The organism is Colwellia sp. MB02u-9, assembly GCF_014077085.1.
Taxonomy (GTDB): domain Bacteria; phylum Pseudomonadota; class Gammaproteobacteria; order Enterobacterales; family Alteromonadaceae; genus Cognaticolwellia.
Map to the genome: position 1 here is coordinate 173,015 of NZ_JACGVF010000091.1, position 43,551 is coordinate 216,565.

Annotated in this window: 33 protein-coding genes and 3 pseudogenes (1 of these 36 running past the window's edge); 21 read left to right on the forward strand and 15 right to left on the reverse strand. The window is 40.3% G+C overall.

Annotated elements, in window-relative coordinates; all coding sequences use genetic code 11:
- Window positions 1–1,093 carry the 5' portion of an acyl-CoA dehydrogenase family protein gene (locus H4J65_RS07805; RefSeq protein ID WP_182197248.1) on the reverse strand. It extends 59 nt beyond the left edge of the window, so 1,093 of the gene's 1,152 nt are visible here — the first part of the coding sequence; its start codon is at window positions 1,091–1,093; the stop codon falls past the left edge of the window.
- Between the two features lie 564 nt (window positions 1,094–1,657).
- Between H4J65_RS07805 and H4J65_RS07810 the strand changes: the two genes are divergently transcribed.
- The 4 genes from H4J65_RS07810 to H4J65_RS07825 all read left to right on the forward strand — a co-directional run bounded on the left by H4J65_RS07810 (window position 1,658) and on the right by H4J65_RS07825 (window position 6,717).
- Window positions 1,658–4,471: a TonB-dependent receptor domain-containing protein gene (locus H4J65_RS07810; protein ID WP_182197251.1), complete on the forward strand. Its 2,814-nt coding sequence runs from the start codon at window positions 1,658–1,660 to the stop codon at window positions 4,469–4,471.
- A 289-nt stretch (window positions 4,472–4,760) separates the two neighbouring features.
- Window positions 4,761–5,315, forward strand: a complete 555-nt coding sequence (locus H4J65_RS07815) for a YbhB/YbcL family Raf kinase inhibitor-like protein (RefSeq protein WP_182135382.1) — start codon at window positions 4,761–4,763, stop codon at window positions 5,313–5,315.
- 220 nt (window positions 5,316–5,535) lie between these two features.
- A complete protein-coding gene (locus H4J65_RS07820; RefSeq protein WP_182182739.1) occupies window positions 5,536–6,138 on the forward strand; it encodes a flavin reductase family protein in 603 nt (200 codons plus the stop codon).
- A gap of 168 nt (window positions 6,139–6,306) precedes the next feature.
- Complete coding sequence (locus tag H4J65_RS07825; RefSeq protein ID WP_182182799.1) at window positions 6,307–6,717, forward strand: PaaI family thioesterase; 411 nt, start codon at window positions 6,307–6,309, stop codon at window positions 6,715–6,717.
- Window positions 6,718–7,131: 414 nt separating this feature from the next.
- Here the strand turns inward: H4J65_RS07825 and H4J65_RS07830 are convergent, their stop codons facing one another.
- The 3 genes from H4J65_RS07830 to H4J65_RS07840 all read right to left on the reverse strand — a co-directional run bounded on the left by H4J65_RS07830 (window position 7,132) and on the right by H4J65_RS07840 (window position 11,246).
- A complete protein-coding gene (locus H4J65_RS07830) occupies window positions 7,132–8,223 on the reverse strand; it encodes an alkene reductase (RefSeq protein ID WP_182182737.1) in 1,092 nt (363 codons plus the stop codon).
- A 421-nt stretch (window positions 8,224–8,644) separates the two neighbouring features.
- Window positions 8,645–9,634 (reverse strand): catalase family peroxidase, encoded by a 990-nt coding sequence (locus tag H4J65_RS07835; protein WP_182197254.1) that lies wholly within the window; start codon window positions 9,632–9,634, stop codon window positions 8,645–8,647.
- Window positions 9,635–9,803: 169 nt separating this feature from the next.
- A complete protein-coding gene (locus H4J65_RS07840; RefSeq protein ID WP_182182733.1) occupies window positions 9,804–11,246 on the reverse strand; it encodes a hypothetical protein in 1,443 nt (480 codons plus the stop codon).
- A gap of 498 nt (window positions 11,247–11,744) precedes the next feature.
- Between H4J65_RS07840 and H4J65_RS07845 the strand changes: the two genes are divergently transcribed.
- The 11 genes from H4J65_RS07845 to H4J65_RS07895 all read left to right on the forward strand — a co-directional run bounded on the left by H4J65_RS07845 (window position 11,745) and on the right by H4J65_RS07895 (window position 24,953).
- Window positions 11,745–13,595 carry an acyl-CoA synthetase gene (locus H4J65_RS07845; protein WP_182197257.1) on the forward strand — a complete coding sequence of 617 codons (1,851 nt, stop codon included), beginning with the start codon at window positions 11,745–11,747 and terminating at the stop codon, window positions 13,593–13,595.
- A 13-nt stretch (window positions 13,596–13,608) separates the two neighbouring features.
- On the forward strand, window positions 13,609–14,808 hold the full coding sequence (locus H4J65_RS07850) for a 3-oxoadipyl-CoA thiolase (protein WP_182135391.1): 1,200 nt from the start codon (window positions 13,609–13,611) through the stop codon (window positions 14,806–14,808).
- Between the two features lie 24 nt (window positions 14,809–14,832).
- Window positions 14,833–16,932, forward strand: a complete 2,100-nt coding sequence (locus H4J65_RS07855) for a 3-hydroxyacyl-CoA dehydrogenase NAD-binding domain-containing protein (protein WP_182197259.1) — start codon at window positions 14,833–14,835, stop codon at window positions 16,930–16,932.
- A gap of 1,273 nt (window positions 16,933–18,205) precedes the next feature.
- Window positions 18,206–19,180, forward strand: a complete 975-nt coding sequence (locus tag H4J65_RS07860) for a nitronate monooxygenase family protein (RefSeq protein WP_182197261.1) — start codon at window positions 18,206–18,208, stop codon at window positions 19,178–19,180.
- Between the two features lie 14 nt (window positions 19,181–19,194).
- Window positions 19,195–19,929 carry an enoyl-CoA hydratase-related protein gene (locus H4J65_RS07865; RefSeq protein ID WP_182135397.1) on the forward strand — a complete coding sequence of 245 codons (735 nt, stop codon included), beginning with the start codon at window positions 19,195–19,197 and terminating at the stop codon, window positions 19,927–19,929.
- Window positions 19,930–19,938: 9 nt separating this feature from the next.
- A complete protein-coding gene (locus H4J65_RS07870) occupies window positions 19,939–20,337 on the forward strand; it encodes a PaaI family thioesterase (protein ID WP_182197264.1) in 399 nt (132 codons plus the stop codon).
- A 92-nt stretch (window positions 20,338–20,429) separates the two neighbouring features.
- Window positions 20,430–20,873 carry a thioesterase family protein gene (locus tag H4J65_RS07875; RefSeq protein ID WP_182197266.1) on the forward strand — a complete coding sequence of 148 codons (444 nt, stop codon included), beginning with the start codon at window positions 20,430–20,432 and terminating at the stop codon, window positions 20,871–20,873.
- A gap of 264 nt (window positions 20,874–21,137) precedes the next feature.
- Window positions 21,138–21,890: an electron transfer flavoprotein subunit beta/FixA family protein gene (locus H4J65_RS07880; RefSeq protein WP_182197268.1), complete on the forward strand. Its 753-nt coding sequence runs from the start codon at window positions 21,138–21,140 to the stop codon at window positions 21,888–21,890.
- Complete coding sequence (locus H4J65_RS07885; protein WP_182197270.1) at window positions 21,887–22,813, forward strand: electron transfer flavoprotein subunit alpha/FixB family protein; 927 nt, start codon at window positions 21,887–21,889, stop codon at window positions 22,811–22,813. Before H4J65_RS07880 ends, H4J65_RS07885 begins: the two co-directional genes overlap by 4 nt.
- 661 nt (window positions 22,814–23,474) lie before the next feature.
- Entirely contained in the window at window positions 23,475–24,275 is an 801-nt protein-coding gene (locus tag H4J65_RS07890; RefSeq protein WP_182197273.1) for an IclR family transcriptional regulator, read from the forward strand.
- A gap of 291 nt (window positions 24,276–24,566) precedes the next feature.
- Window positions 24,567–24,953, forward strand: a complete 387-nt coding sequence (locus H4J65_RS07895) for a DoxX family protein (RefSeq protein WP_182197275.1) — start codon at window positions 24,567–24,569, stop codon at window positions 24,951–24,953.
- A gap of 308 nt (window positions 24,954–25,261) precedes the next feature.
- Here the strand turns inward: H4J65_RS07895 and H4J65_RS07900 are convergent, their stop codons facing one another.
- From H4J65_RS07900 to H4J65_RS07910, 3 genes are all read right to left on the reverse strand, one after another.
- Entirely contained in the window at window positions 25,262–26,602 is a 1,341-nt protein-coding gene (locus tag H4J65_RS07900; RefSeq protein ID WP_182135409.1) for a TRAP transporter large permease, read from the reverse strand.
- 3 nt (window positions 26,603–26,605) lie between these two features.
- Complete coding sequence (locus H4J65_RS07905) at window positions 26,606–27,136, reverse strand: TRAP transporter small permease (protein WP_182191882.1); 531 nt, start codon at window positions 27,134–27,136, stop codon at window positions 26,606–26,608.
- Window positions 27,137–27,270: 134 nt separating this feature from the next.
- Entirely contained in the window at window positions 27,271–28,335 is a 1,065-nt protein-coding gene (locus H4J65_RS07910; RefSeq protein WP_259367152.1) for a C4-dicarboxylate TRAP transporter substrate-binding protein, read from the reverse strand.
- Between the two features lie 736 nt (window positions 28,336–29,071).
- Here H4J65_RS07910 and H4J65_RS07915 point away from each other — a divergent pair.
- Window positions 29,072–29,902: a mechanosensitive ion channel family protein gene (locus H4J65_RS07915; RefSeq protein ID WP_182135413.1), complete on the forward strand. Its 831-nt coding sequence runs from the start codon at window positions 29,072–29,074 to the stop codon at window positions 29,900–29,902.
- Between the two features lie 188 nt (window positions 29,903–30,090).
- Here the strand turns inward: H4J65_RS07915 and H4J65_RS18030 are convergent.
- Window positions 30,091–30,410: pseudogene (locus tag H4J65_RS18030) on the reverse strand (LysR family transcriptional regulator); the annotation flags it as partial.
- Window positions 30,411–30,691: 281 nt separating this feature from the next.
- Between H4J65_RS18030 and H4J65_RS07925 the strand changes: the two are divergent.
- Together H4J65_RS07925 and H4J65_RS07930 are read left to right on the forward strand one after the other, a co-directional pair.
- Window positions 30,692–32,038 (forward strand): short-chain fatty acid transporter, encoded by a 1,347-nt coding sequence (locus tag H4J65_RS07925; protein WP_404851915.1) that lies wholly within the window; start codon window positions 30,692–30,694, stop codon window positions 32,036–32,038.
- 120 nt (window positions 32,039–32,158) lie between these two features.
- Window positions 32,159–32,722, forward strand: coding sequence for a histidine phosphatase family protein (locus tag H4J65_RS07930; RefSeq protein ID WP_182197277.1), 564 nt, complete (start codon window positions 32,159–32,161; stop codon window positions 32,720–32,722).
- Between the two features lie 139 nt (window positions 32,723–32,861).
- Here H4J65_RS07930 and H4J65_RS07935 read toward each other — a convergent pair whose 3' ends face one another.
- Both H4J65_RS07935 and H4J65_RS07940 read right to left on the reverse strand, forming a co-directional pair.
- Window positions 32,862–35,333, reverse strand: coding sequence for an EAL domain-containing protein (locus H4J65_RS07935; RefSeq protein WP_310649925.1), 2,472 nt, complete (start codon window positions 35,331–35,333; stop codon window positions 32,862–32,864).
- Between the two features lie 16 nt (window positions 35,334–35,349).
- Entirely contained in the window at window positions 35,350–36,162 is an 813-nt protein-coding gene (locus H4J65_RS07940; RefSeq protein ID WP_182197280.1) for an alpha/beta fold hydrolase, read from the reverse strand.
- 699 nt (window positions 36,163–36,861) lie between these two features.
- On the opposite strand from H4J65_RS07940, the pseudogene H4J65_RS07945 reads away from it, so the two are divergent.
- Window positions 36,862–37,196, forward strand: a pseudogene (locus H4J65_RS07945) (hypothetical protein); the annotation flags it as partial.
- Here H4J65_RS07945 and H4J65_RS07950 read toward each other — a convergent pair.
- The gene (locus H4J65_RS07950) at window positions 37,179–37,400 is read right to left on the reverse strand and encodes a hypothetical protein (protein WP_182197323.1); all 222 of its coding nucleotides are present in this window, start codon (window positions 37,398–37,400) and stop codon (window positions 37,179–37,181) included. The pseudogene H4J65_RS07945 and the gene H4J65_RS07950 overlap by 18 nt on opposite strands.
- A 512-nt stretch (window positions 37,401–37,912) precedes the next feature.
- Window positions 37,913–38,521, reverse strand: a complete 609-nt coding sequence (locus tag H4J65_RS07955; RefSeq protein ID WP_182197282.1) for an FMN-dependent NADH-azoreductase — start codon at window positions 38,519–38,521, stop codon at window positions 37,913–37,915.
- Window positions 38,522–38,924: 403 nt separating this feature from the next.
- Here H4J65_RS07955 and H4J65_RS07960 point away from each other — a divergent pair, with 403 nt between their 5' ends.
- A complete protein-coding gene (locus tag H4J65_RS07960) occupies window positions 38,925–39,833 on the forward strand; it encodes a LysR family transcriptional regulator (RefSeq protein ID WP_182182696.1) in 909 nt (302 codons plus the stop codon).
- Window positions 39,834–39,878: 45 nt separating this feature from the next.
- Here H4J65_RS07960 and H4J65_RS07965 read toward each other — a convergent pair whose 3' ends face one another.
- A complete protein-coding gene (locus H4J65_RS07965; RefSeq protein WP_182197284.1) occupies window positions 39,879–39,992 on the reverse strand; it encodes a hypothetical protein in 114 nt (37 codons plus the stop codon).
- Between the two features lie 209 nt (window positions 39,993–40,201).
- On the reverse strand, window positions 40,202–40,348 hold the full coding sequence (locus H4J65_RS07970) for a hypothetical protein (RefSeq protein ID WP_182197287.1): 147 nt from the start codon (window positions 40,346–40,348) through the stop codon (window positions 40,202–40,204).
- Between the two features lie 158 nt (window positions 40,349–40,506).
- Here H4J65_RS07970 and H4J65_RS07975 point away from each other — a divergent pair, with 158 nt between their 5' ends.
- Window positions 40,507–42,336 carry an ABC transporter ATP-binding protein gene (locus tag H4J65_RS07975; protein ID WP_182197290.1) on the forward strand — a complete coding sequence of 610 codons (1,830 nt, stop codon included), beginning with the start codon at window positions 40,507–40,509 and terminating at the stop codon, window positions 42,334–42,336.
- A gap of 747 nt (window positions 42,337–43,083) precedes the next feature.
- Here H4J65_RS07975 and H4J65_RS18035 read toward each other — a convergent pair.
- Window positions 43,084–43,266: pseudogene (locus H4J65_RS18035) on the reverse strand (EamA family transporter); the annotation flags it as partial.
- Between the last annotated feature and the right edge of the window lie 285 nt (window positions 43,267–43,551).

The following is a 43,551-nucleotide window of genomic DNA, read 5'->3' on the forward strand; positions in this document are numbered from 1 at the left end:
CTTCGTATAATCGAAATAATCTGACGTCACGATAAAGTCTTTCTACGGCGTATTCTGAAATGTAGCCAGCACCGCCGTGAATTTGTACGGCTTTGTCAGCGACTCTTCCCACCATTTCTGTGGCAAATAACTTACAACAAGAAGCTTCTGTGGTTATTTTTTTGCCTAAATCTTTTTGTCTTGCTGCATCAAGTACCATGCATTTAGCCGCATAAGCTTCAGCCTTACTGTCTGCTAACATTACTTGAATCATTTGGTGCTCAGCAATAGGTTTACCAAATTGCGTTCTATCTATGGCGTATCTTAAGGCATCGTCAATTAATCGCTCGGCAATACCGACACTTAATGCTGAAATATGCAGGCGACCTCTGTCTAATACTTTCATTGACGTTATAAAGCCTTTGCCTGCAACACCACCAATAATATTTTCGGCAGGTACACGGCAATTCTCAAAAATAACATCACAGGTATGAGAGCCTTGCTGACCCATTTTTTTATCTTTGGGCCCAAGGGTAATACCAGGCGTTGACGCGTCTACTATAAAAGCTGATATTCCTTTAGCGCCTTTAATCGATGGATCGGTGCGAGCCATCACGGTAAATGTTCCAGCTCTTGGCGCGTTAGTAATATAACGCTTGGTACCATTAATAATATACTCATTGCCTTGCTTTATTGCCGAGGTTTTTACAGCAGAGGCGTCAGAGCCGACATCGGGTTCAGTTAAACAAAAAGCACCGATAATTTCACCCGAGGCATATTTAGGTAAATAAGTTTGTTTTTGTTTTTCAGTGCCATCAAACACAATAGCGGCCGAGCCAATACCGTTGTTAGTACCAATGAGGGAGCGAAAAGCAGGTGATGTTCGGCCTAACTCAATAGCAACCAGCGCTTCTTCCTCCATCGTTAGACCTAAGCCATCATATTCTTCTGGGATTGTCATACCAAACAAACCCATCGCTTTCATCTCTTGAACAATATCATCTGGAATAGCATCGTTTTCTGCTACTTCATTTTCCGCAGGAACTAACCGCTCTCTAACGAATTTTGAAATACTGTCTAGAAACTGATCCAACATTTCTTGATCTCGAATCATTTTTCAACCCTATTGTAAAAGCTTTGCATTCCGCACAGTGGAACATAGGGTTGAGTAAATATCAAGATGTAATTGCAGCTATTCACATTATATTCGCTGACTAAATATTCTCTTACTAGATTCTTACTAGTGTAATGTTATTAGTTTTATTTTTAGCTTTATATTATTTTTGTTAATGTAGGTTAAATTGAGGTTAGTGGAATCACTGGCCAAATAAAGTACTTGCATATTCCGCTACGCAGAATTAGTATCAGTTAAATTCATTTCTGAATGCAGTGTTTTTTTAGGATGTTTTTGATTTGACTGGCTTAGGTATTGGCCTTATTCAGTCAGGTTAATAAGTGATTTTGTAACGCAGAATATGGTCAATGCAGTGCGGTATAGGCTTTTGTACTTAGCCTTTATAACGATTGAATTATCATGACTATGCAAGCAAAACCTTAAGGGTGATTTAGTGCAGTAAGCAGAACAATTAATAGCTGTTGGAGGAAAAACAGTCATTAATTGAAAATATTATAATCAAAATAAAATAAAATAAAATAAAATGAATAACAGGGGAAACCGATGAAAAATACCAGACTAAAACGAAACTCCATAACTATCGCTATTAGCGCAGCGCTTGGAATTATGGCAAGTAGTGCTTTGTATGCTGAAGAAGTAAAAGAGACAAATAAAAACGATATTGAGAAAATACAAGTTATTGGTTCTCATTTAAAAGGTTCGGCACTAGAAACCTCAGCACCTGTGCAAACGATTAGTCGAGCTGATTTAGAAAAAATTGGCTCTCCCTCTATTGTTGAATTGACTCAGAAATTGTCAATTAGCTCTGGTATTCAAGGTAATTCAAATCAATATGGCTCTAATGGTACTGAAGGTACTTCCAATATCAATTTAAGAGGACTAGGAGCAGGCCGTACCTTAGTGCTAATTAACGGCAAAAGACATACCTTCAACCCTTACGCTATTGTTGATCAACAAATGTTTTATGTTAACACCCAAGACATTCCTTCTATGGCGGTTAAACGAGTCGACATGTTAAAAGAAGGTGCAGCCGCTATATATGGCTCTGATGCCATTGCAGGTGTAGTTAACTTTTCAACCCGAAGTGATTTCGAAGGCCTAGAAGTAAAAGCTGACTATAAAAGCTTACAAGATAGTGATGGCGATTACGGCTTAGGTTTCATTTGGGGACTAGGCAATGATGATACGCATTGGGTAACTTCTGTTAGCTATGATAAAACCAATACCATCAACACCAGAGATAAAGATTGGGCGGTACAAGACTTTGCCACTAACCCACAAGGGGGTTGGTCATCAATAGGTAATCCACCATCAATATTTAATGCGGCTTGGCTCGGTGATAATTCACAACCTAAATACTTGATAGATCCTGGCTGTGAATTATTAGGGGGAACTATCGCGGGTGTATGTAAATTCCAATATAGTCCCTATTCAGCTTTGAATGATGGTGATACACATCTGAAAGTATTTAGCGAATTAAGTCACGACTTTAAAAGTGGCGTTAATCTGCATGTTGAAGTGTTATATTCAGAGACCGAGGTGCCTACCACTTATGGCTCACCTTCGTATCCACCACAAAAGCTTGTTGATTTTTCCGACCGTTATGTACCGACTTATCATCCTGCATGGCAAGCATTAGTGGCTGGCAATCCAGAATTTGCTAGTGCTCCTCATCCGTCGTTAGACCGTGTCGCTTATATTGGTCGTACTGTAGGTGTTGAGGGTCCCTCAAGTGAAGGTGGTCTAGACTATAAAACTTACCGTATTGCTGCAGATCTAGAAGGTAAATTTGATAATGGCTATAACTGGGAAACTGGTTTTGCTTATTCCAATTCAAAACTTGATTATGTCAGTAACCCAGACACATTAATTGTGCCATTAAAGAATGCGTTATTAGGTTATGGCGGCGATAATTGTGATATGGAAGCAGGTGTGCCAGGTGCCAATGGCTGTTTATACTTTAATCCATTTTCTAACGGCATTGAAACATCAGCTTCTAATGGCGCTACTAATCCAAATTTTAATCCGGCATTAGCCAACTCCCAAGAAGTATTAGATTATGTTTCAGGCACAAGAACTTCACAAAAAGCCACGGAATTATTTGTGCTTGATGGCTTAGTGTCGGGTGACACAGGCTTTGAATTGGACGGTGGCATTGTTGAGTTTGCCGTAGGCGCTCAGTATCGAAATGAGTCTTTTACTAATGAAGTTAATGACTTAGGTAATTTAGCAATAAACCCATGTCCAGTGCTTGGAGAAACAGATTGTGCAAACCCTACTGGTGTTTTTCATTTTCGTAGTGGTGAGCTAAATCAAGATTCATCTCAAAGTATTTTTGCCGTATTTGGTGAACTAGCGTTACCGGTATCAGACGATTTAAATATGCAAGTTGCTTTGCGATATGAGGATTACGGCGGAGAAGTCGGTAATACCATAGATCCAAAAGTATCAGCGCAATATACCATAAATGATAATTTTTCATTACGTGGCTCTGCCAGTACTACATTTAGAGGTCCAACACTAAATCAATTAGAAGGGACTAATACAACCCTTTCTTATGTGGGGGCTGCGGGTGCTTTTAAAGCCGTAGATACTCAAGGTAATAATGCTTTGGCGCCTGAATCAGCGGTTGCGTTAAACTTTGGCATTATTGGTGAATTTTGGGGCGACCGTTTATTCGCAACAGTTGATTTTTGGTCATTTGATTTAAGCGACCCTATTATTGTTGAAAATTATAATGCGGTATTATCAGCTGCCGTTGCCGGTAAGCAACCTTATGTTGACCAAGTGCGATGGACAGAGCCTGGTAACGCAAAGACAGTAGAGCGAATTGAAACTAATATAATCAATGGTTCTGATGTTAAAACCAGTGGTGTTGATGTGCAATTACGGTTAAATGTTACCGACTACTGGACCTTAAACATGAATGGAACCTATACGGCTGAATACGAAGTAAGTGCCGATGGTTTGTCTGAAACTTTTGACGCGGCTGGTTTTCTAAATAAGACTAACTCGAATCGTCCAATACCCAAGTATAAAGCGACTATGATCAATAGTTTTGATTTTGACAATCATAATGTTAGCTTATCTACTTATTATGTTGGTGATTATAAAGATGAACGAGAGGAGTTATTTACTACTAACACTCGAGGTCAAGTCATTGATAGCCAAGTACAGTTTGATTTAAGTTATAACTATCGCTTTAATGAAGATCAGACCAAATTGAACCTAACCGTGAGTAACTTAACGGATGAAGACCCTTCTTTTGCTCGTTTAGATTTAAACTATGACCCGTTCACACATAATCCTTTAGGTCGTACTTTTAAATTAAGTGTTGTGCATAAATTTGGAGAATAATCTTTAAAGGCAGTATAAAGCACTAAGCTTTAAGTCCTAAACTTTAAGCACTAAGGCATTTTAGTAGTAAAGGCTTGATGCCGGCTTTATTGACTAAGGAGACAAAATCCGATGACGTTAATCATCGGATTTTTTATGTATAGGGTATAGGGGAAATTTTTTGTTCTAGACAAAAAATAAGTACCTACATCCATGTAGACAATGCCAAGATCAGGTCGATGTCAAAGAGTGGCGAATGCCTTTACATGGCATTTTCAAGCAAATTACATAACTATAAAAAAGGGTTATTATGTTTAATACACTTAAATTTTTTTCAGTTTTATCACTTAGCATTTCATCAACGGCATTTTCAGCGCCGCTGACATTATCTAGTCAGGATATTGCGCAAGGAGAATTTATGCCTAAAACACATGAATTTAAAGGCTATAGTTGTTCAGGAGACGATCTGTCGCCACACCTTAAATGGTCTGGCGCGCCCGAAGGCACAAAAAGTTTTGCCATTACCGCTTATGATCCTGATACAGCGTCAGGCAGTGGTTGGTGGCATTGGCAGGTAATAAATATTCCGCTGACTGTGTTGGAAATACCAAGAGGGGCAGCGAATAAAAAAAATAGTACCCCTACCGGTAGTACTCAAATAGAAAATGATTTTAGTATTGCCGCTTTTAGTGGCGCTTGCCCGCCTAAAGGCGATGGTTTACATCACTACCGCTTTACAATACATGCACTTTCGGTAGCGAAAATTGACTTACCAGAAAACGCTTCTGGTGCATTAGCAGGCTACATGATAAATCTACACACCATAGAATCAAGTACGATTGAAGCTTTGTACCAACGTGACTAGCTTAAGCATTGAAAGTAAAACAGCAATAAGTTTGCTATATGTTTTGCTAGCTGTAGAAGTGCAAAACCTTTAGTCATTTATTGTTGAAATTTATTGTCTTAATTTATAGCCTTAACTTACATAGTCACTTATTATTTTTATCGGGAAAACAGCGCATTAGCGGTAAATAAAGCGTAGAGTATGTGCTGTTAAATATGAACACTAGGAGATGGAGTAACTAATGATTTTTGATGTTTCAGTATTAGAAAACCAAGAAAAATATCGTCTCCTCAATGGCGGCGTAACGCCTAGACCCGTTGCATGGATTAGTACGCGTTCACCCGAGGGTATTGATAATTTAGCCCCTTATTCATTTTTCACTGTTGCTAGCTGTAATCCCCCTGTGCTGCTTTATACTGAGGTAAAGCAGCGAAGTGGTATTGAAAAAGATACCTTACAAAACTTAATGGCAACCGGCGAATGTGTGGTCAATATAGTTAACTCCGCTTTATTAGAAAAAATGAACCTGACCAGTGCCAGTCTTAATAAAGATGAAAGTGAATTCGATTTTGCTAACGTTGAGCGCTGCGCTAGTGAGCAAGTAATGCCTCGCTCAGTAAAAGACTCACCCATACGTTACGAGTGTAGCTTAAGAGAAATAATTCCGATTAGTGATTTGCCTAACGGCGGCACTGTTATTCTTTTGGATGTAAAGTACGTTTATGTCAGAGATGACTTATATGAAGATGGCAATATAAACCAAAAATCAATTGATTCTGTTGGTAAAATGGGTGGAAATAACTTTAGCCTAACAGCTAAAAATATAGAACTTAAGCGTCCTTAAAATGTTTACTGTTTATTATTGATGGCTATTATTAGTTACCGCTAGTAAGACAATACAGCGAAATTATTTCAAGGTGTAGGCACAGACTAGGCTTGACACTTTAAGTTATTATTCGCCCTTGGCTGGGCTTTTTTAAAGCACTATTTTAAAGCACTATTTTGGAGAACTATTTTGGCAACTAAGCAAGAAGTTGAAGATTTTATGAAAACAGAATTTCCTCAGGCTAAGTGCACTGTTGATGCTGTTGGCGCACAGTCAGCAACAGTAAGACACACGGTTGGATTTGATGAGTTAAGGCCAGGTGGTACAGTATCTGGCCCCGTTTTAATGACGGTTGCTGACTGTGCTTTATACGTCGCTATTCTAGGTGAAATAGGCATAGTTGCACTTGCGGTTACCACCAGTCTTACGATTAACTTTATGAGAAAGCCCTCATCAACGAAAGATATTATTGCTAAATGTACTTTGTTAAAAGTGGGGAAGTCACTGATCGTTGGTGAAGTTTCTTTATATTCTGAAGGTGATGAAAAAGCGGTTGCACATGTGGTTGGTACATACTCAGTACCAAAACTGAAATAAACCTCATCAATAAACCTTATCCTAGAGAACATTAGCTAGTTAATGATCAGCACATTTGCATTCGCTAAATATAAGAGATTAAATATCTGCGGTGGTTAAAGTGTTGAAAGGGTTTCTACCTTTCTTTTAATGACTAAAGTGGTCAAGTAAAATTGGCCACGGTTTTGTAGTTTAGCCTGTACTTTCGCTCTGACTCATTGGGGCTTATTCTTGCATTGTACGAATGTGGCACCAGTTATATTATTACTTTTGTCGCGGTGCGGTCAGTAGTAAAGGTGGTATTTGTCACGTTAAACAACAAATACCACACAAGGAATTTACCCCTTAGGATTTATTAATAATGTAGCGCCTAAGCAGTATCAACAGGGGCAGGTCTACAATCTGCAAACTTATCCCTGCGATTATGTTGTAAACCTAAGCTGACTTGTAGGTTTCATAATCAGTATAACCTTTAGCGCCGCCACCATACCAATTACTGGCATCGTCAGATGGCGCCAATGGCCAGTTATTAAGCATACGCTGAGGTAAGTCTGGGTTAGAAATATAGGGGCGACCAAAAGCCACCAGATCAGCTTTTTCTGAACCTATTATCGCTTCAGCTTTTGCCTGGTCGTAGCCACAATTACCGATAATAAGTCCATGATATAAACTTCTGAAATCTTCCAGTATCATTGGCTCGCCACGTTCGTGAAAACCAAAAGCTAAACCATCCATAATATGCACAAAACCAAGCTGGTAATGAGTAAAACGCTGTATAACATGAGTATATAATTCTCTGTAGTCATCACAGCCCATATCATTGAATACGCCATTGGGCGAAATTCTGCTGCCAACATTTTCCGCAGGCCATACCGTTAATACCGCTTCAAGTATTTCGTTTAAAAAGCGCGTACGATTTTCAATACTACCGCCATACTCATCGTCACGCTGATTAGTGCTAGCATCAAGAAACTGATTAATCAGATAGCCGTTTGCGGCATGAACTTCAACGCCATCAAAGCCTGCTGTCTTGGCATTCTCAGCGGCTTTGCGAAAGTCTTCGACTGTTCTTTTGATATCTTGCACTGTCATAGCGCGTGGTACTTCATAGTCTTTTTTAGCTTCAGGGGTATGAATTTGATCGCCATTAATTTTTAATGCTGAAGCTGATAGCGGCAATTCACCGTCATGAAAGTCACTATGAGATGCTCGTCCGGTATGCCAAAGTTGAAGAATAATTTGACTGCCTTGCTGATGTACACGCTCAGTAATTGTCTGCCAACCCTCGACCATTTCTTGGGTATAAATACCGGGTGAGTTTACCCAACCATTGCCTTCTTCAGATATAGCGGTCGCTTCTGCAATCACTAAGCCAGCAGTACTGCGCTGCTGATAATACTCTGCCATTAATTCATTAGGGACGCGAGTTGGACCTGCACGACCGCGAGTTAACGGGGCAAGAACGAAACGATTCTTGAGGGGATTTTTAGCAAATGTTGTTGTCGAAAAAAGTGTAGGTGTAGACACGTTATTGTTTCCTTATTCATTTATGTAGAAACCTATTTCATAGGTCACGTTAATAGGTCACTAGATGTAGATCTCAGTCATTAATATGATTGTCTCATATAATATAAAAACATTGTTTTTATATTTTGTAATAACTTGTAGTTATATGTAAATGTAGTATTCGTATTGAAATCTAATGTTAAATGCGAGTTAAATTGACTAAGTCACTTTTAATTCCCTCTCAATTTTCACTCAATTATAAAAGATAAATTTTGGCTTTTTTATAGCTTGTTTTTAATTTATCTACAAGCGGCTATCATCCTTTGCTCTTGAGTTTTACGTATTGAATTTCAAGAGTAAAAGGGGGAGCGTAAACTACCCCCTCATTAATTTTTCAGTACAGCGATTTTGTAATAAACGCTTTTAACACTGAGAAAATTATTTATTGACCACTCAATCTTTTACCAAAAGAGATAGCATAAGCAGGTGAGCGCATTCTTAATATAGGGTCAGCGCTGGGTGTAAAGCCTGCCGACATCACATTAGGATCAAAGTTAGTATTATTACAGGCATCGCCACCACTTGTTTTAACGGTAACCGTGCCAAGCGTTACTTGAGGGCGTTCACTAGGCCACTGTTGTGAGGGGTCAATGTCGCTATCTTGTGCTTCACCTAAGCTCGCCATAATGCTAAAACTAACGGTTTCATCTTTAAGTTGTTGCGCAAAAGTATCAGCTAAAAACTCAGTCGGCATGCTATCAGCCTCAGCTTTTTCTAGTGTTTTTACCCCTAAGTTTGGCTTAATATTCCAGCGAAACTTAGTTTGTTGTTCATTGGCTTGGTCAAAGTAAAAGGTGTGCAAACCAAAAAACTCAGTATTGGCGAATGACGCGGCTGTTTTAGCGTTTTTATTCCACATAACGTGAGCTTGTAAGCTAGGGTTCTGCTGGATAAATGCCATGGTTTTAGCTGGGTCAGATTTGCCATTTTCATCAGGCAGTAAAGTCGATAAAAAGCCATGAAATATTTCTGGATTTTTGCCGGCAAATACGGGGAAGTTGTTACCGGTAAAAGTATGTAAAGCGCCATCAGGTAGTTGGATTTGCATGCCCATACCACGCGTACCAGGGGCTTTCTCATCACTACTTGGGCTAGCACCACCTACTGAAAAGCGCATAGATACGGGTAATTCACCGTTTGATAACAAGGCCGCTCCTGTAAAGTACTTATTGGGCGCGGGCACAAAAGTGCCAGAGGCACATAGACCTTTAGCATGTGCCTTTCTGTAGCCTGGATGTTTACCACCTAGCTTTTCGAACATTTCAACGAGATCATTTGCTTCAATTTTTTTGTCACTTGCACTTGCAGTCGATGTTGCGCCTGCCAGGAGAAAAAAAGCAGTAAGGCTTGAGGTAATGAGGTTATGCTTCATTTGTATTCCTTTATGGTTATATCGCAATTTAAAGCTAATTTAAAAAATACGAAAAACTTTGTGGTTAAGATCATAATATTATTTACCAGACCAGTGCACGTTGTTAAAAATTACAAGTTCAGCAAAAACTATGAAAAATATAATAAATAGTGTTTACATCCCTTTTTAATTACACCATGACAAGCAGAAAAAAATCTAAGGCCAATAGTACTAATATGCTATATAAACCATTCCACTTTACCCCCATTTGAAAAGAAGAAATTCCAGTGATTTTAGCGCTAATACGTACCGAGGTAGTAGAAGGCGAGCTACCGGCAACCACGGCCCAAGTGACCATCATGACGAGTGCAATAGTGACTGGCATATTCTCAACACCAGGTAATTGAGCTAAAGCCCCAGCCATCAAGGTGACAGAAATCATTGGGCTGATAAATAACAGCGCGGCGATAAAAATGAGCCATGAAGCGGCAATTAATATTAGCGCAGCAGATAAATGTAAATGGGCTAGTTGTTGCGCAAACCAGTCAAGGTCTAACACGGTTAATAACAAGCGACCAATGAGCACAGAACCGGCAAAAAATACGATTTCTGAACGCTGTAAGGCTAATCTAAAAAATATGTCTGTGCTAAAACGTTTTACCGTTAATCGCATGGCGTTTACTTTATTATTTGTTTTATGATACTGGCTAAATATCCAAGCTATGCTGACAAGCGGCGCACTGACTAACACCGCCGCAATAGGTCGCAGGGGCGAGGAAAATATCAGCAGCGCAGATATGATAGCCAAGGTGATAACAACAACAATAATAGGGTAACTGACCTTTAATGCGGATAAATCGTTAGAAATTGTCGGTACAAGATGACTAAGGTTTTTCGGTGCTTGAACATGATCGAGCCAAATGCCAAACAACAGTAGCGCTAGGGTGAGGTACAAACCATAAGGAATAATATCTATCCACTTTAGATCAGGAATCGTGGTGACTAACAGCGTAATAGTAATTGAAGTGGGCGCCCAAAGCGGTATGCTGCAAAATCCTCGCATAACCGCTAGCATCATACGGCGCTGCCTAACGCGATTGATGCGTGCGTCAACGGTATCTTTATTGTTATCTAAACTTCTTTGGATCATGGTGCCTAATAAATTAATAGCACCAACACTCATTAATATCCCCAAAACATGACTGGCAAAGGTTAGCAGCGCATAACGTCTAACGGGGTGTTGTTGTAATAGCACCAGACCGGTAAGGTTAACCGAATTCGAGCTTAAAGCCGCTTCTTTTAATAGGCCGAGGGCAATTAAGAAAAATGCAAAAAAAACGACACTGCTAGATAGGCTAGCTAGTTGATGAAATGATATCTGTGAGAAGAATAACAAGACCAGTGTTAACCCTATAGCAACCCATGCGATGATTTTTGTTGATAAATCTAACTGTCTCCATTCGATAGCCATAAATAATATCAACATGAATACAGCTAATAGGGCAGGTGGCTGGTAACCGGTCCATTCAGTTATTAAGGTGGCAAAAAAAATAATCACTAGGCAAAGGGGTGACAACCAAGCAAAGGCGTGAGTTATTTTGCCACTTTGCTCTAGATCAGAAATATTATTCATAGCTATGTTCTTTTACATAAGTGGTTGACATTAAAAGCAGTATTATAAAACTCATTGCTTTATAAAACTCGTGTTAGACAGTTCCATTTTACACTGTTGGCGACAAACCTTGTCTAAGCACCCATTAACGCTTGATAGGGATAGTTAATTTTACTTATTCTTGGCTTTATTTTGCTTAGTATTAAATCTTCAGGCAGTTACATTTAAAATAATACCACACAGTACCGCTTAGCGGAATTATATTTTACATAGCTGAGGTTATCTAGCTTTATTAATATGATGAATTAAAACCGGTATTTAGCGGCGGATTTCTTGATTTTTCTTCAACTGAATACCTATGTGAATACCTATGATTTCATTATTTAATCAAGTACATTGGCGAGGGTTTTAAAATAACTTGCAAAATCAAGTTCCGCATTGCAGAATGTATGTACTGTTTTACTGCGTAATTAATTTTGTGGTAATAATGATTGAAAATTGTATTAGAGTGAGCGCTTAATGTCCAAACTAACAGAAGTAGAGTTACTTGCTGATTTAGAAAAAATAAACGACCAAGACAGATATCATTGTAAAACAACCTACGATATTTTTTGCCATGCAGCCGATGAATATGCTGCTGATATCGCCATAGTTGAGCATTTAACCGCTGATCGAGATGAAGTGGCCAATACCCTTACTTTTGCTACTTTAGCTAAAAAACTGAATCAAACAGCAAAGCTTTATCAATCATTTGGCGTTGAGCGTACAGACGTTATTTCTATTTTACTGCCTAATTTGGCTGAAACTCATCTCAGTATGTGGGCTGCCCAAGCGGTAGGTATTGCCAACCCGATTAATTACCTGTTGCAGGTTGATCACATTGTTGAAATATTGAACGAAGTAAAATCCAAAGTATTAGTCACTGTGTCGCTTGATCAAAGCACAGAATTAGGTAAGAAAGTGCATGAGATTATTGCCCGCGTACCATCACTTGAGCACATACTTGTTCTCGATAACCGCTATGGCCCGAGCAATAATAACCGTGTAACCATCACTGATTTTAATCAGGCGATATCGACTCAATCAAGTGAACGATTAACGAAAAACTCTCAACCCAAGGCTGATGATATTGCGATGTACTTTCATACCGGAGGCACAACCGGCCGCCCTAAAGTAGCGAAACTATCGCATTACAACATTAGTTTTGTCGTGCAAGTTTATGCCGGGTTTAATGCTTTTCAAGGTAAATCTGCGGTCTTGAATGCCTTACCCTTATTTCATGTTTTTGGTGTTATTGCGGCCAGTTTATCAATGTTTTTTGTTGGTCGTCAGGTAGTTATTATGACCCCAGAAGGATTTAGAAACCCTAATACGGTGAAAAACTGGTGGTTTTTTGTTCATAAATATCAAGTGTGTTGGTTTCCTACCGTACCTACTATTATTTCTGTTTTACTGCAGCAAGCTGATGAAGACATTGATCTTAGCTGTTTTGAACATGCGGCTTGTGGTTCAGCGCCTTTACCTATTGAACTGAAATTATCTTTTCAGCGCCGCTTTAATTGTAATGTTACCAATGGTTATGGCATGACCGAATCTTCTTGTGTGGTCGCTAGAGTATTACCCGGCTACGATGTTGAAGGGGTTTCCGTGGGTAATGGCATACCTTATAGCCGAGTGATTGCTGCCCACGTTATTGATAATAAAATTAGCCGTGTTTGTGGCAGCAATGAACCTGGCATTATTCTGGTCAAAGGGCCTAATATCTTTCAAGGCTATTTGAACGAAAGCGATAATGAGGGAGCATGGGTTGACGGTGAATGGTTCAATACCGGTGACTTAGGTTTAATTAATGACCTAGGACATATTCAGTTAACTGGTCGAGCAAAAGACTTGATTATCCGCGGCGGGCATAACATTGATCCCCAGATCATTGAAGATGCATTAATGGCGCATGCCGGTGTTCTTCAAGCAGTGGCTATTGGTCAACCTGATGCACATGCAGGAGAAATACCGGTTGCTTATGTTGTGGTAAAAGATCCCCAGCAAACAACAGCCGCTGAACTATTGCTCCATTGCCAAACACATATTAACGAAAGAGCGGCCATTCCAAAACGTATCGAAATACTCGATAGCTTTCCGCTAACGGCGGTGGGTAAAGTGTTCAAACCTATCTTACGTAATAAAGCGACCGAATTTAGCGTCAATACCTTATTCAAAGCCAATAATATTACGGCTCACGTTAGCGCAGCATTTGATCCAGAAAAAGGTCAGGTCGTTCATGTTCAATTATCAAATACTCAAGACAAAGACAAAGTGGCAGCATTATTAATCGCCGTTCCTGTCTTGGTTGATTACCAAACAACTTTATAACTTAGGAAAAATTATGAAAGACGCGTATATATACGATGCCGCAAGAACAGCCTTTGGACGTCATGGCGGAATTTTATCTTCTGTTCGACCCGATGATATGCTTGCCCACCTTATAAAAACTCTAGTACAACGCAACGACTTTGATTTAAGCCTTTATGAAGATGTTATTGCTGGTAGTACTAATCAAGCAGGTGAAGACAGCCGAAATGTTGCGCGTTTTGCCGGGCTATTAGCGGGTTTACCGATTGAAACAGGTGGCATAACGGTGAACCGTTTGTGTGGTTCAAGTTTATCAGCCGCGTTAGATGCTGCTCGCTGTGTAAAAGCCAATGAAGGTGAATTATTTGTTGCTTGTGGTGTTGAATCTATGAGTCGTGCGCCTTTTGTTTTGGCTAAAGCAAGCTCAGCCTTTGCTCGCCAGCAAGAAATGTTTGATACCACTATGGGGGCACGTTTTACTAATCCTGAGATTATTAAAGCCTATGGCGGCCATTCTATGCCAGAAACAGCCGACAACATTGCCAGTGATTTAAATATCAGCAGAGCAGACTGTGATGTATTTGCTGCCAGCTCTCAAGCTAAGTATGAAGCAGCCAAAGTAGCAGGATATTTTGATGATGAAATTATTGCCATTGAAGTGTCACAAGGGCGTAAGTTGCCAGCACTTTCGGTAACCGCTGATGAACACCCACGTCCTGCTTCAACCGCAGAAGCTTTAAGTAAATTAAGACCATTATTTGATGGCGTAGTTACCGCAGGTAATGCTTCAGGCATCAACGATGGTGCTTCAGCGATGATTATTGGTAGCAAAGAAGTGGGTGAAAAAGCGGGTATTAAACCGCGTGGTAGAATTATAGCCGGCGCTATAGCCGGTGTACCACCACGTGTTATGGGTTTAGGGCCAGTTCCCGCTTCACAAAAAGCCTTAGCGCGAGCGGGTTTAACGTTAGCGGATATGGACGTTTTAGAATTTAATGAAGCCTTTGCCGTACAAGCGCTAGGTTGCATGAAACAATTAGGTATCGCTTTTGATGACCCACGGGTTAATCAAAATGGCGGTGCTATTGCCATTGGCCATCCTTTAGGCGCTAGTGGTACGCGTATTATGATGACGGCATTACGCCAATTAGAAAAAACCGGTGGCCGTTATGCATTAGCCACCATGTGTATTGGTATCGGTCAAGGTATCGCTGTCGTTATTGAGCGTGTTTAACTTCTCAAAGTAAGGAATGAATTTATGTCAGTTGTTAGTTATCAATTAGAGGGTGACATCGGTGTTATTAGTCTAAATAACCCACCAGTTAACGCGCTTTCTCATGCATTACGTTTAGGTATTCAAGACGCGGTAGCACAAGCACAAAACGATGCTTCTTTAGCCTTAGTGTTAATTTGTCAGGGCCGTACCTTTATTGCCGGGGCAGACATCTCAGAATTTGGCAAAGCCCCTATGTTGCCATCATTACCTGGGCTGCTTGATATTATAGAAGCGTCAACAAAACCTATTATCGCCGCGATTCATGGCACGGCACTTGGCGGTGGTTTAGAAACGGCATTGGCTTGTCATTATCGTTGTGCTTTATCTAGCGCCAAGGTTGGCTTACCAGAAGTTAAATTAGGCTTGTTACCTGGCGCGGGTGGCACACAAAGAGTGCCGAGATTAGCCGGTGTAAAAGCGGCACTTGATTTAATCACCACGGGCACGCCCATTTCGGCAGCTAACGCGTTAAAGATTGGCTTAATTGATAAAGTGGTTAAAGGTGATTTACTTAGCGCCGCACTTGATTTTGCCCAAGACATTATTGCCCAAGGTGCGGTACTTAAAAGAGTCAGAGATATAGCCGTTGATAATGAAGGTATTTCAGCTGATTTTTTTGCTGAATATCGAGCCCATTTAAATAAACGTTTTCGCCAACAAGAAGCACCACAACGTATTGTTGAATGTATTGAAGCCGCCTTGAGTCAATCTTTTGATGAAGGTCTTAAAGTTGAACGACGTCTGTTTGTCGAGTGCATGCAATCAACACAGTCGGCCGCTTTGCGTCATCTGTTTTTTGCTGAACGGATGTCTTCAAAAATTAAAGGCCTACCCAAAGACACCCAGCTGAAAGATATTAAGCGCGTTGGTATTATTGGCGGCGGTACTATGGGCGGCGGTATTGCAATGAATTTTGTTAATGCCAATATTCCCGTGACCTTATTGGAAATTAACCACGAAGCATTGCAACGTGGTAAAGACATTATCGCTAAAAATTACGCGATGACGGTTAAAAAAGGTAAGTTGACCACTGAGCTCGCCGTTGAACGTCAAGCGCTGATCACAGGTACAACCGATTATAACGATCTCGCTGACATGGACTTGGTGATTGAAGCCGTTTTTGAAAATCTTGCGATTAAAAAACAAGTTTTCGCCAAGCTCGATAGCGTGTGTAAGCCCGGCGCTATTTTAGCCAGCAACACCTCTTATCAAGACGTTAATTTAATTGCCGAGTCTACTTCTCGTCCCCAAGATGTCATTGGTCTGCATTTCTTTAGCCCAGCTAATGTGATGAAATTACTTGAGATTGTACGTGGCGATAAAACCTCTGAGCAAGTATTAGCCACCTCGATGGCAATGGCTAAAACCATTAAAAAAATTCCTGCATTGTCGCGTGTTTGTTATGGTTTTATTGGTAACCGTATGTTGCGTCAATATGCCCGTGAAGCACAACTGTGTTTGCTTGAAGGCTCAAGCCCGGAAGCGATAGACAGGGTTATGCAAAATTTTGGTATGGCAATGGGACCGCTAGCGGTAGGCGATTTAGCGGGCATAGACATTGGCTATAAAGCGCGTGAAGGCTTAACGGATGAAGAAAAAGGCGATGTTAGAAGCTATTGTATTGCTGATGCTTTATATGAGATGGGCCGTTTAGGTCAAAAAACCGGTGCAGGTTATTATCGTTATGACGCTGAGACAAGGCAGCGTATAGCTGACCCCATAGTACTGGAAGTGATTGAAGCACAAGCCAAACAAAGGGGAGTTGAGCGTAAAGCGATAAGTGACGAAACTATATTAGCGCGTTTGACTTTTGCCTTGATCAACGAAGGCTTTAAAATACTGGAAAAAGGTATTGCCCAACGCCCAAGTGATATTGATGTAGTTTACGCATTCGGTTACGGATTTCCGGCTTTTCGAGGCGGTCCGATGTTTTATGCTGAAACCATAGGTTTAGAGAAAGTTTATCAAACCATTTGTCAGTTTGGTGCGACTTATGGTGAAGAGTTTTGGCAACCTGCGGCGTTATTAAAACAACTTGTTGCAGAAGGTAAAACCTTATCTGAGTGGTCTTCTAATAGCTAAACAAGTTATAAGTTTTGTTAATCGGTATTTGTGCCGAGCACGGTTAAATTGCATTTAACTTGTTGGACTAAAGTCCAACCTACAAAAGCCCAGATAAGATTTACGGGTGATCGCGTAGCGATTGTTTTGTAGGTCGGACTTTAGTCCGTCAACCTTTTAGCGAGCGGTGACTGTCATGGGTCAAAAAGTATTTGCCGCGGTGTATTATTTTTGTCGCTCGGCATTTGTGCCGAGCACGGTTAAATTGCATTTAACTTGATGGACTAAAGTCCAACCTACAAAGGCCCAGATAAAATTTACAAAGGCCCACATAAAATTTATGGGTGATCGCGTAGCGTTTAGCGATTGTTTTGTAGGACGGACTTTAGTCCGTCAACCGTTTGGCCAGTGGTTAGCGTGATGGGTTAACACAGATTTGAAACGGATATTTTTGTCGCTCGGTATTTGTGCCGAGCACGGTTAAATTGCATTTAACTTGATGGACTAAAGTCCAACCTACAAAGGCCCAGATAATATTTACGGGTGATCGCGTAGCGTTTAGCGATTGTTTTGTAGGTCGGACTTTAGTCCGTCAACCGTTTAGCCAGTGCTTAACGTGATGGATTAACACAGATTTGAAACGGATATTTTTGTTAATCGGCATTTGTGCCGAGCATGGTTAAATTGCATTTAACTTGATGGACTAAAGTCCAACCTACAAAGGCCCACATAAAATTTACGGGTGATCGCGTAGCGTTTAGCGATTGTTTTGTAGGACGGACTTTAGTCCGTCAACCGTTTGGCCAGTGGTTAGCGTGATGGGTTAACACAGATTTGAAACGGGTATTTTTGTTAATCGGCATTTGTGCTGATGACAGTTAAATTGCATTTAACTTGATGGACTAAAGTCCAACCTACAAAGGCCTAGATAAAATTTACGGGTGATCGCGTAGCGTTTAGCGATTGTTTTGTAGGTCGGACTTTAGTCCGTCAACCGTTTAGCCAGTGGTTAACGTGATGGGCCAAATATAAATAGCCAAGTTAGTTTCACTTGAGACGACGACAATTAACAACAAAGCTTTTACTTTATACGCCGTAAAAATCGCCAAATAGAGGGCATTTATTTTAATTACTTATATTTTAATAACTTATGTTTTAATAACGAGATAAATAACCAAGCAGTGGCTTATTTTAATCAGGTGAAATGATCACAAGGTTAGTGATATGAGTATTATGCCAGTGTTTAGCGCAACTCGTTTTTTTCATCACAACAAATATTTTTTAGGGGATCGACATGCCAATTCCAAAAACATTACAAAATAAACTCTCTTTGCCTGTTATCAGCGCTCCTATGTTCATCGTCTCGGGACCAGAACTGGTTATTGCCGAGTGTAAAGCCGGTATTGTCGGCTCTTTTCCAGCGCTTAATGCCCGTCCACAGTCATTATTGGCTGAATGGCTCACCACCATTAAAACTGAGTTAGATAGCTATCAAGTTGCGAACCCTAACGCCATCGTTGCGCCCTATGCGGTTAATTTAATTGTGCATAAGAGTAATGACCGTTTAGAGGCGGATATAAATACCTGTATTGAATATAAAGTGCCGGTGATTATTACCAGCTTACGCGCGTTAGATCCTACCTTAGTGCAACGTATTCAAGCTTATGGCGGTATTATTTTTCACGATATCATTAATATTCGCCATGCCGAAAAGGCCATAGAAGCTGGTGTTGATGGCTTAGTATTGGTGTGTGCTGGCGCAGGTGGCCATGCAGGTACCTTAAGCCCTTTCGCTTTAGTGAGTGAAATTAAACAAATTTTTGATGGCCCTATTGCTTTGTCAGGCGCTATTGCTAATGGCGCTTCTATATTGTCAGCGCAAGCTTTGGGGGCAGATTTTGCTTATATCGGCACCTCTTTTATTGCCACCAAAGAAGCTAATGCCGATCAAGCATACAAAAAAATGTTAGTTGATCATAGCGCGAAAGATATTGTTTATAGCTCGTTATTTACCGGTGTTCATGGCAATTATCTTAAACCCAGTATTACTAATGCCGGCTTAAACCCTGATGATTTAGAAGAAGGTGATAAAAACAAAATGAAGTTTGGCTCATCAGGGGGCAGTAAAACTAAGGCTTGGAAAGACATTTGGGGTGCAGGACAAGGCTTGGGCAGTATTACCGATATTGCGACTGTTGCTACTGTCGTGGAACGCTTTAAAACAGAATACGATGTGGCGCTATCGCGTTTAAATAGTCTACAAAAATAATAGGTACTCTTCATATGAAAGCTCAAGAACATATCTTGATTCATCAGGACAGTGGTGTTTTACACTTAGCGATTAATCGCCCCGAGAAAAAAAATGCCTTAAGCAGTGTAATGTATGCCGCTATGGCTAAAGCCCTAAAAGACAGTGTGACTGATGAAAGTATCAAAGTGGTACTGATACATGGCACACAAGAGGCTTTTTCAGCCGGTAATGATTTAAACGATTTCAATAATCGTGATGCCAATGAACCCTCGCCGGCCGCCACTTTATTGTATGAGCTGTATAACTATCCTAAGCCGATTGTTGGCGCAGTATCTGGTGTTGCCGTAGGCATAGGCGTAACTATGTTGCTGCATTTTGATTTGGTTTACGCCTCAGAAACTTATTTTAAAATGCCATTTGTTGATTTAGGTGTTTGCCCTGAAGGTGGTTCAAGCCTGCTTATTCCTCAGTTAGCTGGCCATCGTAAAGCCGCTGAGTTATTAATGCTTGGCGAGGCTTTTAATACTGAAACGGCGATTAATATCGGCATAGTTAATCAACAATTAGACAAGTCTGAGGTATTTGATTTTGCCTTAAGTAAAGCCAAAGCCTTAGCGCTGAAACCGCAAAATGCTTTGCGTGCTAGCAAAAAACTTCTGAAAGCCTCTGGGCAAGCGATACTGCACGATGTGATTAAAAATGAGTTAGTGATCTTTGCACAGTTACTGCAAAGTGAAGAATCTATAGCCGCCAGAACAAAAAAATAAGAGTTTACAATGAAACCTTGGGCAAATAAAACCATGCCGGCATTCAATAACCATTTAGGTTTTGTGGTGGAAGAATGGCATAAAAATCATATTAAAATTAGTGCTGAGCTTAAGCCTGAACATCTTAACCGTTCAGGGATCCCACACGGTGGCTTTATTTCGACCTTATTAGATGCCGCCACGGCACTATCGGGTGCCCATAGTGACGATCCGCTTGATTATAGAAAAGCATTAACTTTATCTTTAAACATAAATTACTTAGGACAAGCGCAGTCCAACAGCCTTTATGCTATTGGCAAAGTGACCTCGTCGGGTCGAAATATCTATTATGGCTCGGCCGAGGTATTCGACTCTTTTGACAATATTATTGCTTCAGGGCAAGGCGTATTTCGTTATCGAAAAGAGTGAGTTAATTTTCACCCAATGATGCCGTTAAACGGGGTTGGGCGTTAGTCAGAGCCCCAGCAGATAAAAAGACAAGCAAAGAAGTGGAGAATTTCTTGAACGAACCATTACAACATTATCCTCACCAAATAAAACATCCGGTTAGATGGGGTGATATTGATATGTTAGGCCATGTTAATAACACCAATTATTTTCGTTACTGTGAAGAAGGACGGGTTAATTTTTTTACTGATAGTCAAATTAGAGCCGCACTTGGCGAAGACAAACTCGGCTTTGTTGTGGCTTATATCGATTGTAAGTTCAAGTTTCCAGTAACTTATCCGGATAACCTTATTGTTGCGACCAAAGTTGAGAAAATAAGCAAGGACAGGTTTACCTTAAGCCAAATTATTTATAGTGAAAACCATCAAAAGGTTGCCGCTAAAAGTGAAAGCATTATTGTTTCTTTTAGCCATGAACTGCAAAGTAAGATCAACCTTCCTAGCACGGCATTAACCTTGTTAGAAAAAGAGTTAGCCCGTGGTGGTGCATCAATTTAAGGCGAAGTTTTACAAAACTGTTGCTAGGTTATGATGCCGACTTCTTAAAGGGTTAGAAAGAAAATTAGCATGTTAGCCAAATTTTTTTGTAGGTCGGACTTCAGTCCGTCAACTGTCAAGCGGGCAATTAATGCAATGGATTAAATATGAATAGCCAAGTTAATTGTCATCTAAGACGATGACAAATGACTACAGCAGAACCAAATTAAAAAACAATAACAACAAAAATTATTTCAGATAACTCATCGAGGAGCAGTAAATTTCATGAAAGTATTAGTCCCCATCAAACGTGTCATCGACTATAACGTCAAAGTGCGTGTTAAACCAGATAACTCAAATGTTGATTTAGCCAACGTTAAGATGGCCCTTAACCCGTTTTGTGAAATTGCGGTAGAAGAAGCTGTTCGTCTTAAAGAAGCGGGCACAGCCACTGAAGTTATTGCGGTTTCTATTGGTCAGAAAAGTTGTCAAGAACAACTGCGTACCGCACTGGCTTTAGGCGCTGATCGTGCGATTCATATCGATACCGAGCTAACGCTTGACGCGTTACATATTGCCAAGTTATTACAAAAAGTTGTTGAAGAAGAGCAGCCTCAATTGGTTATCTTAGGTAAGCAGTCTATCGACAGCGATAACAACCAAACTGGCCAAATGCTGGGCGCACTAACCGGTTTTGCCCAAGGTACTTTCGCCTCCCAAGTTAAGGTTGAAGGCGACAAAATTAAGGTAACACGTGAAGTCGACAGTGGCTTGCAAACTGTGGCGCTAAACTTACCTGCTATTGTCACTACGGACTTACGTTTAAATGAACCACGTTACGCCTCTTTACCTAATATTATGAAAGCTAAACGTAAGCCATTAGTGGTGAAGTTGGCGAGTGATTTTGGTATTGATTTAACGCCACGTACTCAGTTATTAAAGGTTTCTCCTCCGAAAGAGCGTCAAGCCGGCATTATGGTTGAATCAATTGATGCATTAGTTGAAAAGTTAAGAAATGAAGCCAAGGTGATCTCATGAGTATTTTAGTTTACGCAGAACACGACAACAGCGCATTAAAAGCTGATACCTTAAAAGCGGTAGCAGCGGCTCAACAAATAGGCGGAGACATCACTATTTTAGTTGCAGGCCATCACTGTCAAAGTGTTGCAGAACAAGCGGCAAAAGTTAATGGTGTTACTAAGGTACTGGTGGCTGATCATGTCGCGTACGAGCATCAACTGGCAGAAAACATCAGTTTATTAGTGACTGAATTAGCGGCTGATTACACGGTCGTTATGGCAACGGCATTAACCACAGGCAAAAACTTTATGCCTCGCGTTGCCGCTTTATTAAATGTAGCTCAAATTTCAGATATTGTTGCGGTTGAAAGTGCTGACACCTTTGTGCGTCCTATTTATGCCGGCAATGCTATTGCAACCGTAAAAAGTTTAGATGCTAAAAAAGTGATCACTGTGCGTTCAACCGGATTTGATGCGGTTGCCACTGATGGCGCTGCAGAAATTATCTTATTAGATAAGGTTAAAGACGCCGGTATTTCAAGCCATGTTAGTGACGAGTTAACGGTTTCAGCACGTCCTGACTTAGGTGCCGCACGGGTGATTATTTCCGGTGGTCGTGGCATGCAAAATGGTGATAACTTTACCTTATTAGATGGCATTGCTGATAAGTTAGGGGCTGGCATTGGCGCATCACGCGCGGCTGTCGACGCGGGCTTTGTGCCTAACGACATGCAAGTAGGGCAAACGGGTAAAATTGTCGCGCCAGATTTATACATAGCGGTCGGTATTTCTGGAGCTATTCAACATCTTGCCGGTATGAAAGACTCAAAAGTTATTGTCGCGATTAACAAAGACCCAGAAGCGCCTATTTTCCAAGTGGCTGACTATGGTCTGGTAGCGGATCTATTTGAAGCCTTACCTGAATTAGAAAGTGCTTTGTAAGTACTGATAACTTAATGGTGAGATTTATGTTGAGCTTAATATTAATGCCATGAATTAAAAGCCAAGCAGGTTGCATGATGCTTGGCTTTCTTTTAATTTGCTTTAGCAAAAATAGGTTAGATTGACTTTCGCTGGTATATTAGTTGGCATACTTGTCAGCTAATATTTTCTGTCTCAAAACTATCATCATCAACAATCACTTCAAAAAAGCCAGCAAAAATAATCTTCTATTACTTGAAATTTTTTTCGTCAACATATGTCTGAACATGGATAATAAATTCATTACTCTGGGTACAAGCTTGCTATCGTATTTACCAATAACTGTGCCTAACCTGATACAAAAGGTCAGCTCATTTATCTGTTTTTTTCTTATTAAGGTGTGAGTTCGTTAAGCGTTGAAATCTACCTTAAGTATTAGCTTCGTTTGTCGATTTTTAGTGTTTACATCTCAATAACAAGTCAAATAAGGCGATCTGTGACCCTATACTGTTAATGCGATTACCCTAACTTGCTGCTATTAATCTATAAATTTATTCTTAAAGCTATCTATCATCTTTATTTTTCGAGCAAAAAATGAGATTATAGCGGCATTATTTGAAAACGTATTGACAGTTAGAATAAGTCACTACGTCTAGTGTGATTAACAATTGAGTAGCTCAAAATGAATACATTAACTGGTATGCCAAGAGAAATAAATGGGGAAGTAGATCGTAAGTTTGTCGAAGCGCTTGCCAGAGGGTTAGATATATTACGGGCATTTAACCCCGGAGACGGATTTCTTGGTAACCAGGAAATTGCTCAACGAACCGGATTACCCAAATCAAGTATATCTCGCTTAACCTATACCTTGACCAGCCTAGGCTACCTAACTTATTCAAAGCGCTTAGAAAAATACCAGCTTGGCGCTGGTGTGTTGGCATTGGGTTATGCCTTTGTTTCTAACCTTGGTATTCGCCAAGTGGCGAACCCCCAAATGAAAGAGCTGTCAATTGAAACGGGTACATCAATAGGCCTCGCAGACCGCGACCGACTAGACATGATTTATCTTGATCATTGCGCGCCAAAAGATATTGTGACCTTTAAAAAAGATATCGGCGATAAAATACCTATGGCCACTACGGCGGCAGGGCGAGCTTATTTAGTGGCATTATCAGAAGAAGAACGTGACTTCTTTTTACGACATTTCAAAGAAAAGCTTGGTGATAAGTTTGACGCGGTTAAAGTGGGTATTGATCAAGCGTTGGAAAGCTATAAAGAATTTGGTTATTGCCATTCTTGGGGCGATTGGGAGCGAGATACCAATGCTATTGCCGTACCGTTAAAACTTACTCAAGGTCAAATCTACGTATTCAATGCGGGTGGCCCGGCATTTAGATTGTCGAAAGAATTCTTGGCGGGTGAAGTTGCGCCGCAATTAAAAAGCATGGTGCGTAATATTGAAGCCACGTTAATTCAATTTTAAGATTATATCTTAGTTTAATCCTTTGACATGATTGAATGCTAAAAAGCCTTTGTTTACTGCAAAGGCTTTTTGCTATGTGTTAGGTAGTTATGTTAATGAAATACTAGGTCAATAAAATACCATCTTGATAGCAATACAATATCGGTAGCAAAGTCATGGGTAAATAGCCGCATAACAAATAATTAAAGCAAAGTGCTAAGCGTTTACTTGGCTCGGCTTCACTTTAGCTTTAAGTAAACTATTAATCGCCTTGATTTGAGCTTTGGAAAAAATTAATACGGAGAATAACGGATGCCTGGCTTGCCACTTTTAATTATTGCCTTGTTCTTTCTTCTCGGCGGTATCGGCCATTTTATTTCTGCTGACTTTTTTATAATGGCGATGCCAGATTATTTGCCTTATCACAAAGAGCTTGTTCTCATCAGTGGTGTATTTGAAGTTTTGGGTGCGATAGGCCTTTTGGTGCCTAAAACTCGTTTGTTAGCGGGCTATGGATTAATTGCCTTAATTCTTGCTGTCTATCCGGCTAATATAAACATGGCTTTGCAGCCAGAAAAATATCACGATATTTCAGTGTTTTTGTTATATCTTCGCCTACCCATGCAATTATTACTTATTTGCTTTGTATGGTGGGCAATTGCACCAGAAAGGATTCAGCACAAAGATGAAAATAGATAACAAGGCCGAGCAGTACAGGCAATATCTAGCTATTATTTGGCGGAAAATCGGTCTTTGTCGTTGCTGTTATATGCCTAAGAACACCCCTGTCAGTTAGCGCTAATAGACCTAACCCGCTATTTTATCTGGTGATATTGCCTCTACGTGAACACCCGTTGAAAAGGGTTATGCTGAAATGGTAAATATAATCTGATGTACCTATTTTTCAATATTTTAATGTTTTAATATTTGAACAGCGAACATAAGCTAGTAACCTAGTATGTTCGCTTTCGTCTTTAATCTATTGGCCAAAGTGCGAATAATAATTGTTACATCATAAGATTAGGCAAGAGCAACGACAGGATAGGGAAGGCGATAATCGCCACCAGTACCAAGATGTCCATCACCAAAAATCTTGTCACGCCCATAAAAATGTCATATACCGCGACTGAAGGTTTAGTGACACTGGCGATAACAAAAACGTTTAATCCTACCGGTGGGGTGATCAAGCTTATTTCAAGCAACTTTATTATCACTACGCCAAACCAAATTAAGTCTAAGCCATAACCTTCTACCATAGGGATTAAAAAAGGTAAGGTAAGTACCATAATACCTAGCGGGTCAAGAAACATGCCCAGGAGAAAATATACCCCTGCGATCATGATCAGTAATAGCCATAAAGAAACATCGGCAGCTTCGATAAGGCCAACCAGTGCGGGCGCCATACCGGTTAGCGCAACAAAGCCGACAAATATTTTTGCACCAGCGGCGATAAAGAAGATAGAAGTAGTTTGCGTACAGGTTTCTTTAATTGATTGCATAAATTGCTGCCAATTAAGACGTTTTTGCAATGAACCTATGATAATCACCGAAAATGCGCTGATCGCTGCGGCTTCGGTCGCGGTGAATAAACCACCATAAATACCGCCAATAATAATGGTAAAAAGTAACACAGCGGGCCAACATCTTATGGCGGCTTTGCGGCGGTCTCCCTTTATCAGTAGGGTGGTATCGGCGGGCGCATCACTGGGATTACGCTTTACCCAGATGTAGATCACCACTAAAAAACCGACTAGTGATATTAGACCTGGGATGACACCAGCTAAGAACAAGCGGCTGACAGACATTTCGGTAAAAATACCGTAAACAATAAATAGCACACTGGGCGGGATCAGCGAACCTAGCGTGCCGCCAACAGCGACGGTAGAAGTTGCTAGGCGTTTATCATAACCCATACGTAACATTTCTGGCACGCAGATTTTACCCATAGCCGACGCGCAAGCTATGCTTGAGCCGGTAATGGCGGAGAAGCCACCACAGCCAAAAACAGAGGCCATAGCCACACCGCCAGGTAAGCGTTTTAGCCAAACGCGTGCAGCATGATATATATCAGTAGTGATACCGGTATGGAAGGCGATATGACCTAACAGCACGAATAGCGGTATCATACTCAGATCATAAGAATGCACCAAGTCAAACGCATTGGATGAAATCATGGTCAGTGTCGGTGCTACAGCTGATTCAATATCAAAACCACCAGAGCGCATGGCAAAAAATAAAAAGATAAATACCGATGATACACCAGCCAAACTGAAGGCGATTGGCACACGGAACATAAGTAAAAGCAAGGTACAGGCAAACCCGACTAGCCCAAGCATCAATGGATCCACAGATTAACCCTCTTCAGTTGTATTGTATGCAGCGTCAGAGCGCTGCACAAGATGTTCAGTATTACCAGAAATAGCGGCTCGAAAGTCAGCAATAAAAATCACTAATAAACGGATAATAAATAGTGCAGCTCCAACGAAAAAGGCCAATCGCCCCGGCCATTCAGGTAGGTCTAACTCGCTAAAAAAATAGGCGCCACTGCTGGCCGCATGAAAAAAACCCTTCCAAGCGGCGAAGGCAAGTGGCATTAATATTAATAAACTGATAAAAGAGCCAATGGCAAGCAACCATAATTTGCTGTGTTTACCCAAGCGTTTAAATAAGAACTCTATAGTAATGTGACTATAATCTGCGGTGACATAAGCTAATGGTAGAAAAACAGCACCCACCATGAGTTCTCGAACGATAACAACATCGTCAGTAACTCCCCAGCCAAAAAGGTTACGCGTCACAACCGTTAGGGTGATCATGAGTCCTAGAGTGATAATGCACACCCCAGCGACAATTAATGCACCCTGTTCCATTTTTTTCAACATAATAATAAACTCTATGTAATACCCATCTCACTACGTTGTGACCCTTTATACCAGTTAAAATAAAGGCCTTATATTTGGCCATTTTTATTGTGTATAAAGTTCATCAGCTTATTAATGAAACAGGTGTAATTAAATTAACGTGTCCAAGGGTAGCCTTTTAGATCGCGTTCTTGGCTGTATTTAGTGAGCAGTGCTTTATAGTTTTCAACCATGGCCTTGCCATCAAGGTCACTTTTATTGGCTTCATTTTCCCATTTACTAATGTGAGATTGGCTGGCTAAATATAATTTCGCAGAGTCTTCAGGAGGGAGACTAATAATTTCCAATTTGTGGCCATTAATCCCTTGGGTTAATAATTGCTCTGCTCTATTGTCAGCTTTTACTACATTTTGACCAAGATGGTTGATAAAATCAGCGCCGACTTCATCTAACACTTTTCTCTGAGAGGGACTCAATTTGGTTAGTGACTTTTTATTAATATACATTCCCAATCCAGTATAAATCCCCCAATTGAGTTTGGTTAAACTGTCTGCCGCTTCATGTTGCTTTAGGGCGATGGTGGCGTTCATATAACCTTGACTACAATCGAGTAAACCGTTACCTAGTCCTTGATAAGCCTTATAAATGCTCATGCTAACCAAGTTTGCGCCTAAGTCGCCAAATATTTTTCCGAAGGTACCTACGCCACGTATTTTTTTATTTCTTATATCATCTATTGAACGAACAGCGTCGCCTTTGCATAAGATAATAACGCTAGAAAGCATGTACGAAGTGACAAAGGCTAAATTTTGTTCAGCCAAGCTGTGTATCACTTCAGGCGATTGCATGTGGTCATAGTTCGCTTTTAGTCCTACCCAGGGATCTAAATTTTCAAAGGGTAAGTTAGTCAGTGAAGCAGAGACCATTTCTTTAGGAAAGTAATCTGGGATAATAGTGCCCATATCTACCACGCCAGCAGCAATAGATTCTCGTGAGGCATTTGATTTAAATAAGGCACCGCCCCACATAATATCAATTTTTAAATCACCACCAGAGCGCTTGTCAACTTCCTGTGCAAACCATTTAGTGGCACCTGCACGGGCGCCTCGGTTTGGCCCAGGTTCACCATAAGTGAGCACAGTTGCTGCAACAGCAGGAATTGCACTCAAAGCAGCGGCTGTTAATGTGGCTACTTTGAAAAATTTGCTAATCTTGTTCATTGTGATGACTCTTCAAAATAATATCCAGTGTTTCGCTTGGCGGAACTTGTGGGCCGCTAAAGTTCATTACTGTACAATAACAAACAAGGTGCTGCAAGCATAAAAAAGCGCTTTAGAAATTAAATTTTCTGTCTTACCTGTGGGGTGTTATCAAGTTTTTTTGCAGTTTGGATAACGAACAATTCGGTAACTGTACTAGAGATATTTTAACGCGGCTTTTTATAGCCTTGCTTGATAAACGCCATAATCCAAGGGGTATTAATAGACATCTCGGGTAGTTTTTCCAGATATAAAAATGAGCTTGGCTGGTGCTAAAAAAGTTGACTACCGACACAAAAGGGCTGGTTTTTGTTATTAAAATCATCCTAACTAATATTGATTTATAGGCTAAAGCGAACGTTAGCTTTTGTTTATTTAAGGTTATAATTTCCAACAATAGCGGCATAAATGACTCATCTTTAGCCGATAAAATCCACTTCTCGCCGTTTATACCGTCGTTTATAGATTATGGTACAAGGGCTAGCGTCAATATACCTCTTCAGCGTAATTCACCTGTGTCTAGCCATACCAAGCGACAAGACCGTCTAAAGCAAGGTCTTACTTTTTATGACCTTGTTTTAATCATCAGGTTACATACTCTAAACTCACTGCAGTCTAGGTCTGTTGCATAGATGTGTTACCGTGTTTGTCATTATAATATTCAACTAGTAACTCATTACAAGTAGGGAACCACTGAATGGAAGAAATTATTGGAACAAACATAAATGTTTCGCAGTTAATAGACCAAGGTATATCCTTGGTGATCACTTACGCACCTAAGTTTGTGCTTGCTATTATTACATTAGTTGTTGGTCTATGGCTGATCAACCGCTTTGTCGGGGTTCTAGATAAAAAGATTGGCGCTAAAGACCCAACACTGAATAAGTTTCTGTGTGGACTAACTAGTGCCGTTATGAAAGTTATGCTACTTATTTCAGTCGCCTCGATGATCGGTATTGCAACGACCTCGTTTATTGCGGTGATCGGTGCTGCTGGTCTGGCGATAGGACTTGCGTTACAGGGAAGCCTAGCCAATTTTGCTGGCGGTGTGCTGATCCTGATTTTTAAACCTTTCAAAGTGGGCGATACCATCGAAGCTCAAGGTTTTCATGGTGCTGTCACCGAAATCCAGATCCTCTATACTGTGGTGGATACTTTCGACAACCGGCGTATTGTCATTCCAAATGGCAGTTTATCTAATGCCACCTTGGTAAATGTCAGTATTTACAAAAATCGTCGCTGCGACATGACCTTTGGCATCCACTACGACGACGACATCGACAAAGCGAAGGCCATTCTCCAACGGCTATTTGAGGAGGACGAACGCTCCCTGAAAGATCCGGAACCAAGAATCTGTGTTGGAAGCCTTGGCGATAACTCAGTCAATCTGATGTTCCGACCTTGGGTTGCTACCGATGACCTGTGGCCTTACTACTGGGACATGCATGAAAAAGTGAAAAAAGCCTTCGATAAAGAAGGTATTACTATTCCGTACCCCCAACGAGACATGCATATTTATAAGTCTTAGCGATTACTGAAGCTATTCCATTAGTCGAGTTTTGCAGATGTGCCACTAAACTTACATTTAGTGGCGCTGGCACCAAGTGCTCTTAATGCAAGCCATTGCAGCCAACAAGTGGGCGTTGGCAATCACTTATTTCAATATTACTCTACTCACCACAAAACTTGGCTTTCATTAATAACGAGGGGGTTTGATTCGCCGTTTAGCAACATTTTCTCCAGCGCTACTGTACCTTGGTCAACTAAGTGTATTTTTATTTTTCGATGTTTTTGTTTAAATACGGTCAATATTTTTGGCAAGTAGTAAGAGCCCATCATGGCTGGAACGCCAAAACGAATGGTGCCCCGTTCGAGATTTTTTAACTCTTCTAATTCAAATTGTTTTATTTGGCTTAATAGTTGAGTAGACAATTTATATAGCACTTCACCTTCAGCGGTTAATAACGCCTTTTTTCCGCACGGTTAATTAACTTTAGCCCAACTTCTAATTCTAGCTTTTGAATGGCGATAGTTAATGGTGCTTACTGTGCCAAATGATGGTTTATGATCTTCAAGTGGTTTGGCTATAGATATTGCCGCAAAAAATAAAACACTATATTGGCAGTATCAATCAGTTGTTGTTAAAGAAAGTACCAAAGCACTTGGTATCAAGCATCTACTCTGCTAGCTTTAATGATGTCAAAAATGTAACACCAGCTTGATACGAAGTGACACTATACTCGAGTGAAGGGCGTAGAATCGTTGTATTTGTTAAGTGCTTAAAGTCGGATATTAAAAAAGGAATAACATGAAAAACATATTTGTTAAGTTTACTGACAGCTCTGTTAGTTTGGTGAAAAATTGGCTTCCTGATCCATTTGTTTTTGCCGTTATATTGACCTTTGTTGTGTTTATTGCTGCCATACCTCTTACACAAAGCTCTCCTATGGATTTGGTCACAGCTTGGTATGGAGGTTTTTGGTCTATTTTGTCATTTGCAATGCAGATGGCAATGGTGCTGGTCACTGGGACCATATTAGCAACAACAGATGTTTTTAAAAAATATTTATCTAAACTCGCTGGATTTTCAAAAACACCAGGACAAGCGATACTTCTGGTCAGTTTTGTTGCATTAGTTGCCAGTTTTATTAACTGGGGCTTTGGTTTAGTTATTGGGGCAATTTTTGCGAGAGAAGTCGCTCATAAAGTAAAAGGGGTTCATTATCCATTATTAATCGCTTCTGCCTACGTTGGTTTTTTGATTTGGCATGCAGGTTTTTCAGGCTCTATTCCATTAACGATTGCCTCATCTACTGGTCTAGCAGAAATAACAAATGGGGCATTAACACAAGCTATTCCAACAAGCGAAACCATATTTTCGTCATATAATTTAATTATTGTCGCAATACTCGTACTTACATTACCTTTTATTCTAAAGTTTATGCATCCTTCAAAAGAAAAAACCATTGAAGTGGATACCCGCTTATTTGAAGCTGAAATAGTAGAAACATTAGATAAAAATAATATGACGCCAGCCCAAAAGCTTGAAAATTCTAAATGGATAAATAGAGCACTGGGTGTTTTAGGATATAGTTTTATTTTCACTTATTTTATCGAAAATGGATTTGCTTTAAATTTGAATATAATTAATTTTATCTTCTTATTTACTGCCATTATTTTACATGGCACCCCCATTAAAGTAGTACGTGCAGTGGCTGATGCGTCCAAAAATGTCGGGGGTATTTTACTACAATTCCCTTTTTATGCTGGAATAATGGGACTGATGAAATTTATGGGTCCAGACGGTGTTTCACTTGCTGGATATATTTCACAAGGTTTTGTTAATATCTCTACAGTAAATACTTTTCCTTTATTTACTTTTTTAAGTGCAGGCGTTGTGAACTTTTTTGTCCCCTCGGGTGGCGGACAGTGGGTTGTTCAAGCACCTATTATGATGCCAGCAGCCATTGAACTTGGCGTAGATACGGCCAGAACGGCAATGGCAATTGCCTGGGGTGATGCTTGGACAAACATGATACAACCATTTTGGGCTTTACCATTATTGGGAATTGCTAAACTTGGAGCAAGAGATATTATGGGCTATTGCTTAGTTATACTTGTCTATTCTGGCATTGTTATATCATTAGGATTGGTTTTTTTATAGTTTTTTATAAAGGGACTCTATAAACCGTTTCAAATTTGGTGTTAAGTCACCTGATGTAATATATGTTACATCAGGTGACTGTATTAATCATAATCTTCAACCAACAGTGGCTCAAAACACATGCTAGTAGGTAATTTATTAGTAGTTCTTGTCATATTATCAGCTAGCGTGCAGAACGCCTTTGCCACGACAAATGTTGATTCTATTATGGATAAGCTACGGAAAATCGATGCCAACGTACTATTGATGCGCCATGCTATTGCTCCGGGTTTTGGTGATCCCGCTAATTTTTTTATTAACCAATGCAATACACAGAGAAATCTGGATGCCGTTGGTCGAAGTCAAGCTATCTCATTAGGGCAGAAGTTAAAGCAGTCGGCTATAGTGATTGATAAAATTTATTCAAGCTATTGGTGTCGTTGCCTCGAAACAGCCAAACTTTTACAATTTGGCGAAGTTGAAAAATTTGCTGGTCTTAATTCATTTTTTGAAGGGCATGCTGATCGCAACGAAACACTTAAGTTGCTGCAAGAAAAGCTTGCAGCGCTCAGCCAAAATAGTCTTACACTAATGGTCACGCATCAAGTGGTCATCCAGGCTGTATCTGGAATTGGGGCTTCGTCTGGCGAGGTTGTTGCCTACAACACACGAACACGCAAGGCGGTACGAGTCGCGGTTGAATGACGGTCTAGATGCGTTAACAATATTTTCAATGTCTATCAACACAGGGTTTATCTTCAATAATCAACAGGGTCAGAAACGTTAAAGTAGTGCGTTAACAACGTTCAACGCTATGACAGCCCTTTGTCGACGAAAATTCCATCTACTGATCTTCACCGCTTAGTCTTGTATTCGTTATATTTTTCCAGGCAAAAATTTCATTGATTGGCTGTGGTTTGCCAATGTGATATCCCTGGGCAAAATCAATACCTATATCTTTTAATAACATCAATATATCGGCATTTTCAACAAACTCAGCAATAGTGACTTTTCCGGTTAAATGCGCAATTTCATTAATACTACGAACCATCGCACAATCAACTCTGTCGTTTGCCATATCTTTCACAAACTGTCCGTCAATTTTCAAATAATCAACCGCAAGTTTTTTAAGATAAGCCATTGATGACATACCACTGCCAAAATCATCGAGGGATATTTTCGCACCGCGCTGATGCAGCATAGTAATAAACTCAGTGGCGATATCCAGGTTATCGATTGCTGCTGTTTCAGTAATTTCGAATGAAATTTTTTGTACCGGTACCTGAGCGTGATCCAATGCCTCGAGCAAAAAGTGATGAAAATCACGATCACCAACCGACTTTCCAGATAAGTTTACGGCGATTATATTAATTTTATCCAACTCATGAGCATAGGTTTTCATCCACTCTAAGACTCGATTTACTAGCCAACGATCGATTTGTCCAGCTAAGCCAAATCGTTCAGCGGAAGCCATAAATAACGCAGGCGAGACCAGACTTCCATCGGTATCACGTAAGCGCAATAGCACTTCAAAATGTAGTCCTTGTTCTGCTTGTTTATCAAGTGCCATGATGGGTTGGGCAAAAAGTTCAAAGCGATTTTCATTAATGGCTTGTTGCAAGCGAGAAGCCCACTGCATCTGATCTCGCAGCTCCATTACCGTTAAATCTGTATCTGAATATATTTGTACACGACCGCCACCTTGATGTTTCGCAGCTAAACAGGCGCTAACGGCAGCCAGTTGCACTGCCTGGGCATTTTCCCATTTCCCATCGAAAGCTACTAGGCCAATGCTGGCACTGACGTGAACAAATTTACCTTTGTGATAAAAACGAATGTTCGCAATTTTGTCACAAGCCTGTTGTGCTATTCGTTGAGCCGCTTTGAGATCATAGCCCTCAAGTAAAAGAGAAAATTCATCCCCCCCGGTTCGCGCCACCAGATCTTTGTCACACACGTTTAGAGTAAGTATCGCCGAAATTTCTTTTAATAGTGTGTTGCCAGCAGAATGTCCGCAGCTGTCATTGACTATCTTAAACTGATCCAAATCGATGGAACACAATACATGTGCAACACCAGTAGAAATTGATGAATCAAACATTTCAAGTAATTTACGATCAAATTCTCTGCGGTTTGTCAGTCCAGTCAAATGATCATGACTGGCACGATGATGATCCACTTCCTCCTTCAGTCTTTTTTGGCCGGTTACATCACGAAAAACCATAACGACACCCGTTATTACATCACCAAGGGTAAAAATAGGTGCTGCAGAGCATTCCAGCGAATACTCACTTCCATCCTTACTGAGCAACACTGTGTCGCGAGTCAGCCCAACAATGGCACCATCGTGCAAAACATGGGCAATAGGACTTTTTGCCACCAGCCGAGTATGTTGATTAATGATGTTAAACACCCTAGTTACGGGTTGACCTATGGCATCGGCCAATTTCCAGCCAGTTAATTGCTCTGCAATGGGGTTGATGTATTCGACCACTTGGCGCTCATTGGTGGTAATAACCGCATCGCCGATGGAACTTAGCGTCACTCGCGAGCGTTCAAATTCGTTGGACAACGAAAGTTCTAACGCTTTTCGCTCGGTAATATCGTTAATATAACCATGCCATATTGTACTGCCATCGGCGCGGGCTTCAGGGGTGGCATTACCCTCCAGCCAGCGGATGCCCGCTTTGGGTAAAATCACACGATATTGTTGATGCCATACAGTGAGGTTTTTGGCAGAATCCACCATGTCTTGTTTGAGCACCTCTACATCATCCAAGTGAATGCGTTTAAACGCTAAATCTGCGTCTTTTTTTAACTGTAGCGGGCTTAACTCATAGATATCACGTATTCCCTCACTCGTGTAAGGAAAGCAGGTACTCCCGTCGGCAAAAAGCTGAAATTGATAAAGGGAACCGGGCACTTGTTCGGTTGCTTTTTTTATATTAAACAACTCATCTTCCAGACGTTTACGTTCGTTCATAGCCATGACCACACATTCAGTATAGGCACTCCCCTGAACTTCTCGTCGCACGGCATTAAAAATGACCGGGATTTCGATCCCTTTTGCGCCAGCCAGAGACATGGAAATCTCTTCAATATGCCCCTGAAGATGCAATATTGGCATCACTTGCAGATGAAACTGCAAACGGTTGGATGATGTCAGCATTACATCCAAATTTTTACCCACTAAGTCTTGTATCGTAAGGTTAAGCATAGTGGCTAAGGTTTGATTAACCGTCATTACCCTTAAGCTGTCATCAAAGATAAACAAGCCGCAGGGTGCCTCCATAAGATTAAATTTTGAAATATCCACTCTAAATATTCACTCTTTAGTTCTGCTTTACATTACTGGCAAGGTATTTTTTGATCAATTCGATGGTTTCAAGCGGATGACTCATATGAGGACTGTGTCCGGTCGCTTTCATCTGCTGCAAATGACTATTAAGCAAATGTTGATGTAAATAATCGCCTACGACATTAGGTGCAACTAAATCGTTCTGACACTGAAGGATCAAACAGGGCTTGTCAAAACCAACCAGATCAGAACGGTTATCTGCCAAAAAAGTTGCTTTGGCAAAACGCTTAGCTATGGCGGGATCCATGGCACAAAAACTGTCTTCCAGTTCTTGTGCTAATTCTGGTTGATCGGGGTTATTTACAACAATACCGGCGAGATGAGCTGCCCAACCTGGTTGATTGCGATCGATTGTATCGAGCAAACCTTCAATGTCGGCCTGTTCAAAGCCGCCGATGTAATTGGGTCGGTCGTTCAAATAGCGTGGGGTTGGGCAAATCATGATCAACGTTGAGATTCTATGGGGAATTTCGATTGCAGCTAACAAGCTAATCATACTGCTGACCGAATGCCCTACCAAGATCGCATCTTGCAAATCAAGAGCTGTACAAATTTCGACAATATCTTTGGCATAACCGGCCAAACTTGAATAACGCAGAGGATCATAAGCATCAGCATTAGACAAACCTACGCCGACATAGTCAAATAATACCACTCTATATTCATCTTCAAAGGACGGACTGACTCTCCGCCACATAGATTGATCACAACCATAGCCATGGGCAAAAACGATTGTTTTAGCGCCTTTACCGTATACTCTGACATTGTTCCTATTGATGATATTCATAGTGGTTTTTATCTCATGGTTGAAAGGAGCATAAACATCTATTTTTCAAATCGTTGGTCTATAAGCTACATAAAAATCAAGTGCGAAGGGTATTTTTTTTGCTAAAATATATTGTGGTAAGTTGACGTGGTTTTGCCATCCCGTGTGTGGGGGCTATGTATATAAAAATTATAGCGCAAATAACTCAAACACCAAACAACCACAATATTTATTTTAAAAATACTACAGGGTGTATAGGTAAAATAAAACGTTATTTTTCATAAGTTAATAAAAAATATGATTCTTCATGCTTTCCATCTTGTCAGTGTCTGGACTAAAAGTACAAAACATTTTTATTGTTGGTGACCACAAATGGGGATTATCGTCTTATCAATGCACTATGATGAATTGTATGCAGCAATAATATTACATTGTGCTGTGCTAGGTTATATCAATAAACAAGACTCAGCTCAAAAATTACTATTAACATACAGATGGTGACCGACAGAGAGCTACAGGTTTTTGAAGCAATTGGTCAAGGCACCACAACATATTCTTGCACTGCGTATTAATGTTATTACTTTACAGTAGCACAACCACCACAACTCGCGGGAAACCGAACTCATTCATTTCGTATATAGTAACAATTTAACCCATGACATCTGGGCATTTTGCGTTATCCTAGGCGGCAGAATATTCATCATGAAGTCAGAGCATCAGATGTTTAAATTTTTTGAATCATTGACCCAAGCGTTACCAGAAGAAGAACCCACTCAACCACCTAACACCTTATATGCCTTTTGCCGCCATTATACCCGCGGATTTGCTTTGCCATTAATTATCATGTCGGTACTTACGGCGGTACTCGCTATCTTAGATTAGTCCCAAAGCTAAAAGCGATATCAACAGAATAAGCCGATGCACGTTCAAACATGACCGGCCGCATTGTTGACAGTTATAGCAATATATCAAGGGTAAAACTATTCTCACATACCAGCCAATAAGCTGACTACGCTCTAGACAGTATGATGCGTTTTTTAACAACCGTTTATGGCTAAATGCGCTTGGTCACTGTCATTAATGTCTTGGTACAAATCATCAAATCGCTTGCTTGCCAACTCTCGGCACCGCGTGATAATAACGCCGGCAAAACGAAATAAGGCTAAACAAGCATTGGCTACAGGGCGTTGGGAACACGGGCACAAAAACACCAGTCGATGATCTGGGCACAAAGACTTAAACGGGTTTTGGGATAACAATAGAAACCTGTGAGCAATGCGGTGGTGCGGTTAAGGCTATAGCAAGCATTGAAAAATCGTCAGGAAAGACGATTTGCACAGCAAATGCTGGCAAAGGATTAGACACAGTGATGTGTCTAATGAAAATCTGTTGGTGATCGAAAAGATACTCAGTCAGCGGAAGACAAAAAATGACGAAGTCGTCGAATTATTGCCGCCACAAAATAGAGCACAGCCTTAGATAAGTCTGTTTGAATAAAAGCTGTTCATGAACATAAACAATATTCAGTGCTGGTTTTCACAACAGCAGAAAGTGTTTACTTTGAATTCTGAATTATGTAAAAATCCTTGAGTAATAGACTGAAATAACCGACGTTCACTCCCTCAAGAAGATAAAATAGATGTCAAGATGGAAAATATCAGACATCATGTATTTTGATTGTATGAAAAATGACGTTTTATTTTGCCTATACACGTAAGTTTGTAATTATGGGGGCGACACCGGACACCCCGCAGATGAAATAGTTTATAGCTTAAACAGCCAATAACTTGTTCGCTAAAGCTGCTATATCTACGCTAGCTTGTTGTAAACTTGCTACTTTTGTTGGCATACTTAAACCTTCGGCATAAATAAATTCAACATCGGAAATGCCGATAAAAGCTAGTATGTCTTTAAGGTATTGGCTTTGGGTATCTTTTGGTGTGCCAACATACATTCCCCCTCGGGCGGCGACAATGATAGCTTTTTTTCCTTCGAGCAAGCCGACAGGGCCCTGTTCTGTATATTTGAAGGTAATACCAGCTCTGGCTATGCGATCAATCCATACTTTAAAGCTTGATGGAATACCAAAATTATACATGGGCATACCAATAATAATCATATCACTGGCTTGTAGCTCTTCAACCAGAATATCTGAAGTACTCGCTAGCTGTACTTGCTCTTCATTGCGTTCGTTAATTGGTGTCATCCAAGCGAGCATTTCTTGTTGGCTTAAATGAGGCAATGCTTGTTTGGCTAAATCTCGTTCAATAATATTAACTTTAGATTTTGCCTCTAACGTTGATAAAAGTTCTTTTGCTAATATTGTTGAATTGCCTTGTTCACCGTTTAATGATGAATTAATTAATAAAATATTTTTCATAATTAAAAACCTACCTAGAGAAATAAAACTAAAGTTGAAAATGTAGCCGTAAGTATTAGTCAATTTTGAGTAAAGTAAAATTATTAAAATACGCACGTTTCATTCTATTAAATAGAATGTTTCTAGCCTTTGTTAATAATATTAGCTGTAAAGTTATACGGTGAAAAAACCAAGAAATAGTTTTATTTTAATAGATATTGTTATATTTAAACGAATATAGGTTATTTTATGCAAGATAGACGATGAAATAATCTCACTGACGCAAATGACTTATTGATAACTCGTTAACGAAAGTCATTAGAATAGGGTGAAAAGGTGTCAGGTGGAAGGCTGTTTGCTTAACATAATTAGAAAGTTAAAAAGTTAAAAAGTTAAAAAATTAAAATAAAAAAGGAAATCGTCAATGTTAAGAATTTCGTTAGAGCAATGGCGGATGTTTCGCTCTGTTGTAGAGTTTGGCGGCTTTAACCAAGCTTCACAAGGTGTACATAAAAGTCAGTCGAGTATCCACAGTGCGGTTGGAAAAATAGAAGAGTCTTTAGAAATTAAGCTGTTCAAAATTGTAGGTCGAAAAACGCTATTAACTGAAGTGGGCGAGTTAATGTTAAGGCGGGCAAATTTTTTACTTGATGAAGCAGCAAAAATAGAAGCTGTCGGTCAAACCTTAGGGCAAGGAACGGAAAGTAAGTTAAGAATTGCTGTTGATGAGATCTTCCCCCAATCGGTACTCTATCAAGTGCTGGAAAATGTCTCGATGCAATACCCGATGCTGCAAATTGAATTGATTGAATCTGTGCTCAACGGCGCGAGTGAACTGCTAGAAAATACTGAGGTTGATATCGCTATATCACCTATCACTTTGCGTGATGGTTTTAGTGAGTCTTTGTGTTACATCGAATTTATTGCGGTTGCCAGCCCTGAGCATGCGCTACATGCACTTGATCGCGAGTTAACGCTAGAAGATCTTAAAGGCCATCGCCAAATCGTTGTCCGAGATTCTGCACTTGCCACTAAAAAAGATGAAGGCTGGCTGGGGGCAAATCAGCGCTGGACAGTAAGTCATAAACAAACATCTATTGACATGATTTGTAAGGGGTTGGGCTTTGCATGGCTACCAGGTACTTCGATAAAAAAACAACTTGAAGCGGTTCAGCTAAAACCGTTGCGATTAAGCCATAGTAGTAAACGCTCATCACAACTTCATTTGATTTTTAAAGATGTTGATAGCCTTGGCCCTGCGGCAAGACATTTTTTAGCCGAGCTAAGGTTGCAATGTATGAAATTACCAAGCCCGTTAGCATGCGAATATTAAACAGATTTCAAGCAAGCGAGTTGAGAAATTATCCTGCTGAGGCGGCTAATACTGCTGGATAACATTCATGTCGGTATCCAAATCGAACATGCGGGGTAATTGCATCACAATATTGTGTAAGCACTTAATATCATTAGTATCAAGCAAGTAAATACTCACATCAAGTTGAGGTTTATTCGCATTCGCAGAAATGTAAAAACAATCCTTTCACACCATTTATTGAAAACGTTTGAGCGTAGCGCCCCGAAAAATCATCAATGACCTCCATATTGTCGACTTGACGAAAGGCATGAAAGCCAGCATTTTGAAAAGTTAAGAGGGGGCCGAGAGGCTAATGTTAAGGTGATTAGTTTTATGTTAGTACTGACTTAGTTTTCTTTATGAGGTTGAGTAACATCCGTTGAGCATCGACTCTTTTGGCGTAATAAACTCGGTGTTAATGTTCGCCATTGGTCTATTTCATCTCTATCATCTTCAAGATGTTTAATCGTAAAACTGAACCATTTTCTCTTCACTGCGTTTTAATATTATTACTTTACAGCCTTACAACCACCACGACTCGCGGGAAACTGAACTCATTCGTTTCGTATATAGTAACAATTTAACCCATGACATGTGGCCATTTTACGTTATCCTAGGCGGCAGAATTATCATCATGAAGTCAGAGCATTAGATGTTTAAATTTTTTGAATCATTGACCCAAGCATTACCAGAAGAAGAACCCACTCAACCACCTAACACCTTATATGCCTTTTGCCGCCATTACACCCGCGGATTTGGTTTACCATTAATTATCATGTCGGTACTTACGGCGGTACTCGCTATCTTAGAAGTGTCGCTGTTTGGTTTTATGGGCCAATTAGTGGATTTATTAGTGACCAAAGATCCGCAAACATTGTGGCAAGATGAAGGCACAACATTTATCGCTATGTCGGTGATGGTATTAGTGGTCATTCCTGTAATTGTCTGGTTACATTCCTCTATCGTGCATCAAACGCTTTTGGGTAACTACCCCATGGCCATTCGCTGGCAAGCGCATCGTTATTTACTCAAGCAGAGTGTGTCATTCTATCAAGATGACTTTGCTGGCCGAATTGCCACAAAGGTTATGCAAACCTCGCTTGCGGTGCGTGAAACGGTCATGAAGTTACTGGATGTACTTATGTATATTTTAGTGTACTTTACTTCTATGCTGGTCATGATTGCCGCTGCTGATGTGCGTTTAATGTTACCCATGCTCGCGTGGCTCGTGGCATACGTATTGATCCAATGGAAATTAGTCCCCAAGCTAAAAGCGATATCAACAGAACAAGCCGATGCGCGTTCAAACATGACCGGCCGCATTGTTGACAGTTATAGCAATATATCAACGGTAAAACTATTCTCACATACCAGCCAAGAAGCTGACTACGCTCAAGACAGTATGATGCGTTTTTTAACAACCGTTTATGGCCAAATGCGCTTGGTCACTGTCATTAATGTCTTGGTACAAATCATCAATTATCTTTTAGCATTTACCATTACCGCTGTCTCTATTTGGTTATGGGCTGACAGTGCGATTACTGTCGGTGCCATTGCTATTGCGGTCAGTTTAGCATTACGCCTAAACGGCATGTCACAATGGATCATGTGGGAAATTAGTTCACTGTTTGAAAATATAGGCACTGTGATAGATGGTATGAATACTCTGTCTAAACCCATTGCCATCCAAGATAAACCCGACGCCAAAGACATTGTTGTTAATCAGGGCAAAATAGAATTTAATCAGGTTTGTTTTCATTATGGCGAAAAAGCGGGCGTCATTGAACAGCTAAACCTGAATATTAAAGCGGGTGAAAAAGTGGGTCTTGTCGGGCGTTCTGGTGCAGGTAAGTCGACTTTAGTGAACTTATTAATGCGTTTTTATGACGTTGAAAAAGGTCAAATACTCATTGATAATCAAGCTATAACCGATATTACTCAAGATTCATTACGGGCAAATATTGGTATGGTGACTCAGGATACATCCTTGTTGCACCGTTCGATCCGTGAAAATATCCTTTACGGCGACCCAGATGCAAGTGATGAACAATTAATGGCGGCAATCACTCAAGCACAAGCGGCTGGCTTTATTGAAAGCTTATCCGATCCCTTTGGTAATAAAGGGCTTGATGCTCAAGTCGGCGAACGTGGGGTAAAACTATCAGGTGGCCAACGTCAACGGATTGCCATTGCACGTGTGTTATTAAAAAATGCCCCTATTTTGTTATTAGATGAGGCCACTTCAGCATTAGATTCTGAAGTTGAAGCGGCGATCCAAGAGTCACTGTATGAATTAATGGAAGGCAAAACGGTGATAGCCATAGCTCATCGACTCTCGACCATTGCGGCCATGGATAGACTCATCGTATTAGATCAAGGTCGTATTGTTGAACAAGGCACCCATCAAGAGCTCATTAATGCCAGCGGGATCTATGCGCAACTCTGGGCTCACCAAACGGGTGGTTTTTTGGGGTTAGATTAAAGCCAACAATAGATAAGCTTCAAATTAACGTCTGCTAACAAATGCCACTCACACAATGAGTGGCATTTTCATTACTGTTTATCGAGATAACTGAATCTAACTTAAGTGCCTATGTTAGAGACTTATCAAAGTTAGAGACTCATCAAATCGCTTGCTTGCGAACTCTCGGCACCGCGTGATAATAACGCCGGCAAAACGAAATAAGACTAAACAAGCATTGCCGACAGGGCTTTGGGAACATGGGCACAAAAACACCAGTCGATGACCGGGGCACAAAGACTTAAACGGGTTTTGGGATAGAAATAGAAACCTGTGAGCAATGCGGTGGTGCGGTTAAGGCTATAGCGAGCATTGAAAAATCGTCAGGAAAGACGATTTGCACAGCGAATGCTGCCCCCAGGGTTTAGATAAAAGGAAGTATCTAATGAACATCTATTGTTGATCCAAATGATACTCAGTCAGCTAAAGACAAAACATGACGAAGTCGTCGAATTATTGCTCCCACAAAGTAAAGCACCGCATCAGATAAGTCTGTTTGAATAAAAGCAGTTCATCATCATAAACAATATTCAGTGCTGGTTTTCACAACAGCAGAAAGTGCTTACTTTGAACTCTGAATTATGTGAAAACCGTTTAGTAATAGACTGAAATAACTGACGTTAACTCCCTCAAAAAGATAAAATAGATGTCAAGCTGGAAAATATGAGGCATCATATATTTTGATTTTATGAAGAATAATGTTTTATTTTACCTATACTTCTTTATTTTACTATTTGGAAAAATTTTCTGATTAATAAGAATAGCGAGTAAAATAATGCCTGAGCCAATGCTTAATTTAACAATGTCGTCATCACGATTCCAAATTAAAACATTCACCAGAATTCTTGTGGGTATGAGTAGATTATTCATTACAGCTAGGGTTCCAATATTTTAAAGCGTTTCCCACTAACACATGGCCATTGTGCATGTGTTGCAAGACTTACTAAAGGTGGATTTGGGTTAAATTTTTATCTTCTTGATTAGCAAACTGCCAAAAATTTAGCCCCACAGTACTAACATAAGCGTTATTTGCTATGAGTGACACTCAGGCTTAAAGAAAGCAATTACTGTTTCAGCGTACTTAGTGGTAACCAATTTAAAAAAATAGCATTCAAAGTCTTACTACATTATATTATCGAATTAAAAATTAAAAATTAAAAATTAAAAATTAAAAAT

Coding starts and splice junctions, on each gene's coding strand:
- H4J65_RS07855 (WP_182197259.1), top strand. CDS start 14,833: ATGTCAGTTGTTAGTTATCAATTAGAGGGTGACATCGGTGTTATTAGT.
- H4J65_RS07820 (WP_182182739.1), top strand. CDS start 5,536: ATGATTTTTGATGTTTCAGTATTAGAAAACCAAGAAAAATATCGTCTC.
- H4J65_RS07845 (WP_182197257.1), top strand. CDS start 11,745: ATGTCCAAACTAACAGAAGTAGAGTTACTTGCTGATTTAGAAAAAATA.
- H4J65_RS07885 (WP_182197270.1), top strand. CDS start 21,887: ATGAGTATTTTAGTTTACGCAGAACACGACAACAGCGCATTAAAAGCT.
- H4J65_RS07865 (WP_182135397.1), top strand. CDS start 19,195: ATGAAAGCTCAAGAACATATCTTGATTCATCAGGACAGTGGTGTTTTA.
- H4J65_RS07940 (WP_182197280.1), bottom strand. CDS start 36,162: ATGAATATCATCAATAGGAACAATGTCAGAGTATACGGTAAAGGCGCT.
- H4J65_RS07915 (WP_182135413.1), top strand. CDS start 29,072: ATGGAAGAAATTATTGGAACAAACATAAATGTTTCGCAGTTAATAGAC.
- H4J65_RS07890 (WP_182197273.1), top strand. CDS start 23,475: ATGAATACATTAACTGGTATGCCAAGAGAAATAAATGGGGAAGTAGAT.
- H4J65_RS07955 (WP_182197282.1), bottom strand. CDS start 38,521: ATGAAAAATATTTTATTAATTAATTCATCATTAAACGGTGAACAAGGC.
- H4J65_RS07930 (WP_182197277.1), top strand. CDS start 32,159: ATGCTAGTAGGTAATTTATTAGTAGTTCTTGTCATATTATCAGCTAGC.
- H4J65_RS07880 (WP_182197268.1), top strand. CDS start 21,138: ATGAAAGTATTAGTCCCCATCAAACGTGTCATCGACTATAACGTCAAA.
- H4J65_RS07840 (WP_182182733.1), bottom strand. CDS start 11,246: ATGAATAATATTTCTGATCTAGAGCAAAGTGGCAAAATAACTCACGCC.
- H4J65_RS07815 (WP_182135382.1), top strand. CDS start 4,761: ATGTTTAATACACTTAAATTTTTTTCAGTTTTATCACTTAGCATTTCA.
- H4J65_RS07910 (WP_259367152.1), bottom strand. CDS start 28,335: ATGAACAAGATTAGCAAATTTTTCAAAGTAGCCACATTAACAGCCGCT.
- H4J65_RS07975 (WP_182197290.1), top strand. CDS start 40,507: ATGTTTAAATTTTTTGAATCATTGACCCAAGCATTACCAGAAGAAGAA.
- H4J65_RS07895 (WP_182197275.1), top strand. CDS start 24,567: ATGCCTGGCTTGCCACTTTTAATTATTGCCTTGTTCTTTCTTCTCGGC.
- H4J65_RS07905 (WP_182191882.1), bottom strand. CDS start 27,136: ATGTTGAAAAAAATGGAACAGGGTGCATTAATTGTCGCTGGGGTGTGC.
- H4J65_RS07835 (WP_182197254.1), bottom strand. CDS start 9,634: ATGAAGCATAACCTCATTACCTCAAGCCTTACTGCTTTTTTTCTCCTG.
- H4J65_RS07860 (WP_182197261.1), top strand. CDS start 18,206: ATGCCAATTCCAAAAACATTACAAAATAAACTCTCTTTGCCTGTTATC.
- H4J65_RS07850 (WP_182135391.1), top strand. CDS start 13,609: ATGAAAGACGCGTATATATACGATGCCGCAAGAACAGCCTTTGGACGT.
- H4J65_RS07810 (WP_182197251.1), top strand. CDS start 1,658: ATGAAAAATACCAGACTAAAACGAAACTCCATAACTATCGCTATTAGC.
- H4J65_RS07870 (WP_182197264.1), top strand. CDS start 19,939: ATGAAACCTTGGGCAAATAAAACCATGCCGGCATTCAATAACCATTTA.
- H4J65_RS07960 (WP_182182696.1), top strand. CDS start 38,925: ATGTTAAGAATTTCGTTAGAGCAATGGCGGATGTTTCGCTCTGTTGTA.